Raw genomic sequence first — 55592 nt, forward strand, 5'->3', positions numbered from 1 at the left:
CAGTTAGGCGATTGAAGTACTGAATCGCCTCGGGTGACCACTTGACGAGGTTGGCATCCTTGTCACGCCAGCAGTATCTGGGCTCCTCACGCATTTCGTGAACAAACGTCACGGCCTGCCACTCGTAACTGGTGGTCGAACGCTTCAGCTTCGGCAAGACATCCTTCTGCCGGTACGGATGTGAAACGTTCGGGTCCACCTTCCGGGAGACCACGACGGAATCGGCAAGGTCCTCGGAGGTGACGCCAACAACGATGTCGGATCGGTCGATCTTCTTCACGGACTGGAGTGACACATCGAACACAGTGAGGAGACGTTCAGTGTCAATCCCATCCGACTCCAGGGTATCAGCCCTCTCCTTCAGATACGCCAAGAAGTCTTGCACCGCACGGCTCTTCGGCGAAGACTCTGGAGAGCCTTTCATGAATTCGACCGGGTCTATCGGATTCTCAATACCCAGAGGCATGATGCGGCAGGTGATCTCGTCAGCAATGTCCTTCCCGAAGACATGCGAAGCGAGATCCCGATAGCTCAATATGGCCGTCTGCGCCAGGGAATATATGAGCCCCGAGAACGCCCTTTCGTTATAGAAGTGCACGGCACTATTACGATAGGTGCCGAGAATTTCAATGTTCGCGTCAACCGCTTGGGAGGGTATAGACCTCGGCCATAGCGAGCTGTTCGCCGCCACCTTAAAGGCATCCTGACAGGTGAGGGTTCGATAGGGCTCACCCCGCTTTTTGGGGTAGTAAATACGCGAACCCGACTTCGACACGATCGCTTTCAAGAGAAGCTCCCACGCATTCATCAGGAGAATGACGAAAACTTCATCCCTGTACTCGAAACGCGGCTTATTGTATATCTCGATAGCGCCAACCATCGCGGCCTTGCTGTTACCAAACAGTCGACGCGAAGACCCCTGATAGTTCAACCAGACCACCGCCGATCCAACCCGCCCCGCCCTGAGACGGCTCCTCACGTGCAGAGTACGCCCGTGAGGAGACGGCGTTGAGCGGATTTGTCTCGGCTGACTTCGAGGTCACGCTGAGAATACTGTGACCCGATGGCTGTGCGTTGCCGGGTGGCTTCGCCGCCGCAACGGTCCTGGCACCCATCCCGTCTGCCGTCGACCCACACACCGTGGAGCGGGCGCGGGTCCTGGCGTCCAGGTGGAGCGCGCCACTGTACGAACGACCTGGACGCCAGGACCCGTGTCTGCTCGGCTCCGCCTGGGTCGACGGCAGGCGGGATGGGCCCCCACGCTCAGCACGACTTCCCGCAGCCGACCGCGGCCCCTCACCATCCCGGAGCCTGAGCGCCCCCCGCCGGAGGCATCGTCTCTGACCTGCACTCCGAGCCATCACCCTGGCCACAGTGAGCTTCCTCGCCCATCAACCCCGAGCCGTCAGGCGTGCGGGCAGGCGGCCGGGCCGGAGCGGGGCGGAGACAGGAGCGGCGGCCCGGACGACAGGCCGCACGCGCCGCGCTGTGCGCGGCGACTTGAAGTCGTAGAGAAGGTTGTAACTCACCTGCTCTGCCGGCGGTGTGGGCGTTGTCGGTCTCGTTCGATCTCGTGGGCGATGGTCTCAGCGCAGTCCAGGACGAGTCGAAGCTTGGTGAGGATGTCTCGGCGGGCCTGGTTGATGAGTTCGTAGTGGTCGGGGCTGTCGCCGCGTGGTGCCCATAGGCCGCGGTGGCCGTGTTCGTTGACGGCGTTGCGGCAGTACTGGATGACCGCGTTCATGGCTACGCGGAACTCGTCGCGGTAGCCCTGTTCGATCTCGGGACGTAGCGGCGGCTCGTGGTCCTGGTCGTCGTTGCCGGTGGGGTGTTGGGTGGTCATGGTGCCTGCTTGGGGAGTGCGGTGCGGCTGGCGGGGCGGGCGGACAGCAGGTAGCGGAGGCTGTCCTCGTGGATGGTGTGGGCGTAGAGCTCGCCGTGCGCCAGGAGGGCCAGGGCGCGTTCGTGCTCGGCCTGGTCAATGAGCCAGTGGCGCACGATGGCGGCGGCCGGTGGGTTGAGTTGGTCTGCGATGTGGCCTGCGCGCATGTGGAGCCACCGCATCGCGAGGCGGGGTGTGGCTGCGGGCTGTGAGCCAAGCCAGAAGGTCCGGTGCCCATGGGGGGAGTGGGCGATCGTTTCGCACCAGAAACCCAGGCGAAGTTCGAGACGCATCGCGCGGGCCATGGTCAACATGCCCTGTGCCTCCATTCTTTGAAACGGAGTTCGGCGGTGACGGTGTGGCCTCGATGATCGCCATCGATCGTCACGATGTGGGCGTAGGCGTGCACGAGGGCCAAGCCTCGACCGCCCGGGCTGTCGGCCTCTGGGCGCGGGATGTGGGGGCGGGTGGTGGTGCCTCCCTTGTCGGCTACCGCGATGGCGATGCCTTCGGAGGAACGGACGAGGGTGAGGCGGAAGCCGCCGTTGGCGTGGGTCAGAGCGTTGGTGCCGAGTTCGGTGACGATCAGGGCGACGTCGTCAGCCCAGGGATCGCCCTCGAAGATCTCGCGGACGAAGAGGCGGACTCGGGGGATCTCCTCGGGGATATCGCGGCAGGTGACTACCCAGACACGCAAGTCACTCATATACTCGTGCATACAAGTTGCTTTCTGCTGGTAGACGGTTATGGGCAGGTCGGTTGTGCTAGATGAGTTTCACGCCGTCGTGGGCGCGGATGGCCGGCGGGTTGGCCGCGTCCATGGCGTCCAGGACGCGGACGGCGTATGCCTCGTCGGCGAGCTGGCTGACTTCGTCGCGGGTGGCCCAGCGGACGGCCTTGGTCTCGGCGCCGGTCGTCGCGCTTCCGCCGAGTGCTTCGCAGCGGAAGACCATGGCGATGATCAACGCGTTCATGTTCTTGTAGATGCCGGTGAGCGTGGCCGGGTGGGCGATCTTGATGCCGGTCTCTTCGAGGACTTCGCGCTCAAGGGCTTCGGGGATGGTCTCACCAGCTTCGAGGACTCCGCCCGGCGGCTCCCAATGCCCGTTGTCGCGTCGCTGGATCAGCAACGCGCGGCCGGCGTCGTCGATGATGACTCCGGCGACGCTCACGGAGTGCGGGCGCTGGGTGCTCATGGTTCTCGATCCTCACGGCTGGCTAGGCTTTCCACCGTAGCAACAGAACTTGGCATCTCGTCTAGATACCTAAAGGAGTAATCGGCTATGGCCGCTATCCCCTCCGGCGTGCTGGGCGCGCTGGATTCCACCAGCGACCGGGCGGTGTTTCGCCAGATCGCTGATCAGCTGCGGGAAGCGATCGACAAGGGACGGTTCAAGGAAGGTGCCAAGCTCCCGTCCGAATCCGAGCTGGTGGAGCACTACGGCGTCTCCCGCATGACCGTGCGCAACGCGCTCTCCGTCCTCCAGGGTGAGGGCCTGGTGCACTCCGAGCACGGCAAGGGTGTGTTCGTCCGGCCCCGTCCGCCGGTGCGGCGGCTGGCCTCCGACCGGTTCGCCCGGCGCCACCGCGACCAGGGCAAGGCGGCCTTCACCGTGGAAGCGGAAGCCGCGGGAAGTCACCCGGAAGTGGACAGCCTGGAAGTCAAGGAAGAACGCCCCACGCAGGATGTGTCCGCGCGGCTGGGTGGTCCGCGTCGGGTGCTGGCTCGACGGCGGAGGTATCTGCTGGACGGGCGGCCGGTGGAGTTCGCCACCTCCTACCTCCCGCTCGACATCGCCCGGGGCACCCCGATCGCCGAGCCCAACCCCGGGCCCGGCGGCATCTACGCCCGACTCGAAGAACTCGGCCACCGGCTCGACCACTTCGAGGAAGAGATCCGCGCCCGGATGCCCACCCCCGGAGAGGTCAAGTTCCTCCGCCTGGCGGCCGGCGTCCCCGTGATCCACCTGATCCGCACCGCCTTCGACACGGAGGGGCGGCCGGTGGAGGTGTGCGACACGGTGATGGCGGCTGACGCCTACGTGCTCGCCTACCAGCTGCCGGCGACGTAGCCGCCTCGGGTCACAGGGCGTGAGCTGCGGGAACGGCGACTCGTACACGCCACCACGCATACTCGTATAGACGAGTGGGCGAGTGTGTGGCATGCTAGATACCGTCATCACCCGCGAGGGGTCGACACGACACATCTTGTCTAGACGACTAGCTGCCCGTCGTGTCGGTCCCATAGCTCAAGGAGAGTTACGTTGCGTTCCATTCGAGTCGAGACCTCCGCCGCCACGATCCTGCTCACTGAGGCTCCGGCCCCGAAGGTGCGGGACCGGCAGACCGGGGAGATCGCCAAGGACGCCGTCAGCGGCGAGACGTTGATGCGGATCGGCGTCGTCTACATCGAGGATGGTGAGTCCTCGCTGATTCAGGTCACCGTTCCTGAGAGTGGTGTTTCCGAGGGGCTGGCCCTGGGTGCGCCGGTTGCCCTTCCGGGTTTGGTGGCTCGGCCGTGGGAGTCGGTGTTCAACGGGCAGCAGCGGCACGGCATCGCCTTCCGCGCCGCTGCCGTGACTCCGGCGGCCTTCCCCGTCGCTGTGGGGGCCTGAACATGTCCGAACTACTTTCGGTGTTGGGCGTGGGTGGGTCGGTCGCCGTGGTCGGCGGCTCGGCCGTCTACGCCCGGCATCGGCACCCGGCCCTTTACTGGTCGACGGTTGGGCTGCCGTTCTCCGCCGGCCGGCTGCTGGGCTCGTACGGGTCTGTGATGGAGGCGTGCGGGCTGACCGTGCCTCCTTCTCGCCTGCGGGCCTTGGCGGTGCGTGCGGCGACGCGTCGTGAGGTGCGGCCGGTCCCGCCTCGGCGGGGGCTGCTGCGTCCCACCTCGACCGGGCTGCGGCTTCGGCTGCGGCTCGCTCCGGGGCAGGAACCGGCGGATGTCGCCGCCTCGGCCGAACGCCTCCGGCACGCCTGGGGCGTGCACGCCGTGCACGTTGCCGAGATCAAACCGGGGACGGTCGAACTCCGGCTGGTGGGCTTCGACGTGCTGCGGGACGTCCGCATGCCGCGCAAGACCAGCGGCGGGCATCTGCGGGTGCCGGTCGCGTTGCGGGAGGACGCCACGGCGTTCGTCCGTGACTACCGCACGGTTCCGCACGGGCTCACCCTCGGCGCCACGCTGTCAGGGAAGTCTATGTACCTGCGGCACCTGCTCTCCGGCCTGGCCTCGCAGGATGTCGCGCTGGTGGGCATCGACTGCAAGCGCGGGGTCGAGTTGGCGCCGTTCGCCCCGCGCTTGTCGGCGCTGGCCACAGATCCGGAGCAGGCGGCCGAGTTGCTGCCGGTGCTGGTCGCGTTGATGGATCAGCGGTACGACCTGATACGCGCCCGGCAAGGCATACCGGCCAGCACCCCGGACGAGGAGATCACCTCCGACATCTGGGGCCTGCCCGAGTCAGAGCGGCCGGTGCCCGTGGTCGTCTTCGTGGACGAGGTGGCCGAACTCTTCCTCATCGCGACCCGGAAGGACGAGGAACGGCGGGACGAGATGGTCACCCAGCTCGTTCGCCTCGCCCAACTCGGCCGGGCCGCCGGCATCTACCTCGAAGTCTGCGGCCAGCGCTTCGGCGCGGAGCTGGGCAAGGGCGCGACCATGCTGCGGGCCCAGTTGACCGGCCGGGTCTGCCACCGCGTCAACGACGAAGCCTCCGCCAAGATGGCGCTGGGCGACATCGCGCCCGAAGCGGTGGCCGCCGCCTGTGCCATCGCCCCCGAACGTCCCGGCCTGGCCGTCGCCGGGGACACCTCCGGCGGCTGGACCCGCATCCGCACCCCCTACCTGTCCCTCGCCGATGCCGCTGCCCGCTGCGCGGCCTCCGCGCACCTCGTGCCGAACCTGACAGCGCTCAAGCCCTTCGCGCCGGTGATCTCCGCTCCGGTCGTCGAGGCTGACGGCACCGCCGCCTGATCCACCCCACCCCATCGCCATGGCAGCAGTACCGCCATGCCCGAAACAGGAAGGAGGCTCCCTGACGTGCGCGCTCATCTGGCTCGCGTTGACGCCGTCCTGGTCCAAGCCGTCATCGCCGCCGCGCTGTCCTTCGCGCACATCCACGACCTGGCGGAAGCCGCAGGGCAAGGCGGCTGGAAAGCCTGGGCCTATCCCGTCTCCGTTGACCTGCTCCTCGTCGCCGCCTGGCGACGCCTACGGACCAGCGACACGGGCAAGACGGCCGGCTGGTGCTGGTTCCTCGTCGCCCTCGCCGCCTCCCTCGGCGCCAACGTCGCCACCGCCGGCCTCCTCGACCTGAACGACGTCCCCGTCTGGCTACGCATCCTCGTCGGCGGCTGGCCGGCCGTCGCCTTCCTCGGCGGCACCCTCCTCGCCCACACCACCACCGACACACAGCCGGAAGCCCCCAAGACCGTCCCCGAACGGCCGCCGCTGGCCGTACCGGCCGCGCTCCTCGAACACGCGCGGAAGGTCGCCGCCGAACACCACGCACGCACCGGCAAGCCAATCGACACCGCGACCCTCCGCGCCCGGCTTGGCGTCCCTTCCCCGGTCGCGGAAGCCATCGCAACCCACCTCGTCTAAAGGAGGCGCCCCGTGCTCGGACGCGAACCAACCGCCAGTGAATACCTCGACGCCGCACGCGAGATGGCCGCGACCGGCCGCCCCACCCTCGCGCGACTGCTCGCCGAGGAAGCCGCCGAACGCACCACCGACCCGCAGGAAGCCGCCCGGATCCTTCAGAGGTTTCCTCCACTCGCCCGAGAGGACTGAAGCCATGTCCCGCCTGCGCCGCTTCCGCAACGTCGTCCGCATCGGCCCCGTTCGAGTCGGCACCGCCAACGACAACCGGGGCCGCGAAAAGCACACCGCCGCCTGCACCGCGCCGCGCTGTGGCTTCTCGACTGAGTACGACACCCGGTCCGCCGCCGAGCTCGCCGCCCGTACCCACCGCTGCCCCATCACCTGACAGGAGTCGTCTGCCATGAACGTGAGCCTGCCGCTCGTCGTGATCCTCGGCCTGATCGCGTGGGGGGCCGTGCGCTTCCTCGGCGTCCGCCCCTGGCTCGTCGTCGTGATCGGCCTGTTCGGCTTCTACCTCGCCGACACCATCGCCGCCCCGGTCATCGACTCCGGCACACGCTCCGGCGTCGAGATCATCAACGACCAACACGACTAGACAACTAGCCCACTCGTCGACGTGAACGGCCCGGGGCGGCCTCGATACCGCCAAGCATCCGCCGCCCCGGGCCCACTCCCGCAAAGGAGAGGTCCCATCATCACCCGCACCACCCCGCCCCCGCTGCCCGAACTGCGGAAGCTGGCCGAGCTGGGCGACCTGCCCACCCTCGCACGCCAACTCTCCGGACTCGGCGGCTGCACCCGGCCCATCCGCCTGGCCGGCCACCGCACGGAACACCACCTCGACACCACAACCGGCGAAATCGGCTGTGTCCTGCACCACCTCGACTCCGCCGACCTGCCCGCCGGCCACCTCCTCACCCGCTGCAACAACCGCCGCGCCACGCGTTGTGCGGCCTGCGCGGAGACCTACCGCCGCGACACGTTCCAGCTGATCACCGCTGGCCTGAAGGGCGGCAAGGGCACCCCGGAGCGCGTCGGGACACATCCGCGTGTGTTCGCGACGTTCACCGCGCCGAGCTTCGGCCCGGTTCACAACCGGCCCAGCGGCCGCCCGGCCTGCCGGTGCGGCGTCGCGCACGACCAGGAGGACGAGGAGCTTGGGGCACCGATCGATCCGGATCGGTATGACTACGAAGCCGCGGTGCTGTGGAACGCCCATGCCGGTGCGCTGTGGCGGCGCTTCACCGTGTACTTGCGGCGGGAGATCGCCAAGCGCGCCGGACTCACCCAACGGGCGTTTTCCCGGCATGCGCGGGTGTCGTTCGCCAAGGTCGCCGAGTACCAGAAGCGTGGCGCCGTCCACTTCCACGCCGTCATACGCCTCGACGGCCCTGCCGGCGGCGATACCCCGCCCCCGGGCTGGGCGTCGGCCGAGCTGCTGACCGATGCCATTCGGGCCGCCGCCTCGGCCGTGACCGTGGCCGGGCCGGTCGTCGACGGGCGGGCCCACCGCTTCGCCTTCGGGCGCCAGCTCGACGTTCGCGCCATCCGCAGCGCCGAGTTCGACGGCGGCCAAGAGCTGACCGACCGGGCCGTGGCCGGCTACATCGCCAAGTACGCCACCAAAGGCGCCGAGACCGCCACCGGCACCCTTGACCGGCCGTTGCGGTTCCTCGCCGAACTCGCCCCGCTCGACATCTCCGAGCACGCACGGCGGCTCATCAAGGCCGCGTGGACCCTCGGCGCCCGGAAGGACCTGGAACACCTCCGACTGCGCGCCTGGGCCCACATGCTCGGCTTCCGGGGCCACTTCTCCACCAAATCCCGCCGCTACTCCACCACCCTCGGCGCACTCCGCGACGCACGCGCCCAATGGCGACGCCAACAAGCGGGCGAACACGGGCCCGAGGAGACCACGCTCGTCGTCGCCCACTGGGCCTACGCCGGAACCGGCCTCACCGCTGCTGAGGAATGGCTCTCCGCCTCGCTCGCTCCCGCCCCCGGAACCGAAGGAGAACCCACGCGATGACCGCGATCACGCGGAAGTGGCACACCACCGCTGAGGTCGCCGCCATGCTCGGCTTCGGCCTGTCCAAGACCAAGATGCTCGTCCTCACCGGCGAGATCCGTTCCGTCAAGGTCGGCCGCAACCGCCGCATCCTCCCCGCCTGGGTGGACGAGTACGTGGAGCGCTGCACCACCGACACCAACACGGGGGAGTGGGCGGCATGAGCGGCAAACGCGGGAACGGCGAAGGCTCCATCTACCCCTACCGCAACGGCTTCGCCGCCTACGTCTGGGTCACCACCCCGGAAGGGAACCGCAAGCGCAAGTACGTCTACGGACCGACCCGGACAGTCGTCCACGAGAAGTGGATCAAGCTCCACGCGGAAGCCGCCAAGGGGGCGGTGGCAACCGCCGTTCCGACAGTGGGCAACTACCTCGCCTACTGGCTCCGGGAAGTGGTGGAGCCCAACCTCCGGCCGCTGACCGCAGCGACCTACGAGACGAACGTCCGGCTGTACATCCTTCCGTTCCTGGGTTCGAAGCGGCTGGACCGGCTGAGCGTCCGGGACCTCCGAACGTGGATGAACAAGCTCGCGGAGACCTGCCAGTGCTGCGCGCAAGGCAAGGACGCCGCGCGGCCGGAGAAGAAGCGGCGGTGCTGTGCGCGTGGGCAGTGCTGTGGCCGGACGTTGTCCAAGCGGTCGGTCAACGACGCCCGGACCGTGCTGCGGAGCGCGCTCGGCAACGCGGTTGTTGAGGAGCTGATCGCCAAGAACGTCGCCCAGATGATCAAGGTGCCTCGGGCCCGGCGGAAGAAGCCCGAGCCGTGGTCCGTCGAGGAAGCCTGTGGCTTCCTGGAACGAGCGGAAGCGGAACGGGATTACCTCTACGCGGCCTACGTCCTGGTCCTCGTGCTCGGCCTCCGCAAGGGAGAGGTCTTGGGGCTTACCTGGTCGGACGTGGCCCTCGACGCGGCCGAACTGCGAGTCCGGCACCAGCTTCAGCGGGTCCGCCGGCAGCTCATCCACTCGGACGTGGCCAAGACGGAGGCGTCGGAGGCGGTGCTCCCGCTGCCTGACATCTGTGTCACGGCTCTTCGGGCCCGGCAGAAGGACCAGGCGGCGGCGAAGGAGGCGGCCGGGGAGATGTGGCACGGCTCGGACCTGGTGTTCACGACGCGCTACGGCACCCCGATCGATCCGAGGAACTTCAACCGGGAGTTCGTGCGACGCTGCGAGCGGGCCGACGTCCGCGTGATCCGGGTGCACGACACCCGGCACACCTGCGGGTCGCTGCTGGCGGCGATGGACGTGCACCCGCGCATCGCGATGCAGATCCTCCGGCACTCCGAGATCGCGGTCACCATGGAGGTCTACACGCACATCCCGTCGAAGGAGACGCGGCGGGCGTTGCGCAAGCTGGGCAAGGCCCTCGGTCGCAAGCCGAAGGAGGGGAAGGGGCGGCGGGGGCCGTAGCGGTTGCTGTACTCCGCTGCTGTACGCAACGCCAGAAGGCAGGTACTCACGTGAGTACCTGCCTTCTGAGCTGTGTCGGGGTGGCGGGATTTGAACCCACGACCTCTTCGTCCCGAACGAAGCGCGCTGCCAAGCTGCGCCACACCCCGGTGCAGCGACGACTACTCTAGCCGACCGGTCGGCGTACGGGAAATCAGGTTTCTCGGGGGGTCAGCGTCAGCAGCGTCGCCTCGGGTGGGCAGGCGAAACGGACGGGGGTGTAGCGGTTCGTGCCGCAGCCCGCGGAGACGTGAAGGTAGGACCTGCGGGTGGCCGTTTCGTGGGTGGAGAGGCCCTTGACGCGGGCCGGGTCGATGTCGCAGTTCGTGACCAGGGCGCCGTAGAACGGGACGCAGAGCTGGCCGCCGTGGGTGTGGCCGGCCAGGATCAGGGGGTAGCCGTCCGCCGTGAACGAGTCGAGGACGCGCAGGTAGGGGGCGTGGACCACGGCCAGGGCCAGGTCGGCGCCGGATTCGGGGCCGCCGGCGACCTCGTTGTAGCGGTCGCGGCGGATATGGGGGTCGTCGAGGCCGGTGAGGGCGATCTCGGCGCCGGCCGCCTTGAGGCGGCCGCGGGTGTTGGTGAGGTTGATCCAGCCCGCGTCGTCGAATGCGTCGCGCAGCTCCCACCAGGGGTTGCGGGGGACGTTGCGGGCGGGGGCGTTGCCGTTGAGGCCGTGGCGGCCGGTGACGCGTTCCGCGAGGTAGCGGGCGGGGTTCCGCAGGCGAGGGGCGTAGTAGTCGTTGGAGCCGAAGACGTAAGCGCCCGGGAAGTCGAGGAGCGGGCCGAGGGCGTCCAGGACCTCGGGGACGGCTTCCGGGTCGGAGAGGTTGTCGCCGGTGTTGATCACGGCGTCGGGGCGCAGCCCGGCCAGGGACTGGAGCCAGCGTTGCTTCTTCCGCTGGCCGGAGACCATGTGGATGTCGGAGACGTGCAGCAGGCGCAGCGGACTCGCGCCGGGGGCGAGGACGGGAACGGTGACCCGGCGCAGGCGGAAGGAGCGGGCCTCGAAGCCGGCGGCGTAGGCGACCGTGGCGGCGGAGAGGGCGGTCGCGGCGAGTGCCGCGTTGAGGGGGATGCGGTATCGGGCGCGCATGGGGCCATCGTTTCAGATGAGTGGTAACGCACAATGGGGGGCATGACCACGTTCAAGTCCCGGCTCCAGAACGACCTGACGGCAGCGATCAAGGAACGCGACGAGCTGCGTTCCGCCACTCTGCGGATGACGCTGGCCGCCATCACCACCGAGGAGGTCGCGGGCAAGCAGGCCCGTGAACTGTCCGACGAGGAAGTGGTGAAGGTGATCACCCGGGAGGCCAAGAAGCGGCGGGAGGCCGCGGACGCCTTCGAGAAGGGTGGCCGGGCTGAGCAGGCCGAACGGGAGCGGGCCGAGGGCGAGGTGCTGGCCGGGTACCTGCCGAAGCAGCTCACGGACGAGGAGTTGAGCGCGCTGGTCGGTGAGGCGGTGGCCGAGGCGAAGGCCGGGGGTGCCGAGGGGCCGCGGGCCATGGGCGCTGTGATGAAGATCGTGAATCCGAAGATTGCGGGCCGGGCCGAGGGCGGCCGAGTGGCGGCGGCGGTGAAGAAGGCCCTGGCGGGCTGAGCCGCCCGCCAGGGCCACGAGGGTTGTTGAACGGAGCCCTTCCGGTCGGGGCCTAGTCGCGCCCGCCGTTGCCGTTGCCGTTGCCCTGGTTGGTGCCCTCGAAGATGTCCGGGGGCCACTCGACGTCGGGCCAGTCGGGGAGCTCGACGCCGCCGTCGCCGCCGCCCGCATTGTCCTCGCCACCGCCGCCGTTGTCGCCGTTGTCGCCGCCGTTGTCGTCATCGCGGTCACCGTCGCCGCGGCGGTCGTCACCGCGGGGCACGTCCACGGGGTTGAACGTGGTGGGTGTGGTGCCCGCCAGCGCGCCGGTCATGGCCTGGTTCCAGATGGGGCCGGCCACGCCGGCGCCGCTGGCCCGCTCGAAGTACTGGCCGCCGATGGTGATGTCCACCATGGACACCTGGTCGGCCCGGCCGCCGACGTGCACCGCGGTGGACAGCTCGGGGGTGTAGCCGACGAACCACACGTCCTTGCGCTCGTCGGCGGTACCCGTCTTGCCGGCGTTGTCCCGGTCGGTCAGGCCCACGGCCTGACCGGTGCCGTCCTCGACCACGCCGCTGAGCATCTGGTTGATGGTGTCGGCGGTGTGCTCGGACATCACCTGGCGGCACTCGGACTCGGGAACGGGCATCTCCTCGCCGTCGGCGTCGGTGACCAGGGTGATGGCGATCGGCTCGCAGTAGGTGCCGCGGTTGGCGAAGGCGGCGTAGGCGCTGGCCATCATCAGCGGGGTGGTCTCCTGGGCGCCCAGGGTGACGGACGGCTGGGCCGTGAGCGGTTCGCCGCTGCCGCGCTCGACGCCGAGATCCCCGGCCATGGTGATGGTCTCGCAGAGCCCCACCTGGCGCTCGAGTTCGACGAAGTAGGTGTTGATCGACTGGGCGAGGGCGGAGGTCATGTCCCAGGTACCGCGCTCGTCCTCACGCTCGTTCACGAATTCGTAGTCGGGAGTGTTCCCTTGATAGGGCTCGTTCTCACAGGTGCGGAAGTCGGAGTTGGGGAGCGAGTGCTCCCAGTCCGTCGTGTACTCCTGCGCCGGGGAAATGCCCGCCTCCAGCGCGGCGGCCGCGGTGAACGGCTTGAACGTGGACCCCGGCTGGAATCCGTTCGCGGTGCCGCGCATGTCGGCCGAGACGTTGAAGTTGATGGAGGTGGCGTCTCCCTCGGTGCCGTACGGCAGGCTCTGAGCCATCGAGAGGATGCGCCCGGTGCCGGGCTGGACCTGGACGACCGAGCCGACCACCTCGTCCTCGGCGTAGACGTGGTCCTTCGCCGCCTGCGCCGCCGCCTGCTGCGCGGTCGGGTCGAGGGTGGTCTGGATGGTGAGGCCGCCCAGATCCCAGATCGCCTGGCGCTCGTCGCGGGTCTCGCCGAAGACGGGGCTGTTCAGGAACTCCTCGCGCACGTAGTCGCAGAAGAAGCCGGCGTCGTTCACGGCGGTGATGCAGCCTTGACGCGGCTCGCTCACGTTCAGCCCGAGGTCCCGGGCCTTCGCCTCGTCGGCCTCGGCCTGGGTGATGTCGCCGGTCCTGACCATGCTCTGGAGAACGGTGTTGCGCCGGTCGACGGCCGCCTGCTCGTCCACGAGCGGGTCGTACTGGCTGGGGGACTGCACCAGGCCGGCCAGGAGGGCGGCCTCGTGGAGCTCCAGGTCGGCGGCCGACTTGGAGAAGTACCGCTGGGCGGCGGCCTCGGCACCGTAGGCTTGCTGCCCGAAATAGGTGATATTGAGGTAGTTCTCCAGGATCTGGTCCTTGGTCAGCTCCTGTTCGAGCTGAATCGCGTACTTCATCTCCCGGATCTTGCGGCCCAGTCCGGCGGCGCCGGTCTGGATCGTCGCCTCGGCGACCGCCTCCTGGTCGTCCCCGGCGGCCTCCACGAACACGTTCTTCACATATTGCTGGGTGAGTGTGGAGGCGCCCTGCTCGACGGCGCCGGACTCGACGTTCTGCGTGAGGGCGCGCAGGATGCCGCGCAGGTCGACCGCGCCGTGCTCGTAGAAGCGGGCGTCCTCGATGGCGACGATCGCCTGCCGCAGGTGGTCCGACATCTGGTCCAGCGGCACCACGGTGCGGTTGCGGGAGTAGACGTCGGCGATCTTGTTGCCCTCGGCGTCGAGGATCGTCGTCTTCTCACTCAGCGGGGGCCGCTCCATCATGGCGGGGATCTCGTCGAACCCCTCCATGGTGCCCCTGGCCGCCAGGCCCAGCGCGCCCACCGCGGGCAACGCGATTCCCGCGAGCACCGCCCCGGACAGCACGCTGACCCCGAGGAACTTGGCCGCCTGCTGAGCCGCGCTCAGTCCGCCACCGGGACGCTTCCTACTCATGGCAGCCAGCCTACGTTCTCAAAAGCCGGACAGGGGTCCATCTGTTCGCCTAAGCTACTCACGGTTCACACAAAGGCTCAGCCGTCAAGCGCTCGGTCACCCATCGGAGTGACTTCGAGGAGACGTCGTGTCCGTCGTCGGCACAACGTTTACGTGCGGCGTTGCCGTTTCACCCGCGAGGGTGACTTCCCCCAAGCCATAGTCCGAACGGGCCATGCAAGATTAGACCCACTGGGGGTGTTGTGCCGTCCCTGCCTTCCGTAACGTCCTCAACTGGCAAGCGGTCATATGCCACTTGCCGCCGTGGGGGAGCCTCGATTCGGGAGAGGACGGCACCGGCATGAGCTGGGTTACCGACTGGAGTGCGCAGGCGGCCTGCCGCACGACGGATCCGGATGAACTGTTCGTACAAGGGGCTGCTCAGAACAGGGCCAAAGCGGTCTGCACCGGATGTCCGGTACGGACCGAATGCCTCGCGGACGCGCTCGACAACCGCGTGGAGTTCGGCGTCTGGGGCGGCATGACGGAGCGCGAGCGCCGGGCGCTGCTGCGCCGGCGGCCCACTGTGACCTCCTGGCGCCGGCTCCTGGAGACCGCGCGCCTGGAGTACGAGCGCAGCACGGGACGCGCCCTCCCCGCGGGCGCCGAGGGCGCGGTGCCCGGCGGCGACCGCAAGAAAATCGAGGACTACCCGGACTACGCGGAAGTCGGCTGAGACGGCGCCTCGTCGCCGCCGGCCGCACCGGCGAGCCGTTCGCCGATGGCGCGCAGGCCCGCGAGGTCGTGCACATCACCGGGCAGGGCGGGCACCTCCACCATGGGCACCTCGGGGTGCAGGGCGGTGAAACGGGCACGCGTGCGCCGTTCACGCGCGAGCTGCCGCATCCGTTCGGCATGAACGCGCAGCAAGGCGGAGGCGAGAAGGCCGACTTCGTCGTCGGCGGGAAGATCGTCGGGCGCGGCCGCCGGAGGGCTGGCTTCGGGAGAGGGGCGGCCGTTCCTTCGGCCATCCTGCCCGGGCTGATGATCAACAATGCGACTGGACGCAAGATTTTTTGCCTCCAGCACCTCCGCCGCCGCATCGGCACGCTCCGCGCTCAGCCGGGCGGCGGCGGAGGTGTGCACGCGGTTGAGCACGAGGCCGGCCAGCGGCATGCGGTCGGCGCCGAGCCGTTCCACGAAGTACGCGGCCTCGCGCAACGCGTCCCGTTCCGGCGCGGCGACGACCAGGAACGCGGTGCCGCGCGCCTGAAGCAGCCGGTAGGTCGCGTCCGCACGCGTGCGGAATCCGCCGAACATCGTGTCCATCGCGGCCACGAACGTCTGCACGTCCCGCAGCAGCGCGGCGCCCAGCACCTTGCCGAGCGTGCCGGTGAACAGCGACAGCCCCGCCATGCCCAGGCTCATCATCTTCCGGCCCGCGCGCCCGCCCGCCTTGGCCGGGGCCATCAGCACGCGGATGAAGCGCCCGTCGAGGAACGAGCCGAGCCGCTGCGGCGCGTCCAGGAAGTCCAGCGCCGAGCGGCTGGGCGGGGTGTCGACCACGATCAGGTCCCACTCGTCCCGGGCGGCGAGCTGGCCCAGCTTTTCCATCGCCATGTACTCCTGCGTCCCGGCGAAGCCGGCCGACAGCGACTGGTAGAAGGGATTGTCAAGAATCGCGCGGGCCCGGCCCGGATCGGCGTGCGTCTCGACTATCTCGTCAAACGTCCGCTTCATGTCGAGCATCATCGCGAACAGCTCGCCGCCCGCCGCCTGATCGACCCCGGGCACCGGACGGGGCACGTTGTCCAGCTCGGTCAGGCCCATCGACTGGGCCAGCCGCCGGGCCGGGTCGATCGTCAGCACGACCACGCGGCGCCCGCGCTCGGCCGCGCGCAGGCCCAGCGCGGCGGCGGTGGTCGTCTTGCCGACGCCGCCCGAGCCGCAGCAGACCACGATGCGCAGGTCCGGGTCGTCCAGCAGCGGGTCGACGCGCAGTTCCGGAATGTCCTCGCTCATGTCCTCAACCCCCAGCGGTCATCGCGGCTCACCACTCCAGGTCCCGCAGTCGGCGCGCCAGCCGGTACAGCCCGGCCAGATCCGCGCCGTCGGCGAGCAACGGCAATTCGTGCACGGACAGTTGGAGCCGGGCCAGCTCGGCGCGCTGGGCCTGCTCCAGGGCCAGCCGCTGGGCGTGCTCGCGGCCCTGGGCGAGCAGCGGCCCGGCCAGGTCACCGGCGCCGGCCAGCCCGGCCCGGGCCAGCGCGGCGGCCAGCCCCGGGTCGGCGTCCGGCACCGGGTGGGCGGCGGGCGAGGCGGGCCGGACCATGTTGACCACGACGGCGCCCACGGGCAGCTCGGCGGCGCGCAGCTCGGCCACGCCGTCGGCCGTTTCCTGGACGGGCATCTCTTCAAGAAGCGTGACCAGGTGCACGGCGGTCTCGGCCGACTTGAGCACGCGCATGACGGCCTGCGCCTGGTGGTGGATCGGGCCGACCCGGGCGAGGCCGGCGACCTCGTCGTTGACGCCGAGGAAACGCGTGATGCGGCCGGTCGGTGGCGCGTCCATGACGACCGCGTCGTAGGCCCACCCGGTGCCGTCCGGGCCGCGCCGCCGGACGGCCTCGCACGCCTTGCCGGTGAGGAGGACGTCCCGCAGCCCGGGCGCGACGGTGGTGGCGAAGTCGATGGCGCCGAGGCGGCGCAGCGCGCGGCCGGCGCCGCCGAGCTTGTAGAACATCTGGAGGTAGTCCAGCAGCGCCTGCTCGGCGTCGATGGCGAGCGCGAAGACCTCGCCGCCGCCGGGGCCGATGGCTATGCGGCGCTCCTCGTAGGGCAGGGCCTCGGTCTCGAAGAGCTGGGCTATGCCCTGCCGGCCCTCGACCTCGACCAACAGGGTGCGCCGGCCGCGCTCGGCCAGCGCGAGCGCCAGGGCGGCGGCGACGGTCGTCTTGCCGGTGCCGCCCTTCCCGCTGACCACGTGCAGTCTGGTGCCCACTGTGCTCACGTTCGCGAGCCTAAGGGAACGCCCGGGCGGTGTCGGAACCGGTCGATAGAGTGAGGGCCATGACGAAGTGGGAATACGTGACCGTGCCGCTGCTGGTGCACGCCACCAAGCAGATCCTGGACAACTGGGGGGACGACGGCTGGGAGTTGGTGCAGGTCATCCCCGGGCCGAACCCGGAGCAGCTCGTGGCGTACTTCAAGCGCGAGAAGCCGCAGTCATGAGCGCCGCGGGCGCGGTCGAGGCGCGGCTGACGGAGCTCGGGCTGACGCTGCCGGAGGTCGTTCCGCCGGTCGCGGCGTATGTGCCGGCCGTGGTGACCGGGCGGTACGTGTACACCTCGGGGCAGGTGCCGATGGTCGCGGGCGAGCTGCCGGTGACCGGCAAGGTGGGTGCCGAGGTGACCCCGGAGCAGGCCGCGGAGATGGCGCGGATCTGCGCGCTCAACGCGCTGGCCGCCGTCAAGTCCGTCGCCGGCGACCTGGACCGGATCGCGCGCGTGGTGAAGGTGGTCGGGTTCGTGGCCTCCGCGCCCGGGTTCACCGGCCAGCCCCAGGTGATCAACGGCGCGAGCGAGCTGCTCGGCGCGGTGCTCGGCGAGCGGGGACAGCACGCGCGCAGCGCGGTGGGCGTCGCGGTGCTGCCGCTGGACGCGCCGGTCGAGGTCGAGATCCAGGTGGAGCTGGCCGATGGCTGAGCTCTCACAGGCGTCCTCACAGGCGCCGGACGCGGCGATGCCCGACTGGGAGAAGCGGTTCCGGGCGCCGCGCGTCGGGCTGCCGCAGTGGGCGCGCGAGGCGCCGGACCGTTCGCTCTTCGTGTCGAACGCGACCGGCACGTTCGAGCTGTACGCCTGGGACCGGGCGACCGGCAAGCAGCGGCAGGCCACCGACCGGCCGAACGGCACGGTGGACGGCACGCTGACGCCGGACGGCGAGTGGGTGTGGTGGTTCGCGGACACGGACGGCGACGAGTTCGGCGTGTGGATGCGGCAGCCGTTCCACGGCGGTCCGGACGAGCCGGCGGTGGCCGGGCTGGCGCCGTCGTTCCCGGCCGGGCTGGCGCTGGGCCGGGACGGCACGGTGGTCGTCGGGCGGATGACCGAGGAGGACGGCACGACCGTCCATGTGGTGCGGCCGGGCGGCGAGCCGGTCGAGGTGTACCGGCACCGGCAGTCCGCGGGCGTCGGGGACCTGTCGCACGACGGCACGTTGCTGGCCATCGAGCACACCGAGCACGGTGACGCGATGCACTCGGCGGTGCGCGTGACGCGGCTGGACGGCACGCCGGTCGCCGAGCTGGACGACACGCAGGGCGGCACGGTGGAGCTGGGCCTGTCGGTGCTCGGCTTCGCGCCGGTCGCCGGGGACGCGCGGCTGCTCATCGGGCATCAGCGGCGGGGCCGCTGGGAGCCGATGATCTGGGACCCGCTGACGGGCGAGGAGACCGAGCTGCCCTCGGAGCTGCCGGGTGACGTGCACGCCGAGTGGTTCCCCGACGCGTCGGGGCTGCTGGTCGAGCACAGCCACCAGGCGCGCAGCGAGCTGTGGCGTTACGACCTGTCGCGCGGGCGGCTGACCCGCGTGGACACCCCGGCGGGCACGATCTCGGGGGCCACGGCGCGGCCGGACGGCAGCGCGGAGTACCTGTGGTCGTCGGCGGCCGAGCCGCCGCAGATCCGGTCGACGACGGGCAAGGTGGTGCTGGACCCGCCGGGGATGCGGGCGCCGGGCTCGGTGCCGGTGACCGACGCGTGGGTGGAGGGCCCGGGTGGCACCGTGCACGCGCTGGTGCAGAAGCCGGCCGGCGAGGGGCCGTTCCCGACGGTCTTCGACATCCACGGCGGGCCGACGGCGCACGACAGCGACGGGTTCGCGGCCGGGCCGGCGGCCTGGCTGGACCACGGGTTCGCGGTCGTCCGGGTCAACTACCGCGGTTCCACCGGGTACGGGCGCGCGTGGACCGACGCGCTCAAGCACCGGATCGGGCTCATCGAGCTGGAGGACATCGCGGCGGTGCGGGAGTGGGCCGTGTCCTCGGGGTTGGCCGATCCGGAGCGGCTGGTGCTCACGGGTGGTTCATGGGGCGGTTATCTGACGCTGCTGGGCCTGGGGGTCCAGCCGGAGGCGTGGGCGGTCGGGGTCGCCGCGGTGCCCGTCGCGGACTATGTCGCCGCGTACGAGGACGAGATGGAGGCCCTGAAGGCGATGGACCGCACGCTGCTGGGCGGCACGCCGGAGGAGGTGCCCGAGCGGTGGGCGGCCTCGTCGCCGGTCAGCTATGTGGACCGCGTGCGGGCGCCGGTGTACATCTCCGCGGGTGTCAACGATCCGCGGTGTCCGATCCGCCAGATCGAGAACTATGTGGAACGGCTCGCCGAGCGCGGTGCCACCCACGAGGTGTACCGGTACGACGCGGGGCACGGCTCGCTGGTGGTGGAGGAGCGGATCAAGCAGGTGGCGCAGGAGATCCGGTTCGCTCAGCGGCATCTGCCGGGGCGGGGACCTGATCGGTCCGGTCAGCCGGCTTCGGAGTAGTCCGGTCGGTCCGGTCGGTCCGGTCGGTCCGGTCGGTCCGGTCGGTCCGCTCAGTCCGCTCAGTCGTGAGCAGGAGGTCCAGCTCGGCGTCGCGCTGGGCCTCCACCTCCCGGCGGAACAGCCGGAACCACATGAACAGCGCGAATGCCGCGAAGACGAACCACTCGGCGGTGTAGCCCAGGTTCTGGAACGCGTCCATGTCCAGGCCGGTGCCGGAGGGCGCCGTCGCGGGCACGGGCGTCATCGGCTCCGCGGCCTCCCGCACGGTGATCCAGACGTCGGCGACCTCGTACGGCAGCACGTTGATCAACGAGGCCGCGCCGATCACGCCGATCTGGCCGGCGGGCAGCCCGGTGGTCGGCCCGGTGATCTCGCTGGGTGACTCGGCGGCTTGAATCGCGCCGTTCACGGTGACCTCGTCCTCCGGCGGCGCGGGCGCCCGGTCGGCGTCCGCCTCGCCGGGCAACCAGCCGCGCACCACGGGCACGGCCGGGCCGCCGTCGGCCGGCCGCAGCGGGGTGAGCACATAGAAGCCGCGCCGGTCCTCCAACGTCCGTCCGGGAACGAGGAGTTGCCACTCGGGGTCGTAGGTGCCGGTGAGCTCCGCCTGGCGGCCGACCGTGTCGGTGGTCAGCGGCAGCAGCTCGGCCAGCGGCCGCGGCTCCTCGGTGGAATCGGCGCGTTCCTGCTGTTCGCGGTGGCTGTCCACCTGGTTCTCGAAGCGGGCGAGCTGCCAGGTGCCCGCGACGAGGCACACGGGGATGGCCAGCACCACGAAGACGTTGATCGCCCACCAGCGGGGGGTCAGCAGGAACCGGTACACGGCTTCAACGGTACTTCCGGCCGGGGCGGGCTACGCGGTCGGGGCCTCCAGCACTCCCGTGCGGTAGACCGTTCCGGAACAGGCGCCTTCCAGCCGGACCTGGGCCGCCGCCGGCTCGCCGGCGGCCGGGGTGTACCGCAGCAGCACGCCGTCGTCGGGCTTCTCCTCGTCCGGCTCGCCGTCCACGGGCTCGCCGGTGGGGCCGCCGGGGTCGGAGCCGCCTGGATCGTCGGTGCCGCCGGTGGGGTCGTCGGTGGTGCCGGAGCCGTCGCCCTCGCCGCCGGTGGCGTCGGGGCCCTCGGGGTCGTCGGTGCCGCCGCTGCCGCCGCCGGCCTCGTCGGTGGCGCCCGGCTCGGTCATGTCCGCGGCCAGCGGGTCGGGCGACTCCTCGGCGGGCGGGGGTTCGGCCCCGGCCGACGGGTCGGCGGGCTCGGCCTCGCAGCCGCCGGTCGCGCTGCCGCTGGGCACCCAGGCGAAGCGCACCTCGTAGGCCTCGCCGGGCGGCAGCACCAGTTCCTCGTAGGCCTCCTCCGGGTCGGGCAGCCGGGTGGCGCGGTCGCCCTCGGTGCGGTCGACGACCTGTACGTCGGCGGTGGTGTCCTGGCCGAGCGGCAGGGCGGCGAGGTCGCCGTTGCCGGTGACGCGGCAGGGCGCGTCCGAGACGTTGGCCATCCGGACCAGGCCGTAGATGCGGCCCTGCACGTCGGGCGGTTCCATGAAAGTGACGGCCTCGCCGAGCTGGCCGCGGTCGCAGGTGGGCGAGGTGACGCCCAGCGTCTCGCCGGGGTCGTCGGGCGAACCCTCCGGGGACTGCTCGTCGGCCCCGCCCGGCGGGCGGCCGTCCGGTCCGGCTCCGGGATGCCGGCCCGGCGGGAGGGTGGCACCGGGCGCCCAACTGTTGAGCGAGCCGCCGAGGCCGCCGTCGTACTCGACGTCGCCCTCCATCGGGAATCCGCCGCCGGCCTCGCGGGTCTCGCCGCCGCCGCCCACACCGGCCGCCGCCGAGAAGACGAGCGGGGCGCCGACGCCGAGCAGCGCCACGGAGGCGGCGGTGCCCAGCAGGAGCTGGCGCCGGCGGCGGCGCCGGGCCGGCACGGCCTCCCGCAGGTGGTCCAGGGCATCGTGGGAGGGCTCGATGCCGTCAACCGCGGCGCGCAGTATCCGGCGCAGCTCGGCCTCGTCCTGTGGGAGGCCGGTGTCCTCGGGGAGATCGCCGAGCCCGGGGAAGCCGGAGAGGTCGGGGCCGCCGCCGAACGGACGGGAAGCGGGGGGTTCACCGGAAGCGGCGCGTTCACGGGATCCGCGGGGTTCATGGGAATCGAGGGAAACGCGGGAATTGTGAGGATCATGGGGATCCGCGCGATCCGGCAACCGTTCAGGCACATGCGGAAGCTGCCCCTCCGGACTCTCCGGCCGCTCCTCGTCGGGCAGCCGGAAGCCGGGGTCGCGTTCACTCATCGCGCGGCCTCCATCGCGACGCGCAGGGCCGCGATACCCCGTGAGCCGTACGCCTTGACCGAACCGGCCGAGATCCCCAGGGTCTTGGCCACCTCGGCCTCCGACATGTCCGCGAAGTAGCGCAGGACGAGGACCTCACGCTGGCGGCGCTGCAACCCGCGCATCGCCTTGATGAGGTCGGCGCGCTCCAACTGCTCGTAGGCGCCCTCCTCGGCGCTGGCCATGTCGGGGAGCGGCTTGGCGAGCAGCTTGAGGCCGAGGATGCGGCGGCGCAGGGTGGAACGCGACAGGTTGACGACGGTCTGCCGCAGGTACGCGAGGGTCTTCTCGGGGTCGCGGACCCGGCCGCGCGCCGAGTGCACGCGGATGAACGCCTCCTGGACGACGTCCTCGCAGGATGCGGTGTCGTCCAGGAGCAGGGCGGCGAGCCCGAGCAGCGAGCGGTAGTGGGCCCGGTAGGTCTCGGTGAGGAAGTCGATGGTGGTGCCGGCGGCGCCCTCAGCCATCGCTTCGCCCGCATCCTCCCCCTGACCGTGGATGCGGGTCGGCCGGGAGGCCGGCAGGGGAGCGGTCACCGGCATGCCCCCCGGGAGGTGTCGTGGGGGCACCGCCTGGAAGGAACCGAGAACCTCTGCAACCTCTGCCACGCCTGTTGGACACGCTCTCCCCCGCAAAGGTTGTACGGCGCGGGCAGGCTGTCGGCATCTGAGTCGTTTCGTCTCATACCCACCGCCCGCCGTGAATGTCCCGATTCATACGCGCCCTGCACCCGGGGAGGTGCACGAAAGACGCTCCCCACACCGCAGTTGGCTGCAAAAGCGGTGCGGGGAGTAGAAATGGTCTCCCGGTTGAACGGCCCGGAGCAAGCCATCCGGGCCTACGACTTGGTCACGAGAGCTTCACATCTGGCCAAAGAGCGACCATGCGCGGACATCGTGACTAGCGGCCGGTGCCCCCATAGACCACGGCCTCGTCGTTCTCGCTGTCCAGACCGAAGGCCGAATGCACGGCGATAACCGCCGCGTTCACGTCGTCTTCGCGTGTCACGACCGAGATGCGGATCTCGGAGGTGGAGATCAGCTCGATGTTGACACCCGCGTTGGACATCGCCTCGAAAAAGGTGGCGGTGACGCCGGGGTTGGTCTTCATGCCGGCGCCGACAAGTGAGATCTTCGCGATCTGGTCGTCGTAGCGCAGCGTTTCGAAGCCGATGCTCGCGCGCCGCTTCTCCAGGGCCTCGATCGCGCGCCGCCCCTCGGACTTGGGCAGCGTGAAGGAGATGTCGGTAAGGCCGGTGGACGCGGCCGACACGTTCTGCACGACCATGTCGATGTTGACCTCGCCGTCGGCGATGGCCCGGAAGATCTTGGCGGCCTCGCCCGGCTTGTCGGGCACGCCGACCACCGTGATCTTGGCCTCGGAGGTGTCGTGTGCGACACCGGAGATGATCGCCTGCTCCATGGGCTGCCCTCCTAGCGGCTCGTTGCTGACCCACGTGCCCCGCAGCCCCGAGAAGGAGGACCGGACGTGAATCGGGATGTTGTAACGCCGCGCGTACTCGACGCAGCGGTGCAGCAGCACCTTGGAGCCCGAACTCGCGAGTTCCAGCATGTCCTCGAACGCGATCCACTCGATCTTGCGGGCCTTCTTCACGACCCGGGGGTCGGCGGTGAACACGCCGTCGACATCGGTGTAGATCTCGCACACCTCGGCGTTGAGCGCGGCGGCGAGGGCGACGGCGGTGGTGTCGGAGCCGCCGCGGCCGAGCGTCGTGATGTCCTTGCTGCTCTGCGACACACCCTGGAACCCGGCGACGATCGCGATGTTTCCCGCGTCGACGGAGCTCTGGATGCGGCCCGGGGTGACGTCGATGATGCGGGCCTTGTTGTGGACGGAGTCGGTGATGACACCGGCCTGGCTGCCGGTGAACGACTGCGCCTCGTGGCCGAGGGCTTTGATGGCCATCGCCAGCAGCGCCATCGAGATCCGCTCGCCGGAGGTCAGCAGCATGTCCAGTTCACGCCCTTGCGCGACCGGGGACACCTGGCCCGCGAGATCGATCAGCTCGTCCGTCGTGTCGCCCATCGCGGAGACCACGACCACCACCTGGTGACCGTTCTTCTTGGCCTCGACGACTCGCTTGGCGACGCGCTTGATGCCCTCGGCATCGGCTACGGAGGAGCCGCCGTACTTCTGTACGACAAGGCCCACCTGTGCTCGCTCCTCGTTCTCCTGTGCTCTCCGTGGCCGAAAACCGGCCACGGACGGAAAAATTCTACCGAGCGGCGCGGACTGCCCGCCCGCTCAGCGACCTTCCCTGCCCCGGACCCGGGCCGGGCACACCGAAACGCGGACGAAACGTAAGGGACATCACAGGCCCCTGAGGCGACCCGGCGGCCGGGGTTGCCGCCGCGGCCACGCGGTCTACTGTTTCCATATGGGCGATTTGTCCCCTACGGGCCTGGAGCGACTGGACCCGCCACTGGTCCGGGCCCTGCGGGAGACCGGCGCCTACGGGGGCGGCATCTACCTGCTCGCCGAGCGGGAACGGATCCTGCGGCTCGCCGTGACATCGGGGCTGCCGACGGAGACGCTGAAGCCCTGGCTGCGGGTGGACCTCGACGCACCCATGCCCCTGCCCGACGCCCTGCGCGAGGACCGGCTGATCTGGCTCCCCGTGGGCGAGATGGCGCGCCGCTATCCCCAGGCGGGGGTCGTGGTGCCGTACCCGTTCGCGGCGTGTTACACACCGATCACCGAAGGTGGCCGACGCTGGGGTGTGCTGTCACTCGTCTGGTCCGGCGATCACCCGGCGGACTTGAACACGAGCGAGAAAGTCGCCGTCGACGTCGGCTGCCGGGGCCTCGCCCAGGTGCTGCGCCGGGCGGAACAGGCCGGACGGCCGCTGCGCGTCGGCGACCGGCCGCACGTCGCCGTCCGGCCGCGTGGACGCACCCCGGACCCGGCCGAGGCCCAGGCGGCGGCGGAGTTCGCGGAACGCCTGCCGGAGGGCTGCTGCGCGCTGGACCTGGAGGGGCGGATCACGTTCGCCAACGCCACGGCGGCCAAGCTGGTCGGCGCCGAACCCGCCCGCCTGCTCGGCGCCCGCCCCTGGGAAGTCCTGTCGTGGCTGAGTGATCCGGTCTTCGAGGACCGGTACCGCAGCGCGCTGTTCAGCCGGCAGCCCGGGTCGTTCACCGCCCTGCGGCCACCGGACCGCTGGCTCCGTTTCCAGCTCTACCCCGACGTCTTCGGGATCAGTGTGCGCATCACGACCGCGACATCCGCGCCGGGCGCGCGCGCCCTCTCCTCCGCGCGTTCGGCGCCGACGCGCGCCGGCGCCCTGTACCACCTGATGCAACTGGCAACGGTGCTCACCGAGGCGGCCGGGGTGCAGGACGTGGTGGACCTGGTGGCCGGACAGATCATGCCGGCCCTGGACGCGCAGGGACTCATGCTGTTCGGCGCGGAGGCCGGCCGACTGCAGATCCTCGGCAGCCGCGGCTACCCGGACCGGGTCAGGGAGCACTTCGACCACCAGCCGATGTCCCCCGCGACCTCGCCCGCCGCCCGCGTGCTGGCCGACGGCGTGCCCGCCTTCTACCCGTCGCCCGAGGACATGGAGCGCGACTACCCTGGCCTGCCGGAGCTCACGGGGAAGTCCGCCTGGGCCCTGCTGCCGCTGATCGCCTCCGGGCGGACCGTCGGCTGCTGTGTGCTTTCCTACGCGAAGCCCAAGGCGTTCACGGCCGACGAACGCACCGTTCTCTCCTCCCTCGCCGGGCTGATCGCGCAGGCGCTGGAACGGGCCCGGCTCTACGACACCAAGCACGACCTCGCCCGCCGGCTCCAGGCCGGGCTGCTGCCGCACGAACTGCCCGACGTGCCGGGCCTGAAGGTGGCCGCGCGCTATCTGCCCGCCACCCATGGCATCGAGATCGGCGGCGACTTCTACGACTTGATCCAGCTCGGTGACGAGGACGAGAACGACGCCGTGGCCGCCGCCATCGGCGACGTTCAAGGCCACAACGTCACGGCCGCCGCGCTCATGGGGCAGGTCCGCACGGCGGTGCACGCCACCGCGGGCGCGCCGCCGGCGGAGGTCCTCGCCCGGGCCAACCGGCTGCTCACCGACCTTGATCCGGGCCTGTTCACGAGCTGTCTCTACGCCCATCTCGACCTGGCGGCGCACCGGGCGCGGCTGGCCACCGCGGGGCATCTGCCGCCCCTGGTGCGCCAGCCGGACGGGCAGGTCACAAGGGTGCGGCTGGCGCCGGGGACGCTGCTGGGCATCGACCCGAGCGCCGACTACTCGGCGCTGGAGGTCGCTCTGCCGCCGGGCGCCGTGCTGCTGCTCTACACGGACGGGCTGATCGAGCGGCCGGGGGTCGATCTGGACGATTCCATCGCGGAGTTGGCCGAGCACCTCGCGGACGCCGGGGACCAGCCGATCGACGAGCTCGCCGACTCGCTGCTGCGGCACGCGGGCCAGCAGAACTCGCGCAGCGACGACATCGCCCTGCTGCTGCTCAGCCCGACGTGACGCGGCCCTGTGCGGCGAGCCCTGTGCGGCGAGGGCGTCCGCCGCCTCCTCGTCGGCCGGCGGGCGGTGGCGCCCGGTACGCACATCGCCGTGCCCTGGGCCAGTGGGCGAACGCGCGGCGGGCGAACATCCGGGCCGCGCGACCGTTACGACGCGGGGGCCACGCCTGGCATGATGAACGGCGGTGATCAGCGACCCACTTGAACCGGCGGCCCCGGGCGACCGGCCTGCCGCGTCGGACCCGACGGCCCTGGCGTACGACTCGCTCGACGGGCTCTCCGTCGGTGACGCGCTGGGCGCCCAGTTCTTCGTGCCCGGGCGCTCCCCCGCCGACCTGGTGGCCGGGCGGCTCCCGGAGAGCCCCTGGGAGTGGACCGACGACACCGAGATGGCCTGCTCCGTGGTCGCCGAACTGCGCGACCACGGCGAGGTGTTGCCCGACCGGCTGGCGGCGGCGTTCGCGGACCGCTGCGAGCCCTACCGCGGCTATGGGCCCGGCGCCGTGGTCATCCTGCACCGGATCCGGGACAGCGTGCCGTGGCGGGAGGCGGCGGGCGCGGCCTTCGGTGGCGCGGGGTCGTGTGGCAACGGCGCGGCGATGCGGGTCGCGCCCCTGGGCGCGCGCTTCGCGCGCGAGCCGGCGGTGGCGGCGGAGCAGGCGGCGCGTTCCGCCGAGGTAACGCATCTGCACCCGGAGGGCGTCGCGGGCGCGGTGGCCGTCGCCCTGGCCGCGGCCACGGCCGCCGCCGCGCGGCTGGCGAACGCGCGCCCCGCGCCCGAGGCGTTCCTCGACGCGGTCCTGGAGCGCCTTCCCGATGGCGAGATCCGGCGCGGAATCGTGCGCGCCCGCGCGCTGTTGGGCCGCTCGGCCGCCGAGGCGGCGTACGAGCTGGGCAACGGCTCCCGGGTGACGGCCCAGGACACCGTGCCGTTCACGCTGTGGCTGGCGGCCACCCACCTGACCGACTACCCCGCGGCCGTCACCGCCTGCGTCGTGGCGGGCGGCGACGCCGACACCACGGCGGCGATCACCGGCGGCATCGTCGCGGCCCACACCGGTCATGGCGACCGGCCGGGCGTGCGCGGCATTCCGGCCGGCTGGCTGGCCGCCCGCGAACCGCTTCCCGCCTGGTCGGCGCCCAGCGTTCCGGGGACTTGAACGGCTCCGGCCGCTCCCGTTCAAGTCCCGGCCGCTGCAACCGGCCGCCGAACGCCGTTCAAGCCGTGGTCATGCTCTGCCCGGGCGGGGCGGCGGATCAGGAACGGCCCGACTTCAAGCCCAGCGGCGTGGCGATCTCCGCCTCCATGACCCGGCCGGCCTGACGTTCAAGGTCGCCGTCCTCGGCGTCACTGTCCGTGTCCAGCCCGTCCAGCTCCGCCAGCGGCGTGTCCAGCCGGACGTGCGCGACCAGCGACTGCAACGCGCGCAGCGCGGCGCTCGCGGTCGGCCCCCAGTTCGACAGATAGGAGAACTGCCACCACCACAGCGCCTCGCTGACCCGGCCCGTGCGGTAGTGCGCCATGCCGTGCCGCAGGTCGGAGATGATGTCCGCCAGATCGTCCGAGATCCGGGCCGCCACGGGCGTGCTGCGCGGCACGTAGGGGTCGAAGACCTCCGAGTAGACGTCGACCGGCTCCAGCAGCGCGGCCAGCCGCTCGCGCAGCTCGTCCATGTCCGGCTCCGGGCCGGTGTCCGGCTCGTACCGCTCCTCCGGAACGATGTCCTCGAACGCGCCCAACCGGCCGCCGGCCAGCAGCACTTGGGACACCTGGAGCAGCAGGTACGGCACGGCGCTGTCCGGGTCGTCGCCCTTGGCGACTTCCGTGACGGCGACGATGAAGCTCTCGACCTGGTCCGCGATCTGCACCGCGAAACTGTCCGGGCCTCCCCCGGCCTCCGGCCGGGAGGCACCTCCATCGGCCGGGCCCTGCGGCGTCTGTACGGGCGTTTGCACCGGCGTCGCTTCGGACATCACCTGGTCGCCTCCCCAACGGTCCCTACGTCTGCGCCTGCATTACACATCAAGCAGCCGTCTACCTTCGAAGGCACGTCCCAGGGTGACCTCGTCGGCATACTCCAAGTCTCCCCCCACCGGCAGCCCGCTGGCTAGCCGAGTGACCCGCAGCCCGAGCGAGCTGACCATCCGGGCCAGGTAGGTGGCGGTCGCCTCGCCCTCCAGGTTGGGGTCGGTGGCCAGGATCAGCTCGGTGACGGCGCCGTCCGCGAGGCGCGCCAGCAACTCCCGTATCCGCAGGTCACCGGGGCCCACGCCGTCGATCGGGCTGATCGCCCCGCCCAGCACGTGGTACCGGCCGCGGAACTCCCGGGTCCGCTCGATGGCCACCACGTCCTTGGGCTCCTCGACCACGCAGATCACCGCCTGGTCGCGGCGCGGGTCCAGACAGACGCGGCAGCGTTCCTCCTGCGCGACATTGCCGCACTCGGCGCAGAACCTGACCTTCTCCTTCACCTCGGTCAGCGCGTGCGCGAGGCGGCGGACGTCGGCGGCCTCGGACTGGAGGATGTGGAAGGCGATCCGCTGGGCGCTCTTGGGTCCCACGCCCGGCAGCCGGCCCAGCTCGTCGATGAGCTCCTGGACAACGCCCTCGTACATCAGAACGGCAGTCCGGGGATGCCGCCGCCCCCGCCGAACCCCGACGCGAGGGGGCCGAGCTTGGCCTTGGCCAGCTCCTGCGCGGAATTGTTCGCGTCACGGACGGCGGCGATCACGAGATCCGCGAGGGTCTCGGTGTCCTCCGGGTCCACCGCGCGCGGATCGATCTCCAGGCGCGTCAGCTCACCGGAGCCGGTGACCGTCGCCTTGACCAGCCCGCCGCCCGCGCTGCCCTCGACAGGCGTCTCGGCCAGCTCCTGCTGGGCCGCGGCAAGGTCCTGCTGCATTTTCTGGGCCTGCTGCAAAAGCTGCTGCATATCGACCCCACCACCGGGGAACACGGCCTCACTCCTGGGTCGTCGACGACGTTTCCGTTCCCCTTGAGCCTAAGGGCTCGGACCGCCGTGGTCTCACTCGTGGTGAAACTCCTCGATAACGGTCGCGCCCAGCTCCCGGACGATCAGCTCATATCCGCTGAGCGCCGTGTCGTCGAGATCCGGATCATCCTCGGCGGCCACGTCGTCCTCGGCGGCGACCGGCGGCGCCTGCCGGGCCGGCTGCGGCACGTCCGCCGGGGCGGCGGGGGCGGCCGGCGGCGGCTGCTGGGGCGCGGCGGGACGCGGCACCGACGCGGTCGGCGCCTGGGGCGGCGGGGGCGCCACGGGTCTGCTTCCGCCGCCACCGCCTCCCCCGCCGCCACCGGGGTCGACGATGGCCTCGATCCGCAACTGCACGCCCGTGGCCTCGGCCAGGGCCTGCCGCAGCACGTCCTCGCTGCCGCCGTTCACAAAGCTGTCCCGGGCCCCCGGGGTGGCGAACCCGAGCCGCAGCACACCGCCGTCGACGCCGACCACCTGCGCGTTCTGGCTGAGCAGGATCCAGGTGTACCGGCGCTTGCCCTTGACGGCGTCCAGCACGTTGGGCCACATCCGCCGCACCAGCTCCGGATCGCCGCCGCCACCGCCACCGCCACCGCCACCGGCGCCGACGGGCGACGCGGGAGCGTTCACCGGCTCCGCCGCCGCCCGCGGCGCGGCGGGCGCCGAGGCGCTGGGCCACGCCCCGGGCCGGACCGCGGGGGCGGGAGCCGGGGCGGGCGCGGGTGGCGGTGGTGCGGGCTGCGCCGACTGCGCCGGGGCGGGCGCCTGCGGCGGCGGTGCCTGGGGCTGGGGCTGCGGGGGTGTCGGGGCCTGGACATGGGGTTGGGGCTGTGCGACGCCCCGCTCCAGCCGGTCGATCCGGCTGAGCAGCGCGCTCTCGTCCCCGTACGCCGCCGGCAGCAGCACACGGGCACAGATCAGCTCCAACTGAATCCGCGGCGAGGTGGCTCCCCGCATCTCGGTCAGCCCCGCGTTCACCAGGTCCGCCGCCCGGCTCAGCTCGGCCGGCCCCAGCGCGGTGGCCTGCGCCCGCATCCGGTCCAGCACATCCGCCGGAACGTCGATCAGCCCCTTGTCGGCCGCGTCGGGCACGGCCGCCAGAATCAGCAGATCGCGCAACCGTTCCAACAGATCCGTCACAAAACGTCGCGGATCGTGACCACCCTCGATCACCCGGTCCACAACCTCGAACGCGGCGGCGCCGTCCCCCGCCGAGAACGCGTCCACCACGTCGTCCAGCAGCGCCCCGTCGGTGTACCCGAGCAGGGCGGTGGCCATCTCGTACGTGACCCCGTCCGCGCCGGCCCCGGCGAGGAGCTGGTCCATCACCGACATCGAATCCCGCACCGACCCGGCACCGGCCCTCACCACGAGCGGCAGCACGGCCCCGTCCACCGGAATCGCCTCGCGCTCGCACACCTCCCCCAGGTAGTCCCGCAGGGTGCCAGGCGGGACCAGCCGGAACGGATAGTGGTGCGTGCGCGACCGGATGGTGCCGATGACCTTCTCCGGCTCGGTCGTCGCGAAGATGAACTTCAGATGCTCCGGCGGCTCCTCCACCACCTTCAGCAGGGCGTTGAACCCCGCCGGGGTGACCATGTGCGCCTCATCGATGATGTAGATCTTGTACCGACTGGCCGCCGGCCCGAAGAACGCCTTCTCCCGCAGCTCCCTGGCGTCGTCCACACCACCGTGCGAGGCGGCGTCGATCTCGATCACATCGATCGAACCCGGCCCGTTCCGCGCAAGATCGGTACAGGACTGGCACTTCCCGCAGGGCGTGGGCGTCGGCCCCTGCTCACAGTTCAGACACCTGGCGAGGATGCGCGCACTGGTCGTCTTCCCACAGCCGCGCGGCCCACTGAACAGGTACGCGTGATTGACCCGGTTGTTCCGCAGGGCCTGCTGCAACGGGTCGGTGACATGCTCCTGCCCGATGACCTCGGCAAAGGTCTCGGGGCGGTAGCGGCGGTACAGCGCGAGGGAAGACACAACACCGACGATATCGGCCACCACTGACAAGGGCCCCCCACGCACCCGCCAGAGCTCACCTACCCTTGCTGCCTTCCGGCCCTGGGGGAGTTCAGCGAGATAGCGCCGCGTGAGGGGCTGCCGCCACCTTACCGGATCCCCACCCCCACCCGGGCCCCGCCCAATGGTTCGCGACCACTCTTCGATGTCTTGTATCGTGTCCGGCGGAGGATTCGCCTAGAGGCCTAGGGCGCACGCTTGGAAAGCGTGTTGGGTTCACACCCTCACGAGTTCGAATCTCGTATCCTCCGCCCAGCTCTCACCGGGCTGTACGAAGGCCCCCGCCGCCATCCACGGCCGGGGGCCTTCGTTGTGCCTCAGCCCCCGTTGTCCTGGTTGTCCACAGCGGGTGCGGCCGGGGTTCCCCAGAGGGTGTCCGCGATCTTCTGGGCCACGTCCTTGAGCATGGCGTCCGGCACATGGAGATACTTCGCCCGCATGCGCGCGGAAGTGTCCGACCCCAGCCCGTGATCGCGTCCGGGACACCGAGGCTGAGCAGGACGGCACCGTGCAGGCAGCCCTCGCGCATGCCCGCCACTTTGAGCATGTGCCCGTACACGCACGCGGCAGTTTGCGTCTGGTATCAGTCGGTTTATGGGTGAGATGCTGGGGAGGTGTTCGCGCGGGGCGGCAGCATGCGCAGGGCCATCACAGTGCCGTCGTCGCCGAACGAGACGGGACCCCACTCCGGGGCCGTCACCTCGCTCGACCAGGTGCCGCGCCGCTCGTACGCCCGGTGCCGGTACTCCTCGACCCGGCCTGCCGCCAGCAGCTCGTACAGGTCCGTGGCCATCCCGGAGAACGCCTCGACGCGGTTCCCGCCGAGGCGAAACACCTGGTCTGTGCCGACGAAGTGGGCTGGACCCATGTCGTGTGAGGCGTCGCGGACGCTGGAGGAGCCTGCGAACGTCCGCTGTGCGTAGTGCTTGCGGCCTTGCTTGGTCGTCAGGTAGGGAGCGATCTCCTTGCCCGCCCCGGAGAATGCCAACTGGGCCGCCGCGCTGGTCCGGGCCAGCACCTGGGCGAACCAGGCGAGGTGCCTGCGGGGGACGAAGAAGCCGTCATGGAAACGTGCCACGCCGTCCTGGGCAGGCGGGAGCGGCACGGCGCCGGCGTACGTGAGGTTCTTCTCGGGCAGGCCGTCCGCTGCCTCCGGATTGACGTTTGCGCTCCCACGCCCCTCGGCCGGCCTGGGTGGCAGCAACCCGGACCCCGGTGCTTGCAGGGCGTTGACGACGATGCCTTCTTGAGCGAGCAGTTCGGTGGACATCAGCAGACACGGCGTGGTGTTCCATTCGCCGAGGTGGAGGTGTTCGGCGCGCTCAGCGGCTCTGGCGAGCTGAAGGAATGCGGAGCGGTCGGCCTTGCTGGTCCGCTTGGTGGCGACCTGGTGGTTTCCGTTCACGGTTACCACGAACACGCTCGACGGCTCGCCGGGCCGCCACGCCTCGATGAAGAAGTCGGGGCGCGGGCGCGCACCCAGCGTGGGCCGCGAACCGGACTTCGCGAATCCGGCGAGCAGAACGGGCTCCGCATCCACGGTGAAGACCAGACGGTCGGGGAAGCGGTGTCGCACGGCGCGCTCTGCGACGGCGAGCCCGAAGGCGCGCCCGAGCTCTCGGGCTTGCATGGCGCGATAGGACTGTTCGGGGGTCTGTCCCTCGTCGGTGAGCGCGAGGCGTCCGAAGGAGTTGCCCGCCAGAGCCTGGCAGTACTTCAGGGACTGCCAGTGCTCGGCCAGCCCTCTGCCGCGTCCCTGCCGAGCCAGCGTGGTGGCCCTTGCCAGGGTGGCGAGCAACTCCCAGGGGGTGGCAACGAGATCCCTGCGGTCGCCGTCCCGCAACGGTGCGAGATCGGGCTTGCGAGGACTGCGCTCGTCTCCGGGGTTCTTCCGCGCGCGTTTCCGGTCGATGGCTGCGGCAGCCTTGTCGGTGCCCGTCACGAGAGGAGGGGCCGAGTTGATGTGAACGAGCAGTGGGTGGCTGAGCCGGTCGAGAACCTCTTCGGTCGATGCTCCCATGGCCCGTCACGTTAGAAACGCACATGGGGGCGCATGCAAGGATGCGTAGCGCACGCGGGGCGCATTCCGGCAAGGAAGCCATACGGATGAACATGCCTAATCGTGACGTAGAGGGCGTAAGGTGCTTCGATGACCGCTGACCGAGCGGTGCCGGTCCTTCCACGCAGTGATCACCGGCTCGATCAACGACCACTGCTCGTCCGATAAGTCACTCGGATACGGCTTACGTTCACTCACCCGGCCAACATCACCAGATCAACGACTGCGGCCCGGTGGATTCCGCCCCACCACCACACCATCAGGCGACAGCAAACCCACTCAAATACTCACGAACCGCCCACTAAGAGGTCGTACCCGGCCGCCAACTCGCCGGCTCGGTCCCGAGCCGGAGGGGCGTCACGGTGTCGCGGCCGGGAGCAGTACTTGGCGGAGGGCCTGGCCAGCGGCCATGGTCTCCAGCGTGTCGTTGACAGCGGACAGTGGGGCGGTGCCGCCGAGCAGCCGGTCGACGGGCAGGCGGCCCTCGCGCCAGAGGGTGAGGTAGCGGGCGATGTCGCGCTGGGGCACCGAGTCGCCCAGGTAACTGCCCAGCAGTTGGCGGCCCTGGCCGACCAGTTCGGTCACCGGCAGCGAGAAGCGCTCGCCGGGGTCGGGCAGGCCGGCGGATACCGTCCGTCCGCCAGGGCGGGTGAGTGTCCACGCCGTGGCGAGGGCAGCGGTGCTGCCGGCCGTTTCGATGACCGCGTCGGCGCCGTCCGGCAGGAGCCGGCGCAGCTCCGGCGCCTCGCCGGGAGCGAGGGCGAGCGTGGCGCCGAGATCGCGGGCCAGGTCACGTTTGCCCGGGACCGGGTCGATGGCGACGATCGGGTGCGCGCCCGCCAGCACGGCGCCCAGCAACGCGGCCAGTCCGACGCCGCCGAGTCCGACGACGACCGCGGATTCGCCGGGGCGCAGTCGTGCCGTGTTGAGGACGGCGCCGACGCCGGTCAGCACGGCGCACCCGAACAGGGCAGCGATCGGGGCGGGGACGTCGCGCGGGACAACGACGGTGGACCGGTGATCCACGACGGTGTGCCGGGCGAAGCCGGAGACGCCGAGATGGTGGTTGACGGCGGTGCCGGCACGGCTCAGCCGCCGCGCGCCGGACAGCAGGGTGCCCTCGGTGTTGGCGCGTGCGCCGTTGACGCAGTGCGCGGGGCGGCCGATCGCGCACCGCTCGCACCGTCCGCAGCCGGGCACGAAGACCAGCACGACACGGTCGCCCGGGGTGAGGCCGGGCACGGCCTCGCCGACCGCGTCCACGATGCCGGTGGCCTCGTGTCCGAGCGCTATCGGGGTGGGCCGGGGGCGGGTGCCGTCGACGACGGAGAGGTCCGAATGGCACACGCCGACCGCGTCGACGGCGACCCGCAGTTCGCCGGGCCCGGGGTCGGCCAGCTCGACATCCGCCAGCCGGAGCGGCCGGCTGGTTGAGTAGGGTCGGGGCAGGCCCGTGTCATGGAGCACAGCAGCTTGCGTTTTCATTGGATGGCGCACTCCTCGCGAGGGCGGTCAGCATGTCGCACAGCAGTGCGGTATTCCGTATAAGATCGGGCACGGTCGGGGCTGTCAAGGGGAGCAGCGAGTGGAAAGGGGCGCCATGGCCGCGGGCGGGAGCGATGACGCGTCGCGTGTGCCGGCCGTCAGCCGGGCCGTCTCGGTGCTCGACGACATCGCGCGCAACGGCCCCGCGACGCTGGCGGACCTCGCCCGGCGCCTCGCGCTGCCCAAGAGCAGCCTGCTGAGCATCTGCCAGGCCCTCCTCGCGCAGCGGTTGCTGGCCCAGGGTTCCGGCGGTCGGTACACGCTCGGCCTCGGTGTCGCGGAGCTGGCCGCGGCGGAGCTGGAGCACCCGCCCCGCCTGGCCGTGCTGGGCGTGTCGCTACCGAACGCGGAGAACCCGTTCTACGCCGTCGAGCTCGACGGCATCCGGCAGGCCGCGGCGGAGCTCGGCGCCCAGGTGGTCACCCGGGAGGCCGGTGGTGAGGTGACGCGGCAGATCGAGCAGTTGCGCGAGTTGGTGCGGGCGGGTGCCGATGCCGTCGTGCTGGACGCGGTGCACTCCACGGAGGTGGCCGGGGCGGTCGCCGAGGCGGAGGCCGCCGGGGTCCGGGTGATCGCGGTCAATGTCGGCGCGGAGGGCGCCGGCGTCACCGTGACGACGGACAACATCCAGGCCGGCCAGTCGGTCGGCCACTACCTGGCCGCCCTGCTCGGCGGTCACGGCGAGGTGGGCGTCGTGGACGGCCTGCACGTCACCGCGGTGGCGGACCGGATCGTCGGCTTCGTCGCGGCCCTGCGCGACTACCCCGGCATTCGCGTCGTCGCACGTCAGCGAGGCGACCACTCGCCGCGTTCCGGCGAGCGGGCGGCCCGGCGCATCCTCGCCGCGCACCCCGGGCTGAGTGGAATGTTCTCGGTCAACGACCCCATGGCGGAGGGAGCGCTGGCCGCGATGTCGGAGCGTTCGGTTTCCGTGCCGCTCGTCAGCGTCGACGGCTCCGCCGCCGCGGCGGCGGCCATCGCCGCGGGCGGCCCCTGGCGGGCCAGCGCCGCTCAGGAGCCGGCCAGGCTCGGCCGGCTCGCGGTCCGGTACGCCGCCAGGCTGCTCTCCCAGGGGGCGCGACCGCCCGGCCCGGTGCGCCTGCTGCCGACCCGGCTGATCACCCAGGCCGATGTCGCCGATTACGAGCCCTGGGGATGAGCATGGCCGAGCTGGGACCTCGGGCCGGTTCGCCGGCCGTGCACCGAGCGGCCCGGGTGCTGAGCGAACTGGCCGCGCACGACGAGGCGTTGAGCGTCTCGGAGCTGAGCCGCCGGCTCGGCCTGCCCAAGAGTTCGCTGGCCGACCTCGTGGGCGTGCTCGTGCACGAGGGCATGCTCGCCCGTGACCTGGACGCGCGGGTGCGGCTCGGGGGCCGGATCCGGCTGATCGCCCGTGGGCTGGTCGGCGGCAGCCCTCTGCTGGAGGTATTCGCGCGGGCCTGCGCCGAGGTGCGGGAACTCGAGGGCCGGACGCTGGTGCTGGCCGTGCTGCTCGACCTCGACGCCGCCTATCTCGCGGTGCGGCCCGGCGCCCGGCCGCTGCCGCTCACACTGAGGCCGGGGGTCCGGCTGCCCGCCTGGTCCACCGGCACCGGCCGGGCACTGCTGAGCGCGCTTCCCCACGACGCGGTCGAACGGATGCACAGCGGGTGGGTGCCCGAGTCGCCGAGCGGGCACCCGTTCCGGCTCCGCGAGCTGCTGGACAGCACCGCGCTCGCCCGGGCGCGCGGCTACGCCTCCAATGCCGAGCTGGGCGAGATGGCCCTGGCCGGAACCGCGGCCGTCGTCCAGGGGCTCCGGGGCTGTGTGGCCGCGGTGGGCTCGATCGTGGCACTCGACGAGCCCGGCAGGGCGGACGGCGACACCGACGCCGAGGCCGTGCGGACGCTGGCCCGCAGGCTGGCCGAGCTCATCGAGGCGTGAGCCACGCCTGACCGACGGCTGATCCACACCTGACCGACGGCTGACCCATCACATCCGCCGCGGCATGGGCGACCGCTCATGGCGCCGCGAATCTCCCGTGTTTCCACCCCTTGACAGTGCGATGACACACCCTCTTCACTGTTCAGCATCTCGTCCGAAAGAACGAGATAAAGAACACTGCTCGCCAAGAGTGCAGTGAGAGGAAGTGATTCTCGTGACCGCCGTGAACGCGCCGCCCGGTGGCCCCCGGCTGCGGGCCGAGGGCATCCGCAAGACGTTCCCCGGCGTACGCGCCCTCCAGGGAGTCAGCATCAGCCTCGCCCCCGGGGAGGTGCGCGCCCTGCTGGGCAGGAACGGAGCGGGCAAGTCCACGCTGGTGAAGATCCTTTCGGGCGCCCTGCGACCGGACGCGGGCCGCATCCGGCTCGACGGCCGGGACGTACAACTGCCGAACCCCGCCGCCGCGCAGGCACACGGCATCGCCACCGTCCATCAGGAGCTGAGCATCGTCCCCGAGCTGAGCGTGGCCGAGAACATGCTGCTCGGGCGCTGGCGCTCCGCCGGGGCCCGCGGCATGTTCATCAGGCCGGCGGCCATGCGCGCGCACGCGGCACAGCACCTGGACAGCCTGGGCGTCGCCATCGACCCGGCGGCGCGGGCCGGCACTCTCAGCCTCGCCGACCGGCAGGCCGTGGAGATCGCGCGGGCCCTCTCCCACGGCACCAGGGTGCTGATCCTGGACGAGCCGACGAGTTCGCTGGCGGAGGCCGAGGCCCGCGCCCTCCACGCGCTGATCCGCCGCCTGGCCGCCACCGGGCTGTGTTTTCTCTACATATCGCACCGGATGGATGAGATCGCGCGGGTCGCCGACTCCGTCACCGTCCTCAGGGACGGCCGCGAGGTGGCGACCGAGCCGATCGCCAAGGCCGGCACCGAGCGGGTGGTCGAGCTGATGACGGGCGACACGGCGGACGACGCGCCTGCCGGACCCCGGCGTGGCAAGCCCGCCGCAGGCGCTCCCGCGGTGCTGTCGGTACGCGGCCTGTGCGTCAACGACAGCGTCCGCGACGTCTCCTTCGAGCTGCGCGCGGGAGAGATCATCGGCGTCGCCGGGCTCCTCGGCTCCGGCAGCACGGAGCTGTTGCGCTGCCTGGCCGGCCAAGTCCGCCGCACCGGTGGCTCGGTCACGCTCGACGGCAGGGCGTTCACGCCCCGCGGACCGCGCCAGGCCATGCGCGCCGGGGTCGGATACGCGCCTGCGGACCGCGCGAAGGAGGGGCTCGTGCTCGGCATGAGCGTGTCGGGCAATCTGGTCGCCGCCTCGCTCCCCAGCCTGCGTGCCCGGGGTCTCCTTTCCCGCCGGCAGGAACGCCTCACGGCGTGCGCGAGCCGCGATCGCCTGTCGATCAAGGCGCCCTCGCTCCGCACGGCGGTCGGCACCCTGTCCGGCGGCAACCAACAGAAGGTCATCCTCGGCCGGTTGCTCAACGCCGGCAGCCGCGTGCTGCTCCTTGACGAGCCGACGCGCGGGGTGGACGTGACGGCCAAGCGGCGGATGTACCGCCTCTTCCACGAACTCGCCGCGCAGGGCGTCAGCATCCTGGTCGTCTCCTCCGAGCTGGAGGAGCTGTTCGCGTTCTGCGACCGCCTGCTGGTGCTGCACGGCGGGCGCGTGGTCGGCCACCCGCCGATCGAGGAGACCACACCCGCTTCCGTGATGACTCTCGCGATGGGAGGCGCGCCCCGATGAACACCTCGACCGATGCCGCCACGACCCCGCCGGCCAGCGCCGCACCGCCGGAGCAGCGGCCTCGAAGACCCCGTCCCTCCGCCTCCCCGGCCGCCTGGCTGCGCCGCATCACGCACCGCTCCGGCGGCGAACACCTCGGCCTCCTCCTGGTCCTCGCCCTCCTCATCGTCGTCCTGACGTTCACCGCCCCCCACTTCCTCACCCAGTCCAACCTGCTGGACATCGCCCGGCAACTGTCGTTCACCGGCATCATCGCGCTGGGCATGACGCTGCTGATCGCGGCGGGGGAAATCGACATCAGCGTCGGCTCGGGGATCGCGTTCGCCTCCTCCCTCTGCGGCGTGCTCGTCGTCGAACAGGGCTGGCCGCTGTGGCTGGCCGCGCTCGCTGTCTGTCTGGTCGGCACGCTGATCGGTGCCGGCGCCGGGCTCGTCCGTGCCCGCCTGGGCATCCCGTCGTTCATCGTCACGCTCGCGCTGTTCTCGGCCCTCAGCGGCCTGGCACTGCTGATCACCGATGCCATGCCCATCCCCATCACCGATGAGGGATTCGGCAACTGGGGCAACGGCTCGGTCCTCGGCGTGCCGGTCCCCGCGCTGATCTTCCTGGGCGTCTTCGCGGTGCTGTGGACCGTCGCCAACCGCACGCCGTTCGGGCGCAGTGTCTACGTCATCGGAGGAAACGCCGAGGCCGCGCTGCTCTCCGGCATCCCCGTCGTCCGGGTCCGCACCCTCCTGTTCGCGCTGACCGGCCTGCTGGCCGCGGCTTCCGGGCTGCTGCAGACCGCGCAGCTCGGCGCGGGCATGCCGACCATCGGCGGCGGGGTCGAATTCGCGGTGATCACCGCCGTGATCGTCGGTGGCGCCAGCCTCTACGGTGGTCGGGGATCGCTGGTCGGCACGCTGCTCGGGGTCGTCTTCATCGGCGTACTCAACAACGGCATGGTGCTGCTGGGCGTCAACACCTATGCCCAGTATGTCGCCAACGGGGCCCTGGTACTGCTGGCCGTACTGGTCGGTGCCCTGCGCGCCGGGGTGCGCGGGCCGGGTACGGGGCTCGCCGCGGCGGGGGGCCGGTGACGTGAACCGCCCCGCCATCGGTGCCGGCCCGCGTTCCTTGACCGCCCTTGCCGCCGCCCTGCTCCTGCTGCTCAGCGCCTGCGCGGCCTCGGCCGAGGAGAACACCACGACCGCGTGCGTCACCACGCTGTTCCCCGCCGGCACCTTCGCCGAGTTCGCCGACGCGCTGACCGCCGAGGGCGAGCGGCACGACATCACCTTCGACATCCAGGACGTCGGCAGCGACCCGGGCCGGGAGTACGAGGTGCTTGCCGCCTGCGACACCCGCCAGGCCGACATCGCGATCGTCAGTGCTGTCTCGCCCACCGGCTCGCTGGCGACCCTGCGCCGGCTGCACGACCGCGGCACGCCCGTGATCTGCTACAACACCTGCCTCGCGCCGCCCCACGACGAGGCGGAGACCACGGCGTTCGTCACCAACGACCAGCGGGAGCTGGGCCTTTCGACCGGCAGCGCCGCCGCCGACTACATCAGGGAGCACCTGGGCGGCAGCGCCCGGGTCGGCTACCTCACCTGTGAGACCTACGAGGTGTGCCAGGAGCGCCGCGAGGGCCTGGACGCCGGCCTGGCAGAGGTGGACGCCGACATCGTGGCCTCCCAGGAGGGATTCGCCGTCGAGCGGGCGACGCCGGTGGCGACCTCCATGCTCGCCGCCCATCCCGACATCGACGTGCTCATCGCCCAGAACGAGGACGGAGTCATCGCGGCCGCCAACGCCGTCAGGGCCCGCGGCCTGACCGGGCGGACCGTCGTCTTCGGTATCGGCATGAACCCGACGGTGGGCGAGCTGTTGCTCTCCGACGACGGCACCGTGCGGATGACCACCGGCCAGGACCCCGCCTCGTGGGCCGCCGAGGTCGTCGAGATCACCGTCGCGCTGCGCGAGGGCCGCCGGCCCGCCACCTACCTCCACAACATTCCGGGACCCCGTTTCAGGCACGACGACCCCGGACCCGTCCAGCAGTACCTGGCGCTCCACTCCGAGTGAGCGCCCGCGATGCGGAGAGAAACCATGCGAAAGTTCATCAACAAGCCACAGGACGTGGCCCGCGAGACCGTCGAGGGCTTCCTCGCCGTGCACGGCGACCGGTTCGAGGCCATACCCGGCACGCTCGCCGTACGCAGACGCCGCCTGCGCGACAAGGTCGCCGTCGTCTCCGGCGGCGGCAGCGGCCACGAGCCGGTGTGGCTGGAGTACATCGGCACGGGGTTCGCGGACGCCGTGTGCCAGGGAGACGTCTTCGCCGCGCCCGACCCGCACAGCATCGCGCAGGCAGCGAAGGCCGTCGAACGCGGCCGGGGCATCCTCTTCGTCTACGGCAACTACTCCGGCGACCGCCTCAACTTCGACCTCGCGGCGGAACTCCTCGCCGAGGAGGGCCACCGGGTACGCACCGTCCGGGTCGCCGACGACGTGGCCGCCGCGCCTCCCGGACGCGCCCGCGACCGGCGCGGCATCGCGGGCGGCTACTTCGTCGCCAAGGCCGCCGGGGCCGCCGCCGAAGCCGGGCTGCCGCTCGACGTAGTCCATGACGTGGCGGCGAGGGTCGCCGACGCCACCCGCAGCATGGGCGTGGCCAGCGGCGCCGGCACCGTGCCGGGCACCGGCGAACCGACGTTCGACCTGCCCGAGGGGCACCTGGAGATCGGCATGGGCATGCACGGCGAGGCGGGCGTGCGCCGGGCGGCCATGATGACCGCCGACGACACCGTGGACGAGATGCTGGAGCGCATCCTCGCCGACCGGCCGGTGCCCGACGGGGACTCCGTGAGCGTCCTCGTCAACGGCCTCGGCGCCACGACCCGGGCCGAACTGCTGATCATCGCCCGCCGCGCCCGCCACCGGCTGACCCGGCTGGGCCTGACCATCCACACCCTCCACCTGGGCAACTACGCCACCAGCCAGGAGATGCACGGTTTCTCGCTCACCGTTTCCGCCACGCCCCGGGAGCTGCGGGAGTACTACGACGCCCCCGCCTGGGCGTCGTTCCTCACCGGGACGAAAGAGGTGAGCGGGGCATGAGCGCCACCGAATCGAACGAGACCGCACCGAACGCCACCGGAGCGAACGCCACCGGACTGGACGCCACCGGACTGCGCGCCATGCTGCTGGCTGTCGCCGACCGCGTCATCGGCGCCGAACCGGAACTCAGCAGCGCGGACCGCGCCGTGGGCGACGGCGACCACGGGCTGGGCATGACACGCGGCTTCAGCGCGGTCCGCCGCCTGCTGCGGCAGGACGACCCAGCCGACCCCGCCGCGGACGGCGACGACGTCTACGCCGTGCTCACCGCCACCGGGAACGCCCTGATCGGCAGCATGGGAGGCGCCTCCGGCGTGCTGTTCGGCCTGCTGTTCCGCGCGGGTGCCGCCGGGCGCCCGCCGGCCGATCGGCTCGGCACGCGGGAACTCGCCGACTGGCTGCGGACCTCACTGGCCGAGATCACCCGGCGCGGCGGTGCCAAGCCGGGAGACAAGACCCTGGTGGACGCGCTCGATCCCGCCGCCGCCTCGCTGACCGCCGGCGCGGCGGCCGGAGAAGACCTGCCCACGGCGTTGCGCCGGGCGGCGCGCGCCGCGGCCGACGGCACGGATCGCACCAAGGCGTACGTCGCCCGCTTCGGCAAGGCCATGAGCCTCGGCGAGCGTGCGATCGGCTTCCCCGACCCCGGGGCGCTGTCCCTCACCCACATCCTCACCGCGATGGCCGACTGGGCCGAACACACCCTCAGGAGCGACCTGATGAACCCCACCATGACCAACGAACAACTGCGCGAGCACAACGCGAACCGGAAGATCTACCAGATCGCGTTCGTCACCCGCGACCTGGAAAAGACCATGCGCTCGTGGGTCGAGAACCTCGGCATCGGCCCATGGACCGTACTCACCTTCACCGACCAGACGATGAAGTACCTGAAGGTCGATGACCGCGAGGTCACCGAGCCCTTCAAGTTCCTCATCGCCATCAGCTGGGTCGGCGACATGCAACTGGAGATCCTGCAACCGGTCTACGGCCCGACCATCTACCAGGAGTTCCTCGACCGCCGGGGCGAAGGACTGCATCACATCAAGGAACGCGTCGCCGACGAGAACATCGACGCCGTGCTCGAGGCATACCGGAGCAAGGGCATCGACGTCCTGCAGACCGGTCAGTTCGACACCGATGTCCACTACTACATGGGCACCGAACCGAAGCTCGACTTCATCTACGAACTCGGCAACTGCCCCGTCCTCGACCTGCCGCCCGAGATGTGCGCGGTGTACCCCCCCGAGTCCGCCGACCGCACGAGCTGAGGCCGGGAACCAGGACAGGAGATACCAGCCATGTCAGCCAACCCACGCCTGAGCCGCATGTTCAACGCGAGCGGACGCTGCCTCGACGTCGCCATCGACCACGGCATGGTCAACGAGCTGTCGTTCCTCGGCGGCATCGAGAACATGCGCGCCACCGTGCGCCTCATCGCCGAGGCCGGGCCCGACGTCATCCAGCTCACCCCGGGCATGGCCCGCCACCTGGAGGGCCTGCGCGGGCGCGATCGCCCGGCGCTCGCGCTGCGCGGCGACGTGTCCAACGTCTACGGCACGAGCCTGCCCGACCATGTCTTCTCACACCTGCTCGACGACATCGTCGAGCAGGCGGTGGCCCTCGACGCGGTCTGCGTCGTCGTCAACCTTCTGCTCCTGCCCGGCCAGCCGGAACTGCACCACCAGTGCGTGCGCAACATCAGTGCCCTCAAGCGCGCGTGCGAACGCGCCGGGATGCCGCTGATGATCGAGCCCCTCGTCATGGCACCCAACTCCCGGGGCGGGGGCTATCTCGTGGACGGCGACCTCGGCAAGATCACCAGCCTGGTGCGGCAGGCCGCGGAACTCGGCGCCGACGTCATCAAGGCCGACCCGTGCACCGATCCGGCGGACTTCCACCGGGTGGTGGAGGTGGCCACCGGCATCCCCGTCCTGGTACGCGGCGGCGGCCGGGCACCCGACAGCGAACTCCTGGGCCGCACCGCCGAGATCATCCGCCAGGGCGCGGCCGGCATCGTCTACGGCAGGAACATCGTCCACCACCCCCAGCCGCGCCGGATGGTCGAGGCACTCATGGCACTCGTCCACGACCCCGACGCCACTCCCGCGACAGCGCTCACCGCTCTGACTCGGTCCCCCCTCTCCTCCGTCTGAAGGATTCTCGTTCCATGCGCATCTTCCTCACCGGAGCCACCGGCTACATCGGCGGCTCTCTGGCAGTACGGCTCCTTCAGGCGGGCCACCACGTCCGGGGCCTGACCCGCTCTCCCGGCACGCTCCCGGAACTGCGGGCCCGTGGCATCGATCCGGTGGCCGGCTCGCTCGACGACGCCCGACTGCTCGCCGAGGAGGCGCGGGCCGCCGACGCGGTCATCAACACCGCCGACAGCGACCACGCCTCGGCCGTCGGCACCTTCATCGAGGCGCTGGCCGGCTCCGGCAAGCCGCTGCTCCACACCAGCGGCTCCAGCATCGTGGGGGAAGCCTCGAACGGTACGGCACGGAGTGAGGTGTACCGGGAGGCCGACATCGAGGAGGGCGGACCGTGGCAGCCGGCGCCCGAGAAGGCGCCCCGAGTGGCCATCGACCGCCGCGTGCTCTCCGGGGCAGCCGCCGGCGTGCGCTCCGTGGTCCTGTGCAATTCCATGATCTACGGCACCGGCACGGGCCTGCACACCGACAGCGTGCAGATCCCGCGTCTGGTGGCCACCGCCCGCGAGACGGGAGTCGTGCGGCACATCGGGCCCGGCGAGAACATCTGGTCCAACGTCCACATCGACGACGTGTGCGACCTCTACCTGCGGGCACTGGAGGGTGCCAAGCCCGGCTCGTTCTACTTCGTCGAGAACGGGGAGTCGGACTTCCGGCAGATCACCGGGGCCATCGCCACCGCGCTGCGGCTGCCGTCACCCCAGCCGTGGGGCATCGACGAGGCGATCGCCGCATGGGGCTACGAGCCCGCCGTCTACGCCCTCGGCTCCAACAGCAGGATCCGCGGCGAAGCGCCCCGGGCCGAACTCGACTGGCGCCCGGTCCACATCTCCGTCACGGAGTGGATTCTCCAGGAGACACGATGACGGCCTAGGGCAATCGCCCACCCGGCCGTCCGCAGCCCGGTCCGCCCAGCTCCCACCGGGCTTTACGAAGGCCCCCGCCGCCAACCACGACGCTGTTGGCGAATTCGGGGGTTCGCGTGACGTCGGCCTTCAAGACCCGGTTGAGGTCTTGAAGGCCGACGTTGTCGTGTGGGGTGGGTGCGGATGTCGATGCAGCCGAGCGGGCCGAGTGAGGTCCCGGCGGAGACGGTGCGGGTGGCGCGGGCCGCGTTCCCGAAGGGCAGTCTGGCGATCCGGGTCCGGGACGAGCTTGGGCCCCTCTTCGGCGACGAGGAGTTCGCGGACCTGTTCCCGACGCGGGGGAAACCTGCCTGGTCACCGGGCCGGTTAGCACTGGTGCTGGTGCTGCAGTTCGTGGAGGGGCTCACCGACCGGCAGGCCGCGGAGGCGGTCCGGGCGAGGATCGACTTCAAATACGCGCTGGGACTGGACCTGGATGATCCGGGCTTCGATTTCTCGGTGCTCTCGGAGTTCCGGGACCGCTTGGTGGAGGCGGAGGCCGGGCGGCGGGTGCTGGACGGCATCCTGGCGGCAGCCAGGGAAAAGGGGCTGCTGAAGTCAGCCGGCCGGGCCAGGACCGATTCCACTCATGTGCAGTCTGCGGCCCGTCAGCTGTGCTGGTTGGAACTGGTCGCCGAGACCCTGCGGGCGGCGCTCAACGAGATCGCCCGGGCCGCTCCCGACTGGCTGCGAGGTGTGGCGGAGCCGGACTGGTTCCGGCACTACGCAACGAGGGCCGAGGACTCACGTTTCCCCAAGTCCCGCGCCAAGCGGGACGAGGTGGGCCTGCGGATCGGGACGGACGGGACACGACTGCTCGAAGCCGTCTTCGCGCCCGGGGCACCCGAAGAACTGCGGATGCTTGAACAGGTGCAGACCCTGCGCCAGATCTGGGTCCAGCACTTCCACCAGGTGGAGGGCGAGGTGAAACGGCGGGACCCAAAAGACCGCCCGCCGGGCGCGACGCGCCTGGTCACACCTTATGACGCCGAAGCACGCGGCAGTGAGCCTTTTTCAACCTCGGTTCGAGTGGGTCAGGTGCAGGGTGAGGACGGCTTTGACGAGGTCGGTGATGCGGGTGGTGCTGCAGCGTAGTTTCCGCAGCAGCCGCCAGGACTTCAGGGTGGCGACGGCTTGTTCTCCCAGGGCGCGGATCTTCGCGTGGGAGCGGTTGTGGGCCTGTTGGCCGGCTGACAGCGTCTCCCACCGTCCCCAGTAGGGCACGCGGACGGTGCCGCCGGCTCCGCGATAGGCCTTGTCGGCCCAGCAGGGGATGTTCGCGCTGGTCAGTGCGTCGATGATCCCGTGGGTGCGGGCGGCGCGTATGTCGTGGACGGCTCCGGGCAGGGCTGGTGACGCCCACAGCAAGCGTCCGAACGGATCGGCGAGGACCTGGACGTTCATGCCGTGCCGGTGGTGCTTGCCGGAATAGTACGGCCGGTCGGCGGCGATCCGGTCGATCGGCAGCAGTGAGCCTTTTCCAACCTCGCGCTGACGCCTGATGAAGGCCGAGGATGGCCTGGACGGCTGTGATGCGGTTGGTGCCGCAGCGGAGCTTCCGCAGGAGTCGCCAGCCCTTCAGGGTGGCCATGGCCTGCTCGCCGAGGCAGCGGATCTTGGCGTGTGTGCTGTTGTGCCGCCGTTGCCACGGCTTGAGGCGACGGCCGCGGGAGGGCACCCGGGCCGGACGGCCGGCGCCTTGGTATGCCTTGTCCGCCCAGCACTTGGGTTCGGCAGCGGCGAGAGCCTCGACAATCCTGTGGGTGCGGGCGGCCGGGCAGCGAGACGTCCGGTCAGGGTGCTACTGGACAGGTCGCGGGTACATCAGGCCGACCGGGGCACGCTGGTGCGGTGGGAGCTTGCGGCGGCGGTCGCCCTCGCGGGTGACGATGAGCATGGTGACCCACTCCACCAGGGCGGTGGGGCAGGTCGATTGCGGCGGGACAGGGAACCAACGAGAGTCCGCCGCCGGGCTCAATGGCCGCCCGCGCAAGGCGCCCGGCTGGACTCCCCAGCCGGGCGCATGCGCGGACTTGTCGCCGTGGGATCGGCCTGTTCGGAGGCGGGCTTTCCCGGGTGGGGCGTCAGCTATCCGCGGGGCGCTCAAGTGCCACCTTGGGCAGCCGCCGGGCGAGGGGGGCGGGCAGCCACCAGGCCCGCTTGCCGAGCAGTTGCATGACGGCCGGGACGATCAGGCAGCGGATGACCACCGCGTCCATCAGGATCGCCACGGCGAGACCCAGCCCGAACTGCTGGAGCATCCGGTCGGGGCTCAGCATGAAGGCGCCGAACACCACGATCATGATGGCCCCGGCCGCCGTGATGACCTTGCCGGTGGAGGCCAGTCCTTCCCGCACGGCGAGGGAGTGGTCCTTCGTACGCTCCCACTCCTCATGGATCCGCGAGACCAGGAACACCTCGTAGTCCATGGACAGCCCGAACACGATCGCGAAGATCAGCACGGGGAGGAAGGCTTCGATCGGCCCCGGCTGCACCCCGAACCAGCCCTCCTGGAACACCAGCGTCATCGCGCCGAGCGCGGCGGATATCGAGAGCAGGTTCAGCAGGGCTGCCTTGATGGGGATCAGCACCGACCGGAAGACCAGCATCAGCAGCAGCGAGGACAGCCCGACGACGACGGCGACGAACAGCGGCAGCCGCTGCGAGACCGTTTCCGCGAAGTCCTGGGAGGCGGCGGTGGAACCGCCGACCAGAATCTCGGCACCGGTGTCGCGCTCCAGCTCCGGGGCCACGTCATCGCGCAGGTGATGCACGAGCTCGGTGGTGCCCTCGTCCTGCGGCGCCGTCTTCGGGTAGACGATCACGGTGGACAGGGCGCCGTCCTCGGAGGGCAGCGCGGGGCTGGCCGCGGCCACGCCCTCGGCCTGGGCCAGCTCGGACTGGACGGCCTGGCCGGCGGCCTCGTCTCCTTGTGCCACGACGACCAGCGGACCGTTGAAGCCCAGGCCGAAGCCCTCGGCGAGCAGGTCGTACGCCTTCCTGGAGGTCGAGGTCGTCGGGTCGTTGCCCGCGTCGGCGAAGCCGAGGCGCATGCCCAGCGCCGGTGCGGACAGGGCCAGCAGGGCGAGGACGGCGACCAGCAGCGCCGGCAGCGGACGGCGTTGTACGGCTTGGGCCAGGGCCCGCCAGCGGCGGCCTTCGGCCTTGCCCTTGGCCTCGTTCTTGGCCGCGTGCCGCAGTACGTGGTGCTGGATGCGCTTGCCGAAGAGCGCCAGCAGTGCGGGCAGCAGCACCAGCGAGGCGGCCATGGTGGTCAGCACGGTCAGTGCCAGGGCGAGGGCCACGCCCTGCAGCGAGCCGAGGCCGAGCGCGACCAGGCCCAGCAGGGCGATGATCACGGTGCAGCCGGCGAAGAAGACCGTGCGGCCGGCGGCGTCCAGGGCCTTACGGCCGGCTTCGGCCGGGTCGGCGCCGTCGGTGAGCTCGTGCCGGTAGCGGTAGAAGATCAGCAGGGCGTAGTCGACGCCGACGCCGAGTCCGACGAGCATCGTGATGGGCGGCGTGAAGTCGGCGATGGTGAAGACGTGCGAGGCGAGAACGATCAGGCCGAGGGCGCCGCCGACCGCGAAGAGGGCGGTGATCAGCGGCACGGCGGCCGCGACCACGGAGCCGAAGAGCAGCCCGAGGATGACCAGGGCGGCGACGATGCCGGCCAATTCGGCGGTTGGGCTCCCCTTGTCCTCGGCGCCGCGCACGGCATCGCCGCCGAGCTCGACCTGGAGCCCGTCCGCCTCGATCCCCTTGGCTGTGTCGATGATCGCGGTGACGTCCTCCTTGGGCACGGTCTCGGCCTTGCCGTCGAGAGTCACGGTGGCGTAGCCGATCGTGCCGTCCTCGGACAGGGCGGAGGCATCGGCGTACGGGCTGCGTACATCGGCGACGCTCGGCAGCCCCGCCACCTCGGCCAGCATCTCCTCGACGGCGGCCTCGCGGCCGTCGATGCCCTGGCCGTCCTTCAGCACGATCTCGACGCTGTCGCCGGCCTGGGCGGATCCGTGGTTCTTCAACAGGTCGGTGGCGGCCTGGGAATCGGTGCCCGGCAGGGAGAAGTCGTTCTTGTACGCGGAGCCCGCGGCTTGCGAGCCCAGCGTGACGGCGGCCAGGACGGCCACCCAGAGCAGCAGGGCGGCCCAGCGGTGACGCTGCGCCCAGCCGGCCAGGGCTCCGAATCGGCCGCCGGGCGGCCGCTCGGGCCGACCCGGTGCGGACGGGGCAACGGACGCGGCCGAGCCGCGGGTGAGAGACATGGTGCCTACCTGGGATTCGGGCGGGAGTTGCCTGGTGTGAAAACCACGCCCACCACGGCGCCGCACAGCGTGGGCGTGCCGACCACCAAGGCCGGGGCCCCGGCGGCCGCGACCAGCGGAACTCCGGTGGCAGCCCCGACGAGCGCGCCGACAACAGCGGCGAAGGCCCGCGCGGGGAAGGTGGGCGAATTCATGCCCATGAGCGTGCACGCGCGGCGGGGCCGGGGTCGTCAGTCTCCGGCCCACATTGGTCCTACCTCAGCGGATGGAGGCCGCCGCTGCGTCGTACCCCAGGGGTGCCGCGGGGGCCGCGGCCGACGGTACGCCGGGTGGACCGCCTGCCCCGCGGCCGTGCTATCCCGCCTGCCAGCCCGGGCTGACCATCCCGGACTCGTACGCCACCACCACGACCTGCGACCTGTCCCGCGCCCCCAGCTTCGACATGATCCGGCTGACATGCGTCTTCGCCGTCGACGGCGACAGCACCAGCCGCGCCGCGATCTCGTCGTTCGTACATCCCGCGGCCACCAGCCGCATGACCTCGCGCTCCCGGTCGGTGAGGGCATCGAGCCGGGGGTCCGGCTTCGGCCCCTGCACCCGGCCCGCGAACTCGGCGATGAGCCGCCGCGTGACCGACGGGCTGATCAGGGCATCGCCCCGGGCGGCGACCCGCACCGCCTGCGGCAGTTCAGCCGGCTCCGTGTCCTTCACCAGAAAGCCCGTCGCCCCGGCGCGCAGTGCCCCGTACACGTAGTCGTCCAGATCGAAGGTCGTCAAGATGACCACCTTCACCGACGCCAGCCGCTCATCCCCGGTGATCACCCGCGAGGCTTCCAGACCGTCCATCCCTGGCATCCGGATGTCCATCAGGACCACGTCCGGCCGCAGCTCACGGCAGGCCGAGACCGCGGCTTGCCCCTCCCCAACCTCCCCCACCACCTCGATGTCGTCCTCGGCCTCCAGGATCGACCGGAACCCGCCCCGGACGAGCCGCTGGTCATCCGCCAGCAGGACCCTGATCATCGGTCTCTCCGCTCCATCGGCTCTCCTGTGATCCCGTACGGCAACTGGGCCCGCACCGCGAATCCGCCCTCCGGCCGCGGGCCCGCGGTCAGTTCGCCGCCCACTGCCCGCGCCCGCTCCGTCATGCCGGCGATCCCGCTGCCGCCACCCGCCGAGGTGGAGCGGGCCGCCGAGCCCCGGCCGTCATCCTCGACGGCCAGGGTCAGCCCCCCGTTCCCGTAGGCGAGCCGGATCGTGACCCGTCCGGCGCCGCTGTGCCTGGCGGCGTTGGTCAACGACTCCTGCACGATCCGGTACGCGGCCAGGTCGACCGGGGCGGGCAGCGAGCGCTCAACCCCGGTCCGCACGATCCGCGCCGCGAGCCCCGCCAGCTTCGCCGAGGCCACCAGCTCGTCTGCCCGGGCCAGCCCCGGCGCGGGTGCCGTGGGCGCCTCCTCGTCGACCCGACGGAGCATGCCGAGGGTGGCCCGGAGCTCCCGCAGGGTCTCCCGGCTGCCCGCCTTGATCGCGTCGAGCGCATCCTCGGCCAGGGCGGGGTTCTCCTTCAGCCGGTGCAGTGCCGCACCCGCCTGCACGTTGATCATCGAGACGTTGTGCCCGATCACATCGTGCAGCTCGCGGGCAATGCGCAGCCGTTCCTCGGTGGCCCGCAGCCGCGCCTCCTCCTCGGCGTAGGCCACCCGGCTGTGCCGCACGCTGCCGAGGGCCACGACGGCTACCAGCCAGCCGGTGAGCATGAACACCACCGTGCCGCTGATATCGCCGCCGCCCGCCAGAGTGCCCGCGGCCACGACAATCACCATGGCAGCCGCCATGGCGATGGCCGCCCGCAGCCGGCCCAGGGCCGCCACGGCGTACAACGCCACGATCGGAACCACGATCAGCGGGCCGTCGATGTCGCTCAGCAGGTAGTAGGCGCCCGTGGCCAGCACCGTGAACCAGCCCACTGCCACCGGATACCGGCGCCGGAACAGCAGCGCTCCGCACACCGCCATGATCAGCAGCCAGGAAGCGATCAGCAGGGGCAGCGAGTCCCCGCCGTTCCTCAGCCGTTGCCCCTCGGCGCCGAGCGCCACCAGCACGAACACCCCGCCGGCCAGCGCGGCGTCAGCGCGGGCGCCACGAGGCAGCCGGAAACGGGTCTGGTCGAAAGGCGGCACGCGTTCATTCTGCCCGCGAGGCCGATCGGAGGAGGAACGCCGTGGGAGAGCCCCGGTCGTCAGCGGCCACCAGGGCCGGTATGAGATGCGGGAGATCGTCAACGCCCTGCTGTATCAGTCCCGTACCGGCTGCCAGTGGGACCTGCTCCCGCACGCCCCCCCCCCGCCGGCGCGGTGAAGTACTACTTCTGTACCTGGCGCGATGACGGAACCGACCAGACCGCCGGCCGTGAAGCTGCCGGACCATCCGGCCCACCGGCAGATCGTGGCAGTGTTCGCCGCGGCCCTGGCGTGGTCAGCGGCGGACCGGCGGCCGCCAGTCGGTCAGGTAGCCGGCGCGGGTTGCCGACGCGGCCTGTTCGTCGGTGAGCTGGGGCCGGTTCTCCGGGGCGGAAACCAGCGCGCCCGGACCGGCGTTGCGGTACTCGGCGAACCGCTGGCTCTGCCAGGGGTACTCCTCCCGCATGTTGGTGTAGGGCTCGGCGGCGTCGACGCCGGGCCCGATCCAGGTGTCGCGGACCACGAGTGAGGGCCAGGCCGTGACGTCGGAGCTGGGGACCCAGGGGCGGGCCAGCTTGTAGGCGCCGTCCTCGGCGCCGCTGGTGATCCGGCAGCGGACGGCGAGGTAGCCGTACGGCGTGCTCCTGGCGGTGGAGGGGGCGAAGACCATGCCCTTGGGGGTGAAGTCCACGTCCCTGGCCAGGGTGTGGAAGCGGCACCGTTCGAAGACCGCGGTGGCGCGGCCGAAGACGAAGTCGACGTCGCCCTCGACGTAGCAGTCGGAGAAGTACTGGCGAGCGGTGACCGGCAGGGAGAGCGTGTCGGCGTACAGGGTGTCCTGGTGCCCGAGGAAGCGGCAGCGCTCGAACGCCGAACGGTCGCCCATCACCTTCAGGGCCACCGCCTGGGTGCCGGTGAACTCCGGGTGGTCGGCGCGCAGCCAGTCGTTGGCGAACGTGATGTCGCGGGCGGTGAAGTCCGCGGCCCGCACGGTGGTGGTGGCGCTGCCGCTGGTGCCGTAGGTCGCTCCGCCACCGCCGGGAATCGGCGTGCCGGCCGCGTTGTCGAAGACGATGACCACCTCCCGCGGTCCCCGGCCCGCGCCCAGGAGCGTGAGGCCGGCCCGCGCGGCGTCCACGTTCACGGTCTCGCGGTAGACGCCGGGCGCCAGGACCAGGGAGTACCCCGGGCCCGCGGCAGCGTCCACGGCGGTCTGGACTCCGGTGAAGTCACCGGCGCCGCCGGGGTGGACGTACAGGGTGCGTTCGGTCAGCCGGTCGGCGGGGGAACCGTAACCGCCGAACGGCCGGTCACCGCGGCGGTCCCGGCCGTGGGCGGTGGCCGGCGCGGCCAGCCCGAGGGCGGCTCCGGCACCGGCGGCGAACAGGGCGCGCCGGCCGGGGGTGGGAACGTTCGTCATGGGTACTCCTCGACTGTCATGCAGCGGCAACGGAGAGGCCGCGAGCGGCTCTTGGGGCGGGCGGGACTCAGGCGGCAGGCCAGGTGATCCACTCCTCGGGGATCTCCTCGTCGAGACGGCGCGTCTCCCGCGGCCGGAGCACGCCCTGTGCCAGCAGCTGTTCGGCGACGAGCCGGGCGATGGCGATCGCTCCCGGCGGGTTGAAGTGGGTGTTGTCCTGCTCGGTGGCGGTCCAGTTGAAGTACCGTTTGGTCTCCTCGACGCCCAGGCGCTGCCACAGCGCGAGGGACAACGCCTGGATGTCGACCAGCGGAACGTGTTCCCGCCCGGCCAGCGCCCGCATCGCCGCCGGGTACTCACCGTGCGACGGCAGGGCGTTGCCGCCCGCGTCGAACCGTCTGCGCTCGACCGGGGTGAGCAGCACCGGCCGGGCGCCGCGCGCCCGGGCCCCCTGGACGTACCGGGTCAGGTACTCCTGATATGTCGTCCAGGGCTCGGTGTACCGCGTGGGGTCCTCGGCCTTCTCGTCGTTGTGGGCGAACTGCACGAGCAGCAGATCACCGGGCCTGATCGCCGCGAGCACCGCGTCCAGCCGGCCCTCGTCGGCGAAGCTCTTGGAACTGCGCCCGTTCACGGCGTGGTTGGAGACGGTCAGCCGCCTGCCGAGAAAGAACGGCAGGGCCATGCCCCAGCCGGTCTCGGGAGCGGCGTCCGCGTATTTCGGGGCCGCGGTCGAGTCGCCCGCGATCCACAGGGTGGCCCTCGCCTCAGAGGGTGATCCGGTGGCCGCGTGCGCCCGCGGAGCCGCGGCGACGGCGAGGGGCGCACCCGCGAGCGCGCCGATCAGGGTCCGGCGGGCGGCCGTTCCAGGAAGCCGGTGGGCCGGTCCGGAGGACGGGGAGGAACCTTGGCGGTGCTGGTCAGCGGTCACGGTGGGCTCATTCCGGTCGGTGCCGACGGGGGCGGATGGCAAGCGCTTGCCATAACGGACGTGCGTTGCCCTGGCGCCCCGGAGGGGGAGGGGTTCGGTACGACTCTGGGGGCGAGGGGCGGGGCGCGCGGGTGTCGCATATGGCATCTCATATATGACTGCCGTGGTGCGCGTGGGTCCGAAGGTAGAAGGGCGGCAGGAGCACGTCAATCCTTTGGACGCGCCCGTCACGACGGCAATCACCGGCGGGATCAACGGACCGGCGAAACCAACCGCGTTCCCGCAAGCGTCAGGGAGTTGCGAGGGGCGGGAGGCATCGTGGGGTTCGGTGCGGACAAGCGGCAAGCGGATGAAGCGGCACGCAACGTGGCAGAACGGGCCGCCGCTGAGCGGGATTTGGGCTCCCACCTCGAGACGCACACCATCGACGGCAGCATCACCGGTCTCGGTTGCGTCGCCGTTGGCATGGTGCCCGCGCTCCTCGCCGTGGTGGTCGCTCTTCTCGCCGGCCCGTACGGTGCCGCTGTCCAGGCCATGGCCGTGGGTCTGCTCGTGGTCCTCGCGATCACGGGGCCCCTCGTGGTGATCTGGGCCGAAGGCCGCCGGCCCGACAGGAGCACGCGGCTGCACCTCTTCGACCGCGGCCTCGTCGTCACCGGCCCGGGAGGGACCCGGGCCTGTGCCTGGCAGGACATCCGCGTCACCGAACGCGTGAAGACCGGCGGCCCGCCGAACGGCGGTTGGGAAACGGTCCGTTGGATGACGCTCAGCGCTCCCGACGGCACGGAGTTGTGCGCGCTCAACACGGGGTCCGCGGTGGCCAGGTCCGTGCGGCGGGCGTTGGACGGCAGTTACGGCTCCTGATTCCGACCCCGAGTCAGGGACTTCGGATGAGGCCCGCCTCGTGGGCCAGGATGATCGCCTGGGCCCGGTCGCGCAGGCCGAGTTTGGCGAGGATCGCGTTCATGTGCGTCTTCACGGTGGATCTTCCGATCCCCAGGGCGGCCGCGATCTCGGGGTTGGTCAGGCCTCTGGCGACCTGGCGCAGCACCTCGGTCTCACGGGTCGTGAGTGTGTCCAGCCGGGCGTCCCGCTGACTCCGTGGCGCGACCGTGCCGGACTTGAACGCGTCGACGAGCCGGCGGGTGACCGCCGGGGCCAGCAGGGCCTCGCCCGCCGCCACGGTCCGGATGCCGTCCACCAGTTCCTGGGGCTCGCAGTCCTTGAGCAGAAACCCCGAGGCGCCGCCGCGCAGGGCGGCGAAGATGTATTCGTCCCGCTGGAACGTGGTGAGCACCAGCACCCGGGCCGGAGGGTCGAGCGCGGTGAGCTCGCGGGTGGCGCTCAGGCCGTCCATGCCGGGCATCCGGATGTCCATCAGCACCACGTCCGGCGCCAAGTCCCGGGCGAGGTGCAGGGCCTCGGCGCCATCGGCCGCCTCTCCGGCCACGGTCAGATCGGCCTCGGCGTCGATGACCGCCGCGAAGCCCGCCCGGACGACGGCTTGGTCGTCCACCACCAGCACTCGAATGCTCATCTCGGCGTCTCCGTCCTGTCCAGCGTGTCGAGCAGGTCCCGCAGGGCCGACAGGGCGTTTCTCGCCTCGCGCGTCACCTCGGCCAGCGCGGTCACGGCCCGGTCCGCGCCGGTGACGCCCGACTCCGCCCGGCGCACCAGCCGCACCGTGTGCTCAGCCACCGCCCCGCGCACACCCGCGGCGACTCGCCGCCGCTCACCGGCCACCGCCTCGCCGACGCGTGCCGCCACCGTGTCGAGCGCGCGTTGTTCCCAGTGCCCGCCGTCGCCCCGGCGGGCCCGGACCAACAGGCCCAGGATCCAGACCGGCAGCAGCCACGGCACCGCGGCCAGACCCAGCACCGTCAGGAAGACCACGGTGCCGGCGCCGGCCGGCTCCGCCGGGTCCGCCACGACGGCCAGCCCCAGCACCGTGCCGGACGCGCCCCCCACCGCGACCGGAGCCA

56 protein-coding genes, 2 tRNA genes, 1 other RNA gene and 5 pseudogenes (2 of these 64 running past the window's edge) are annotated in these 55592 nt (G+C 71.2%); 30 read left to right on the plus strand and 34 right to left on the minus strand.

All coding sequences use genetic code 11. The features are described 5' to 3' along the window. The 5 genes from RM590_RS04510 to RM590_RS04530 form a co-directional block, all read right to left on the minus strand. Window positions 1–940: the 5' portion of a DUF3644 domain-containing protein gene (locus tag RM590_RS04510; protein WP_311703044.1), read on the minus strand. 53 nt of this gene lie to the left of the window's left edge; 940 of the gene's 993 nt are visible here — the first part of the coding sequence; the start codon lies at window positions 938–940; its stop codon lies beyond the left edge, outside the window. Window positions 941–1525: 585 nt separating this feature from the next. Further along, the gene (locus RM590_RS04515) at window positions 1526–1843 is read right to left on the minus strand and encodes a hypothetical protein (RefSeq protein WP_311703045.1); all 318 of its coding nucleotides are present in this window, start codon (window positions 1841–1843) and stop codon (window positions 1526–1528) included. Continuing rightward, window positions 1840–2049 carry a hypothetical protein gene (locus RM590_RS04520; RefSeq protein ID WP_311703046.1) on the minus strand — a complete coding sequence of 70 codons (210 nt, stop codon included), beginning with the start codon at window positions 2047–2049 and terminating at the stop codon, window positions 1840–1842. Before RM590_RS04520 ends, RM590_RS04515 begins: the two co-directional genes overlap by 4 nt. 140 nt (window positions 2050–2189) lie before the next feature. Next, window positions 2190–2600: an ATP-binding protein gene (locus RM590_RS04525; RefSeq protein WP_311703047.1), complete on the minus strand. Its 411-nt coding sequence runs from the start codon at window positions 2598–2600 to the stop codon at window positions 2190–2192. Window positions 2601–2646: 46 nt separating this feature from the next. Next, window positions 2647–3078 carry an NUDIX hydrolase gene (locus tag RM590_RS04530; protein WP_311703048.1) on the minus strand — a complete coding sequence of 144 codons (432 nt, stop codon included), beginning with the start codon at window positions 3076–3078 and terminating at the stop codon, window positions 2647–2649. Window positions 3079–3165: 87 nt separating this feature from the next. On the opposite strand from RM590_RS04530, the gene RM590_RS04535 reads away from it, so the two are divergent. The 10 genes from RM590_RS04535 to RM590_RS04580 all read left to right on the plus strand — a co-directional run bounded on the left by RM590_RS04535 (window position 3166) and on the right by RM590_RS04580 (window position 9967). Then, window positions 3166–3954, plus strand: a complete 789-nt coding sequence (locus tag RM590_RS04535) for a GntR family transcriptional regulator (protein WP_311703049.1) — start codon at window positions 3166–3168, stop codon at window positions 3952–3954. Window positions 3955–4146: 192 nt separating this feature from the next. Further along, complete coding sequence (locus RM590_RS04540; protein ID WP_311703050.1) at window positions 4147–4497, plus strand: SCO3933 family regulatory protein; 351 nt, start codon at window positions 4147–4149, stop codon at window positions 4495–4497. A 2-nt stretch (window positions 4498–4499) separates the two neighbouring features. Continuing rightward, a complete protein-coding gene (locus RM590_RS04545; RefSeq protein ID WP_311703051.1) occupies window positions 4500–5855 on the plus strand; it encodes an FtsK/SpoIIIE domain-containing protein in 1356 nt (451 codons plus the stop codon). A gap of 66 nt (window positions 5856–5921) precedes the next feature. After that, window positions 5922–6485 carry a DUF2637 domain-containing protein gene (locus RM590_RS04550; protein WP_311703052.1) on the plus strand — a complete coding sequence of 188 codons (564 nt, stop codon included), beginning with the start codon at window positions 5922–5924 and terminating at the stop codon, window positions 6483–6485. A 12-nt stretch (window positions 6486–6497) separates the two neighbouring features. Further along, window positions 6498–6674 (plus strand): hypothetical protein, encoded by a 177-nt coding sequence (locus RM590_RS04555; protein WP_311703053.1) that lies wholly within the window; start codon window positions 6498–6500, stop codon window positions 6672–6674. Window positions 6675–6678: 4 nt separating this feature from the next. Continuing rightward, window positions 6679–6870 (plus strand): mobile element transfer protein, encoded by a 192-nt coding sequence (locus tag RM590_RS04560; protein ID WP_311703054.1) that lies wholly within the window; start codon window positions 6679–6681, stop codon window positions 6868–6870. 15 nt (window positions 6871–6885) lie between these two features. Next, window positions 6886–7080, plus strand: a complete 195-nt coding sequence (locus RM590_RS04565; RefSeq protein WP_311703055.1) for a hypothetical protein — start codon at window positions 6886–6888, stop codon at window positions 7078–7080. A gap of 123 nt (window positions 7081–7203) precedes the next feature. Next, window positions 7204–8514, plus strand: a complete 1311-nt coding sequence (locus tag RM590_RS04570) for a replication initiator (RefSeq protein ID WP_394813800.1) — start codon at window positions 7204–7206, stop codon at window positions 8512–8514. Beyond that, a complete protein-coding gene (locus tag RM590_RS04575) occupies window positions 8511–8717 on the plus strand; it encodes an excisionase family DNA-binding protein (RefSeq protein ID WP_311703056.1) in 207 nt (68 codons plus the stop codon). The genes RM590_RS04570 and RM590_RS04575 overlap by 4 nt, the downstream gene beginning before the upstream one ends. Next, window positions 8705–9967 carry a site-specific integrase gene (locus tag RM590_RS04580; RefSeq protein WP_449657240.1) on the plus strand — a complete coding sequence of 421 codons (1263 nt, stop codon included), beginning with the start codon at window positions 8705–8707 and terminating at the stop codon, window positions 9965–9967. Before RM590_RS04575 ends, RM590_RS04580 begins: the two co-directional genes overlap by 13 nt. Window positions 9968–10042: 75 nt before the next feature. On the opposite strand, the gene RM590_RS04585 is transcribed toward RM590_RS04580, so the two are convergent. Together RM590_RS04585 and RM590_RS04590 are read right to left on the minus strand one after the other, a co-directional pair. Then, window positions 10043–10116, minus strand: a tRNA-Pro gene (locus RM590_RS04585). Between the two features lie 44 nt (window positions 10117–10160). Continuing rightward, window positions 10161–11102, minus strand: coding sequence for a metallophosphoesterase (locus RM590_RS04590; protein ID WP_311703058.1), 942 nt, complete (start codon window positions 11100–11102; stop codon window positions 10161–10163). Window positions 11103–11144: 42 nt separating this feature from the next. Here RM590_RS04590 and RM590_RS04595 point away from each other — a divergent pair, with 42 nt between their 5' ends. Next, a complete protein-coding gene (locus tag RM590_RS04595) occupies window positions 11145–11609 on the plus strand; it encodes a GatB/YqeY domain-containing protein (RefSeq protein ID WP_311703059.1) in 465 nt (154 codons plus the stop codon). Window positions 11610–11661: 52 nt separating this feature from the next. Here RM590_RS04595 and RM590_RS04600 read toward each other — a convergent pair whose 3' ends face one another. Next, entirely contained in the window at window positions 11662–13938 is a 2277-nt protein-coding gene (locus tag RM590_RS04600; RefSeq protein WP_311703060.1) for a transglycosylase domain-containing protein, read from the minus strand. Window positions 13939–14278: 340 nt separating this feature from the next. On the opposite strand from RM590_RS04600, the gene RM590_RS04605 reads away from it, so the two are divergent. Next, window positions 14279–14653: a WhiB family transcriptional regulator gene (locus RM590_RS04605; RefSeq protein ID WP_311703061.1), complete on the plus strand. Its 375-nt coding sequence runs from the start codon at window positions 14279–14281 to the stop codon at window positions 14651–14653. On the opposite strand, the gene RM590_RS04610 is transcribed toward RM590_RS04605, so the two are convergent. Together RM590_RS04610 and RM590_RS04615 are read right to left on the minus strand one after the other, a co-directional pair. Continuing rightward, the gene (locus tag RM590_RS04610) at window positions 14635–15939 is read right to left on the minus strand and encodes an ArsA family ATPase (protein WP_311703062.1); all 1305 of its coding nucleotides are present in this window, start codon (window positions 15937–15939) and stop codon (window positions 14635–14637) included. The two genes, RM590_RS04605 and RM590_RS04610, sit on opposite strands and share 19 nt — an antisense overlap. Window positions 15940–15967: 28 nt before the next feature. Beyond that, window positions 15968–16927 carry an ArsA family ATPase gene (locus RM590_RS04615; protein WP_311703063.1) on the minus strand — a complete coding sequence of 320 codons (960 nt, stop codon included), beginning with the start codon at window positions 16925–16927 and terminating at the stop codon, window positions 15968–15970. Between the two features lie 59 nt (window positions 16928–16986). Between RM590_RS04615 and RM590_RS04620 the strand changes: the two genes are divergently transcribed. From RM590_RS04620 to RM590_RS04630, 3 genes are read left to right on the plus strand one after another with little or no spacing between them, the layout of a single operon-like run. After that, complete coding sequence (locus RM590_RS04620) at window positions 16987–17148, plus strand: DUF4177 domain-containing protein (protein WP_311703064.1); 162 nt, start codon at window positions 16987–16989, stop codon at window positions 17146–17148. Further along, complete coding sequence (locus RM590_RS04625; RefSeq protein WP_311703065.1) at window positions 17145–17621, plus strand: RidA family protein; 477 nt, start codon at window positions 17145–17147, stop codon at window positions 17619–17621. The genes RM590_RS04620 and RM590_RS04625 overlap by 4 nt, the downstream gene beginning before the upstream one ends. Window positions 17622–17658: 37 nt before the next feature. Continuing rightward, a complete protein-coding gene (locus RM590_RS04630) occupies window positions 17659–19461 on the plus strand; it encodes a S9 family peptidase (protein ID WP_311703406.1) in 1803 nt (600 codons plus the stop codon). Here RM590_RS04630 and RM590_RS04635 read toward each other — a convergent pair. From RM590_RS04635 to RM590_RS04650, 4 genes are all read right to left on the minus strand, one after another. Beyond that, on the minus strand, window positions 19373–20284 hold the full coding sequence (locus tag RM590_RS04635; RefSeq protein ID WP_311703066.1) for an SURF1 family protein: 912 nt from the start codon (window positions 20282–20284) through the stop codon (window positions 19373–19375). The two genes, RM590_RS04630 and RM590_RS04635, sit on opposite strands and share 89 nt — an antisense overlap. Before the next feature lie 30 nt (window positions 20285–20314). Continuing rightward, window positions 20315–21742 carry a DUF4232 domain-containing protein gene (locus RM590_RS04640; protein WP_311703067.1) on the minus strand — a complete coding sequence of 476 codons (1428 nt, stop codon included), beginning with the start codon at window positions 21740–21742 and terminating at the stop codon, window positions 20315–20317. Then, window positions 21739–22323 (minus strand): SigE family RNA polymerase sigma factor, encoded by a 585-nt coding sequence (locus RM590_RS04645; RefSeq protein ID WP_311703407.1) that lies wholly within the window; start codon window positions 22321–22323, stop codon window positions 21739–21741. The genes RM590_RS04640 and RM590_RS04645 overlap by 4 nt, the downstream gene beginning before the upstream one ends. A 358-nt stretch (window positions 22324–22681) precedes the next feature. After that, window positions 22682–23953, minus strand: a complete 1272-nt coding sequence (locus RM590_RS04650; protein WP_311703068.1) for an aspartate kinase — start codon at window positions 23951–23953, stop codon at window positions 22682–22684. A gap of 226 nt (window positions 23954–24179) precedes the next feature. On the opposite strand from RM590_RS04650, the gene RM590_RS04655 reads away from it, so the two are divergent. Both RM590_RS04655 and RM590_RS04660 read left to right on the plus strand, forming a co-directional pair. Further along, window positions 24180–26285 (plus strand): SpoIIE family protein phosphatase, encoded by a 2106-nt coding sequence (locus RM590_RS04655; RefSeq protein ID WP_311703069.1) that lies wholly within the window; start codon window positions 24180–24182, stop codon window positions 26283–26285. Between the two features lie 187 nt (window positions 26286–26472). After that, on the plus strand, window positions 26473–27444 hold the full coding sequence (locus RM590_RS04660; RefSeq protein ID WP_394813801.1) for an ADP-ribosylglycohydrolase family protein: 972 nt from the start codon (window positions 26473–26475) through the stop codon (window positions 27442–27444). A gap of 97 nt (window positions 27445–27541) precedes the next feature. Here RM590_RS04660 and RM590_RS04665 read toward each other — a convergent pair whose 3' ends face one another. From RM590_RS04665 to ffs, 5 genes are all read right to left on the minus strand, one after another. After that, on the minus strand, window positions 27542–28153 hold the full coding sequence (locus RM590_RS04665; protein ID WP_311703071.1) for a DUF5063 domain-containing protein: 612 nt from the start codon (window positions 28151–28153) through the stop codon (window positions 27542–27544). Between the two features lie 147 nt (window positions 28154–28300). Continuing rightward, window positions 28301–28900, minus strand: a complete 600-nt coding sequence (recR, locus tag RM590_RS04670; RefSeq protein WP_311703072.1) for a recombination mediator RecR — start codon at window positions 28898–28900, stop codon at window positions 28301–28303. Continuing rightward, window positions 28900–29241 (minus strand): YbaB/EbfC family nucleoid-associated protein, encoded by a 342-nt coding sequence (locus tag RM590_RS04675; protein WP_311703073.1) that lies wholly within the window; start codon window positions 29239–29241, stop codon window positions 28900–28902. The genes recR and RM590_RS04675 overlap by 1 nt, the downstream gene beginning before the upstream one ends. Before the next feature lie 69 nt (window positions 29242–29310). Beyond that, the gene (locus RM590_RS04680) at window positions 29311–31272 is read right to left on the minus strand and encodes a DNA polymerase III subunit gamma and tau (protein WP_311703074.1); all 1962 of its coding nucleotides are present in this window, start codon (window positions 31270–31272) and stop codon (window positions 29311–29313) included. A gap of 25 nt (window positions 31273–31297) precedes the next feature. Then, window positions 31298–31394: signal recognition particle sRNA small type (ffs, locus tag RM590_RS04685), an RNA gene on the minus strand. Window positions 31395–31477: 83 nt separating this feature from the next. On the opposite strand from ffs, the gene RM590_RS04690 reads away from it, so the two are divergent. Then, a tRNA-Ser gene (locus RM590_RS04690) sits at window positions 31478–31562 on the plus strand. Window positions 31563–31628: 66 nt separating this feature from the next. On the opposite strand, the gene RM590_RS04695 is transcribed toward RM590_RS04690, so the two are convergent. From RM590_RS04695 to RM590_RS04710, 4 genes and pseudogenes are all read right to left on the minus strand, one after another. Beyond that, window positions 31629–31751, minus strand: coding sequence for a hypothetical protein (locus RM590_RS04695; protein ID WP_311703075.1), 123 nt, complete (start codon window positions 31749–31751; stop codon window positions 31629–31631). 152 nt (window positions 31752–31903) lie between these two features. Next, window positions 31904–33253, minus strand: a complete 1350-nt coding sequence (locus RM590_RS04700) for a hypothetical protein (protein WP_311703076.1) — start codon at window positions 33251–33253, stop codon at window positions 31904–31906. Between the two features lie 231 nt (window positions 33254–33484). Next, window positions 33485–33568: pseudogene (locus RM590_RS04705) on the minus strand (transposase); the annotation flags it as partial. A 159-nt stretch (window positions 33569–33727) separates the two neighbouring features. Then, a complete protein-coding gene (locus RM590_RS04710; protein ID WP_311703077.1) occupies window positions 33728–34855 on the minus strand; it encodes an alcohol dehydrogenase catalytic domain-containing protein in 1128 nt (375 codons plus the stop codon). Window positions 34856–34955: 100 nt separating this feature from the next. On the opposite strand from RM590_RS04710, the gene RM590_RS04715 reads away from it, so the two are divergent. From RM590_RS04715 to RM590_RS04760, 10 genes and pseudogenes are all read left to right on the plus strand, one after another. Further along, complete coding sequence (locus RM590_RS04715) at window positions 34956–36074, plus strand: substrate-binding domain-containing protein (RefSeq protein WP_311703078.1); 1119 nt, start codon at window positions 34956–34958, stop codon at window positions 36072–36074. A gap of 2 nt (window positions 36075–36076) precedes the next feature. Then, entirely contained in the window at window positions 36077–36838 is a 762-nt protein-coding gene (locus tag RM590_RS04720) for an IclR family transcriptional regulator (protein ID WP_311703079.1), read from the plus strand. Between the two features lie 214 nt (window positions 36839–37052). Further along, window positions 37053–38588, plus strand: coding sequence for a sugar ABC transporter ATP-binding protein (locus tag RM590_RS04725; protein WP_311703080.1), 1536 nt, complete (start codon window positions 37053–37055; stop codon window positions 38586–38588). Beyond that, window positions 38585–39667, plus strand: a complete 1083-nt coding sequence (locus tag RM590_RS04730) for an ABC transporter permease (RefSeq protein WP_311703081.1) — start codon at window positions 38585–38587, stop codon at window positions 39665–39667. The genes RM590_RS04725 and RM590_RS04730 overlap by 4 nt, the downstream gene beginning before the upstream one ends. 1 nt (window position 39668) lies before the next feature. After that, window positions 39669–40655, plus strand: a complete 987-nt coding sequence (locus tag RM590_RS04735) for a substrate-binding domain-containing protein (protein WP_311703082.1) — start codon at window positions 39669–39671, stop codon at window positions 40653–40655. A 24-nt stretch (window positions 40656–40679) separates the two neighbouring features. Further along, complete coding sequence (locus tag RM590_RS04740; protein ID WP_311703083.1) at window positions 40680–41690, plus strand: dihydroxyacetone kinase subunit DhaK; 1011 nt, start codon at window positions 40680–40682, stop codon at window positions 41688–41690. Then, window positions 41687–42961, plus strand: coding sequence for a dihydroxyacetone kinase subunit DhaL (gene dhaL, locus RM590_RS04745; RefSeq protein ID WP_311703084.1), 1275 nt, complete (start codon window positions 41687–41689; stop codon window positions 42959–42961). The genes RM590_RS04740 and dhaL overlap by 4 nt, the downstream gene beginning before the upstream one ends. A 30-nt stretch (window positions 42962–42991) precedes the next feature. Continuing rightward, window positions 42992–43846 carry a class I fructose-bisphosphate aldolase gene (locus RM590_RS04750; protein ID WP_311703085.1) on the plus strand — a complete coding sequence of 285 codons (855 nt, stop codon included), beginning with the start codon at window positions 42992–42994 and terminating at the stop codon, window positions 43844–43846. Window positions 43847–43860: 14 nt separating this feature from the next. After that, on the plus strand, window positions 43861–44769 hold the full coding sequence (locus tag RM590_RS04755) for an NAD-dependent epimerase/dehydratase family protein (RefSeq protein WP_311703086.1): 909 nt from the start codon (window positions 43861–43863) through the stop codon (window positions 44767–44769). A gap of 183 nt (window positions 44770–44952) precedes the next feature. Further along, window positions 44953–45813: pseudogene (locus tag RM590_RS04760) on the plus strand (transposase); the annotation flags it as partial. 9 nt (window positions 45814–45822) lie between these two features. On the opposite strand, the pseudogene RM590_RS04765 reads toward RM590_RS04760, so the two are convergent. The 7 genes and pseudogenes from RM590_RS04765 to RM590_RS04790 form a co-directional block, all read right to left on the minus strand. Then, window positions 45823–46362 (minus strand): annotated as a pseudogene (locus tag RM590_RS04765) (transposase family protein); the annotation flags it as partial. A 7-nt stretch (window positions 46363–46369) separates the two neighbouring features. Continuing rightward, window positions 46370–46564 (minus strand): annotated as a pseudogene (locus tag RM590_RS04770) (transposase family protein); the annotation flags it as partial. A 57-nt stretch (window positions 46565–46621) separates the two neighbouring features. Further along, window positions 46622–46763 (minus strand): annotated as a pseudogene (locus tag RM590_RS35960) (IS5/IS1182 family transposase); the annotation flags it as partial. A gap of 129 nt (window positions 46764–46892) precedes the next feature. Beyond that, window positions 46893–49076, minus strand: coding sequence for an MMPL family transporter (locus RM590_RS04775; protein ID WP_311703087.1), 2184 nt, complete (start codon window positions 49074–49076; stop codon window positions 46893–46895). Window positions 49077–49081: 5 nt separating this feature from the next. Then, the gene (locus tag RM590_RS04780; RefSeq protein ID WP_311703088.1) at window positions 49082–49270 is read right to left on the minus strand and encodes a hypothetical protein; all 189 of its coding nucleotides are present in this window, start codon (window positions 49268–49270) and stop codon (window positions 49082–49084) included. Between the two features lie 160 nt (window positions 49271–49430). Further along, on the minus strand, window positions 49431–50099 hold the full coding sequence (locus RM590_RS04785; RefSeq protein WP_311703089.1) for a response regulator transcription factor: 669 nt from the start codon (window positions 50097–50099) through the stop codon (window positions 49431–49433). Further along, window positions 50096–51199: a sensor histidine kinase gene (locus RM590_RS04790; RefSeq protein ID WP_394813802.1), complete on the minus strand. Its 1104-nt coding sequence runs from the start codon at window positions 51197–51199 to the stop codon at window positions 50096–50098. Before RM590_RS04790 ends, RM590_RS04785 begins: the two co-directional genes overlap by 4 nt. Here RM590_RS04790 and RM590_RS35965 point away from each other — a divergent pair. Further along, window positions 51093–51437, plus strand: coding sequence for a transposase (locus tag RM590_RS35965; protein ID WP_394813786.1), 345 nt, complete (start codon window positions 51093–51095; stop codon window positions 51435–51437). The genes RM590_RS04790 and RM590_RS35965 overlap by 107 nt on opposite strands. A 117-nt stretch (window positions 51438–51554) precedes the next feature. On the opposite strand, the gene RM590_RS04800 is transcribed toward RM590_RS35965, so the two are convergent. Further along, on the minus strand, window positions 51555–52679 hold the full coding sequence (locus tag RM590_RS04800; RefSeq protein ID WP_311703091.1) for a pectinesterase family protein: 1125 nt from the start codon (window positions 52677–52679) through the stop codon (window positions 51555–51557). 67 nt (window positions 52680–52746) lie between these two features. Then, window positions 52747–53526: a rhamnogalacturonan acetylesterase gene (locus RM590_RS04805; protein ID WP_394813803.1), complete on the minus strand. Its 780-nt coding sequence runs from the start codon at window positions 53524–53526 to the stop codon at window positions 52747–52749. 450 nt (window positions 53527–53976) lie between these two features. On the opposite strand from RM590_RS04805, the gene RM590_RS04810 reads away from it, so the two are divergent. Further along, a complete protein-coding gene (locus tag RM590_RS04810; RefSeq protein WP_311703092.1) occupies window positions 53977–54474 on the plus strand; it encodes a hypothetical protein in 498 nt (165 codons plus the stop codon). Between the two features lie 13 nt (window positions 54475–54487). Here RM590_RS04810 and RM590_RS04815 read toward each other — a convergent pair whose 3' ends face one another. Then, window positions 54488–55147 (minus strand): response regulator transcription factor, encoded by a 660-nt coding sequence (locus tag RM590_RS04815; RefSeq protein ID WP_311703093.1) that lies wholly within the window; start codon window positions 55145–55147, stop codon window positions 54488–54490. After that, window positions 55144–55592, minus strand: the 3' portion of a protein-coding gene (locus RM590_RS04820; protein ID WP_311703094.1) for a sensor histidine kinase. Its footprint extends 1432 nt past the window's final position; 449 of the gene's 1881 nt are visible here — the last part of the coding sequence; its start codon lies off the right edge, out of view; its stop codon occupies window positions 55144–55146. The genes RM590_RS04815 and RM590_RS04820 overlap by 4 nt, the downstream gene beginning before the upstream one ends.

It is taken from the genome of Streptomyces litchfieldiae, from assembly GCF_031845365.1.
Taxonomy (GTDB): domain Bacteria; phylum Actinomycetota; class Actinomycetes; order Streptomycetales; family Streptomycetaceae; genus Streptomyces; species Streptomyces litchfieldiae.

Bases quoted from the DNA above. Each gene is read 5' to 3' on its own strand.
- RM590_RS04515 (WP_311703045.1), bottom strand. From the start codon at position 1,843: ATGACCACCCAACACCCCACCGGCAACGACGACCAGGACCACGAGCCG.
- RM590_RS04520 (WP_311703046.1), bottom strand. From the start codon at position 2,049: ATGCGCGCAGGCCACATCGCAGACCAACTCAACCCACCGGCCGCCGCC.
- RM590_RS04525 (WP_311703047.1), bottom strand. From the start codon at position 2,600: ATGCACGAGTATATGAGTGACTTGCGTGTCTGGGTAGTCACCTGCCGC.
- RM590_RS04530 (WP_311703048.1), bottom strand. From the start codon at position 3,078: ATGAGCACCCAGCGCCCGCACTCCGTGAGCGTCGCCGGAGTCATCATC.
- RM590_RS04535 (WP_311703049.1), top strand. From the start codon at position 3,166: ATGGCCGCTATCCCCTCCGGCGTGCTGGGCGCGCTGGATTCCACCAGC.
- RM590_RS04545 (WP_311703051.1), top strand. From the start codon at position 4,500: ATGTCCGAACTACTTTCGGTGTTGGGCGTGGGTGGGTCGGTCGCCGTG.
- RM590_RS04560 (WP_311703054.1), top strand. From the start codon at position 6,679: ATGTCCCGCCTGCGCCGCTTCCGCAACGTCGTCCGCATCGGCCCCGTT.
- RM590_RS04565 (WP_311703055.1), top strand. From the start codon at position 6,886: ATGAACGTGAGCCTGCCGCTCGTCGTGATCCTCGGCCTGATCGCGTGG.
- RM590_RS04575 (WP_311703056.1), top strand. From the start codon at position 8,511: ATGACCGCGATCACGCGGAAGTGGCACACCACCGCTGAGGTCGCCGCC.
- RM590_RS04590 (WP_311703058.1), bottom strand. From the start codon at position 11,102: ATGCGCGCCCGATACCGCATCCCCCTCAACGCGGCACTCGCCGCGACC.
- RM590_RS04595 (WP_311703059.1), top strand. From the start codon at position 11,145: ATGACCACGTTCAAGTCCCGGCTCCAGAACGACCTGACGGCAGCGATC.
- RM590_RS04600 (WP_311703060.1), bottom strand. From the start codon at position 13,938: ATGAGTAGGAAGCGTCCCGGTGGCGGACTGAGCGCGGCTCAGCAGGCG.
- RM590_RS04605 (WP_311703061.1), top strand. From the start codon at position 14,279: ATGAGCTGGGTTACCGACTGGAGTGCGCAGGCGGCCTGCCGCACGACG.
- RM590_RS04610 (WP_311703062.1), bottom strand. From the start codon at position 15,939: ATGAGCGAGGACATTCCGGAACTGCGCGTCGACCCGCTGCTGGACGAC.
- RM590_RS04620 (WP_311703064.1), top strand. From the start codon at position 16,987: ATGACGAAGTGGGAATACGTGACCGTGCCGCTGCTGGTGCACGCCACC.
- RM590_RS04625 (WP_311703065.1), top strand. From the start codon at position 17,145: ATGAGCGCCGCGGGCGCGGTCGAGGCGCGGCTGACGGAGCTCGGGCTG.
- RM590_RS04630 (WP_311703406.1), top strand. From the start codon at position 17,659: ATGCCCGACTGGGAGAAGCGGTTCCGGGCGCCGCGCGTCGGGCTGCCG.
- RM590_RS04640 (WP_311703067.1), bottom strand. From the start codon at position 21,742: ATGAGTGAACGCGACCCCGGCTTCCGGCTGCCCGACGAGGAGCGGCCG.
- RM590_RS04645 (WP_311703407.1), bottom strand. From the start codon at position 22,323: ATGCCGGTGACCGCTCCCCTGCCGGCCTCCCGGCCGACCCGCATCCAC.
- RM590_RS04655 (WP_311703069.1), top strand. From the start codon at position 24,180: ATGGGCGATTTGTCCCCTACGGGCCTGGAGCGACTGGACCCGCCACTG.
- recR (WP_311703072.1), bottom strand. From the start codon at position 28,900: ATGTACGAGGGCGTTGTCCAGGAGCTCATCGACGAGCTGGGCCGGCTG.
- RM590_RS04695 (WP_311703075.1), bottom strand. From the start codon at position 31,751: ATGCGGGCGAAGTATCTCCATGTGCCGGACGCCATGCTCAAGGACGTG.
- RM590_RS04710 (WP_311703077.1), bottom strand. From the start codon at position 34,855: ATGAAAACGCAAGCTGCTGTGCTCCATGACACGGGCCTGCCCCGACCC.
- RM590_RS04720 (WP_311703079.1), top strand. From the start codon at position 36,077: ATGGCCGAGCTGGGACCTCGGGCCGGTTCGCCGGCCGTGCACCGAGCG.
- RM590_RS04730 (WP_311703081.1), top strand. From the start codon at position 38,585: ATGAACACCTCGACCGATGCCGCCACGACCCCGCCGGCCAGCGCCGCA.
- RM590_RS04740 (WP_311703083.1), top strand. From the start codon at position 40,680: ATGCGAAAGTTCATCAACAAGCCACAGGACGTGGCCCGCGAGACCGTC.
- dhaL (WP_311703084.1), top strand. From the start codon at position 41,687: ATGAGCGCCACCGAATCGAACGAGACCGCACCGAACGCCACCGGAGCG.
- RM590_RS04750 (WP_311703085.1), top strand. From the start codon at position 42,992: ATGTCAGCCAACCCACGCCTGAGCCGCATGTTCAACGCGAGCGGACGC.
- RM590_RS04755 (WP_311703086.1), top strand. From the start codon at position 43,861: ATGCGCATCTTCCTCACCGGAGCCACCGGCTACATCGGCGGCTCTCTG.
- RM590_RS04775 (WP_311703087.1), bottom strand. From the start codon at position 49,076: ATGTCTCTCACCCGCGGCTCGGCCGCGTCCGTTGCCCCGTCCGCACCG.
- RM590_RS04780 (WP_311703088.1), bottom strand. From the start codon at position 49,270: ATGAATTCGCCCACCTTCCCCGCGCGGGCCTTCGCCGCTGTTGTCGGC.
- RM590_RS04785 (WP_311703089.1), bottom strand. From the start codon at position 50,099: ATGATCAGGGTCCTGCTGGCGGATGACCAGCGGCTCGTCCGGGGCGGG.
- RM590_RS35965 (WP_394813786.1), top strand. From the start codon at position 51,093: ATGATCAGCAGCCAGGAAGCGATCAGCAGGGGCAGCGAGTCCCCGCCG.
- RM590_RS04800 (WP_311703091.1), bottom strand. From the start codon at position 52,679: ATGACGAACGTTCCCACCCCCGGCCGGCGCGCCCTGTTCGCCGCCGGT.
- RM590_RS04815 (WP_311703093.1), bottom strand. From the start codon at position 55,147: ATGAGCATTCGAGTGCTGGTGGTGGACGACCAAGCCGTCGTCCGGGCG.